The sequence below is a fragment of the Edwardsiella anguillarum ET080813 genome, from assembly GCF_000264765.2.
Taxonomy (GTDB): domain Bacteria; phylum Pseudomonadota; class Gammaproteobacteria; order Enterobacterales; family Enterobacteriaceae; genus Edwardsiella; species Edwardsiella anguillarum.
In genome coordinates, this window is sequence record NZ_CP006664.1 from 171927 (window position 1) to 229597 (window position 57671).

At 57.9% G+C, this 57671-nt stretch carries 51 protein-coding genes and 3 pseudogenes (1 of these 54 only partly in view); 26 read left to right on the forward strand and 28 right to left on the reverse strand.

Annotated features, from left to right (window positions below; translation table 11 throughout):
• The 4 genes and pseudogenes from lolA to lrp form a co-directional block, all read right to left on the reverse strand.
• Nucleotides 1-603, reverse strand: partial view of an outer membrane lipoprotein periplasmic chaperone LolA gene (gene lolA / locus ETEE_RS00825; RefSeq protein ID WP_034162483.1) — the 5' portion only. The gene continues 12 nt to the left of window position 1, outside the view; only the first 603 of its 615 coding nucleotides appear in the window; the start codon lies at nt 601-603; its stop codon lies off the left edge, out of view.
• A gap of 138 nt (nt 604-741) precedes the next feature.
• A pseudogene (locus tag ETEE_RS22400) lies at nt 742-3042 on the reverse strand (DNA translocase FtsK); the annotation flags it as partial.
• 1062 nt (nt 3043-4104) lie between these two features.
• Nucleotides 4105-4602, reverse strand: a pseudogene (locus ETEE_RS22405) (DNA translocase FtsK 4TM domain-containing protein); the annotation flags it as partial.
• 216 nt (nt 4603-4818) lie between these two features.
• Entirely contained in the window at nt 4819-5313 is a 495-nt protein-coding gene (gene lrp / locus ETEE_RS00835) for a leucine-responsive transcriptional regulator Lrp (RefSeq protein WP_008812989.1), read from the reverse strand.
• A 664-nt stretch (nt 5314-5977) separates the two neighbouring features.
• Here lrp and trxB point away from each other — a divergent pair.
• The 5 genes from trxB (at nt 5978) to infA (ending at nt 11847) form a co-directional block, all read left to right on the forward strand.
• A complete protein-coding gene (gene trxB / locus ETEE_RS00840; RefSeq protein ID WP_034162485.1) occupies nt 5978-6949 on the forward strand; it encodes a thioredoxin-disulfide reductase in 972 nt (323 codons plus the stop codon).
• Nucleotides 6950-7174: 225 nt separating this feature from the next.
• A complete protein-coding gene (gene cydD / locus ETEE_RS00845) occupies nt 7175-8956 on the forward strand; it encodes a heme ABC transporter permease/ATP-binding protein CydD (RefSeq protein ID WP_034162486.1) in 1782 nt (593 codons plus the stop codon).
• Between the two features lie 2 nt (nt 8957-8958).
• Entirely contained in the window at nt 8959-10686 is a 1728-nt protein-coding gene (gene cydC, locus ETEE_RS00850) for a heme ABC transporter ATP-binding protein/permease CydC (RefSeq protein WP_034162487.1), read from the forward strand.
• A gap of 24 nt (nt 10687-10710) precedes the next feature.
• The gene (gene aat, locus ETEE_RS00855; protein WP_034162488.1) at nt 10711-11454 is read left to right on the forward strand and encodes a leucyl/phenylalanyl-tRNA--protein transferase; all 744 of its coding nucleotides are present in this window, start codon (nt 10711-10713) and stop codon (nt 11452-11454) included.
• 174 nt (nt 11455-11628) lie between these two features.
• Nucleotides 11629-11847, forward strand: a complete 219-nt coding sequence (infA, locus tag ETEE_RS00860) for a translation initiation factor IF-1 (protein ID WP_002211347.1) — start codon at nt 11629-11631, stop codon at nt 11845-11847.
• A gap of 149 nt (nt 11848-11996) precedes the next feature.
• On the opposite strand, the gene clpA is transcribed toward infA, so the two are convergent.
• Both clpA and clpS read right to left on the reverse strand, forming a co-directional pair.
• Nucleotides 11997-14291 (reverse strand): ATP-dependent Clp protease ATP-binding subunit ClpA, encoded by a 2295-nt coding sequence (clpA, locus tag ETEE_RS00865; RefSeq protein WP_034162489.1) that lies wholly within the window; start codon nt 14289-14291, stop codon nt 11997-11999.
• A 24-nt stretch (nt 14292-14315) separates the two neighbouring features.
• A complete protein-coding gene (gene clpS / locus ETEE_RS00870) occupies nt 14316-14636 on the reverse strand; it encodes an ATP-dependent Clp protease adapter ClpS (protein WP_034162490.1) in 321 nt (106 codons plus the stop codon).
• A 445-nt stretch (nt 14637-15081) separates the two neighbouring features.
• Here clpS and cspD point away from each other — a divergent pair, with 445 nt between their 5' ends.
• Nucleotides 15082-15303 (forward strand): cold shock domain-containing protein CspD, encoded by a 222-nt coding sequence (gene cspD / locus ETEE_RS00875; RefSeq protein WP_034162491.1) that lies wholly within the window; start codon nt 15082-15084, stop codon nt 15301-15303.
• Between the two features lie 173 nt (nt 15304-15476).
• A complete protein-coding gene (locus tag ETEE_RS00880) occupies nt 15477-16433 on the forward strand; it encodes a VirK/YbjX family protein (RefSeq protein WP_034162492.1) in 957 nt (318 codons plus the stop codon).
• 15 nt (nt 16434-16448) lie between these two features.
• Here the strand turns inward: ETEE_RS00880 and ETEE_RS00885 are convergent, their stop codons facing one another.
• Together ETEE_RS00885 and ETEE_RS00890 are read right to left on the reverse strand one after the other, a co-directional pair.
• On the reverse strand, nt 16449-17108 hold the full coding sequence (locus tag ETEE_RS00885) for a prepilin peptidase (protein WP_034162493.1): 660 nt from the start codon (nt 17106-17108) through the stop codon (nt 16449-16451).
• 19 nt (nt 17109-17127) lie between these two features.
• Entirely contained in the window at nt 17128-18798 is a 1671-nt protein-coding gene (locus tag ETEE_RS00890) for an ATP-dependent endonuclease (protein ID WP_034162494.1), read from the reverse strand.
• A 222-nt stretch (nt 18799-19020) separates the two neighbouring features.
• On the opposite strand from ETEE_RS00890, the gene ETEE_RS00895 reads away from it, so the two are divergent.
• The 3 genes from ETEE_RS00895 to hcr all read left to right on the forward strand — a co-directional run bounded on the left by ETEE_RS00895 (nt 19021) and on the right by hcr (nt 22874).
• On the forward strand, nt 19021-19920 hold the full coding sequence (locus tag ETEE_RS00895) for a LysO family transporter (RefSeq protein ID WP_034162495.1): 900 nt from the start codon (nt 19021-19023) through the stop codon (nt 19918-19920).
• 228 nt (nt 19921-20148) lie between these two features.
• Entirely contained in the window at nt 20149-21804 is a 1656-nt protein-coding gene (gene hcp / locus ETEE_RS00900; protein ID WP_034162496.1) for a hydroxylamine reductase, read from the forward strand.
• Nucleotides 21805-21872: 68 nt separating this feature from the next.
• Nucleotides 21873-22874, forward strand: coding sequence for an NADH oxidoreductase (hcr, locus tag ETEE_RS00905; RefSeq protein WP_034162497.1), 1002 nt, complete (start codon nt 21873-21875; stop codon nt 22872-22874).
• A gap of 478 nt (nt 22875-23352) precedes the next feature.
• Here the strand turns inward: hcr and ETEE_RS21745 are convergent, their stop codons facing one another.
• From ETEE_RS21745 to ETEE_RS22165, 3 genes are all read right to left on the reverse strand, one after another.
• Entirely contained in the window at nt 23353-23532 is a 180-nt protein-coding gene (locus ETEE_RS21745) for a hypothetical protein (RefSeq protein ID WP_225865089.1), read from the reverse strand.
• 4 nt (nt 23533-23536) lie between these two features.
• Nucleotides 23537-23881: an alpha/beta hydrolase gene (locus ETEE_RS21750; protein WP_245145268.1), complete on the reverse strand. Its 345-nt coding sequence runs from the start codon at nt 23879-23881 to the stop codon at nt 23537-23539.
• A gap of 202 nt (nt 23882-24083) precedes the next feature.
• Nucleotides 24084-24212: a hypothetical protein gene (locus tag ETEE_RS22165; RefSeq protein WP_255640293.1), complete on the reverse strand. Its 129-nt coding sequence runs from the start codon at nt 24210-24212 to the stop codon at nt 24084-24086.
• Between the two features lie 813 nt (nt 24213-25025).
• Here ETEE_RS22165 and ltaE point away from each other — a divergent pair.
• The 3 genes from ltaE to ETEE_RS00925 all read left to right on the forward strand — a co-directional run bounded on the left by ltaE (nt 25026) and on the right by ETEE_RS00925 (nt 28835).
• On the forward strand, nt 25026-26078 hold the full coding sequence (gene ltaE / locus ETEE_RS00915; RefSeq protein WP_034162498.1) for a low-specificity L-threonine aldolase: 1053 nt from the start codon (nt 25026-25028) through the stop codon (nt 26076-26078).
• Nucleotides 26079-26101: 23 nt separating this feature from the next.
• On the forward strand, nt 26102-27592 hold the full coding sequence (locus ETEE_RS00920) for a DUF2867 domain-containing protein (protein ID WP_034162499.1): 1491 nt from the start codon (nt 26102-26104) through the stop codon (nt 27590-27592).
• Between the two features lie 232 nt (nt 27593-27824).
• Nucleotides 27825-28835: an NAD-dependent epimerase/dehydratase family protein gene (locus ETEE_RS00925; protein WP_034162500.1), complete on the forward strand. Its 1011-nt coding sequence runs from the start codon at nt 27825-27827 to the stop codon at nt 28833-28835.
• 5 nt (nt 28836-28840) lie between these two features.
• On the opposite strand, the gene ETEE_RS00930 is transcribed toward ETEE_RS00925, so the two are convergent.
• Together ETEE_RS00930 and ETEE_RS00935 are read right to left on the reverse strand one after the other, a co-directional pair.
• A complete protein-coding gene (locus ETEE_RS00930; protein ID WP_034162501.1) occupies nt 28841-29674 on the reverse strand; it encodes an N-acetylmuramoyl-L-alanine amidase in 834 nt (277 codons plus the stop codon).
• An 83-nt stretch (nt 29675-29757) separates the two neighbouring features.
• Nucleotides 29758-30381: a LuxR C-terminal-related transcriptional regulator gene (locus tag ETEE_RS00935; protein WP_034162502.1), complete on the reverse strand. Its 624-nt coding sequence runs from the start codon at nt 30379-30381 to the stop codon at nt 29758-29760.
• Nucleotides 30382-30960: 579 nt separating this feature from the next.
• Here ETEE_RS00935 and ETEE_RS00940 point away from each other — a divergent pair.
• The 10 genes from ETEE_RS00940 (at nt 30961) to ETEE_RS00985 (ending at nt 40473) form a co-directional block, all read left to right on the forward strand.
• Complete coding sequence (locus ETEE_RS00940; protein WP_034162503.1) at nt 30961-31482, forward strand: fimbrial protein; 522 nt, start codon at nt 30961-30963, stop codon at nt 31480-31482.
• A gap of 49 nt (nt 31483-31531) precedes the next feature.
• Nucleotides 31532-32224 carry a fimbrial biogenesis chaperone gene (locus ETEE_RS00945; protein WP_034162504.1) on the forward strand — a complete coding sequence of 231 codons (693 nt, stop codon included), beginning with the start codon at nt 31532-31534 and terminating at the stop codon, nt 32222-32224.
• Between the two features lie 20 nt (nt 32225-32244).
• Complete coding sequence (locus ETEE_RS00950; RefSeq protein ID WP_034162505.1) at nt 32245-34698, forward strand: fimbrial biogenesis outer membrane usher protein; 2454 nt, start codon at nt 32245-32247, stop codon at nt 34696-34698.
• An 18-nt stretch (nt 34699-34716) separates the two neighbouring features.
• Nucleotides 34717-35760, forward strand: a complete 1044-nt coding sequence (locus tag ETEE_RS00955) for a fimbrial protein (protein WP_034162506.1) — start codon at nt 34717-34719, stop codon at nt 35758-35760.
• 200 nt (nt 35761-35960) lie between these two features.
• A complete protein-coding gene (gene artP / locus ETEE_RS00960) occupies nt 35961-36689 on the forward strand; it encodes an arginine ABC transporter ATP-binding protein ArtP (protein ID WP_095666571.1) in 729 nt (242 codons plus the stop codon).
• A 38-nt stretch (nt 36690-36727) separates the two neighbouring features.
• The gene (gene artJ / locus ETEE_RS00965; RefSeq protein ID WP_034162508.1) at nt 36728-37459 is read left to right on the forward strand and encodes an arginine ABC transporter substrate-binding protein; all 732 of its coding nucleotides are present in this window, start codon (nt 36728-36730) and stop codon (nt 37457-37459) included.
• 93 nt (nt 37460-37552) lie between these two features.
• Nucleotides 37553-38269: an arginine ABC transporter permease ArtQ gene (gene artQ, locus ETEE_RS00970; protein ID WP_034162509.1), complete on the forward strand. Its 717-nt coding sequence runs from the start codon at nt 37553-37555 to the stop codon at nt 38267-38269.
• A complete protein-coding gene (gene artM / locus ETEE_RS00975) occupies nt 38269-38937 on the forward strand; it encodes an arginine ABC transporter permease ArtM (protein WP_012849063.1) in 669 nt (222 codons plus the stop codon). The genes artQ and artM overlap by 1 nt, the downstream gene beginning before the upstream one ends.
• Nucleotides 38938-39171: 234 nt before the next feature.
• Nucleotides 39172-39906: an arginine ABC transporter substrate-binding protein gene (locus ETEE_RS00980; RefSeq protein ID WP_034162510.1), complete on the forward strand. Its 735-nt coding sequence runs from the start codon at nt 39172-39174 to the stop codon at nt 39904-39906.
• Nucleotides 39907-39984: 78 nt separating this feature from the next.
• Nucleotides 39985-40473, forward strand: coding sequence for a methylated-DNA--[protein]-cysteine S-methyltransferase (locus ETEE_RS00985; protein WP_034162511.1), 489 nt, complete (start codon nt 39985-39987; stop codon nt 40471-40473).
• Nucleotides 40474-40498: 25 nt separating this feature from the next.
• Here the strand turns inward: ETEE_RS00985 and rlmC are convergent, their stop codons facing one another.
• The 3 genes from rlmC to ETEE_RS01000 all read right to left on the reverse strand — a co-directional run bounded on the left by rlmC (nt 40499) and on the right by ETEE_RS01000 (nt 42770).
• Nucleotides 40499-41632 carry a 23S rRNA (uracil(747)-C(5))-methyltransferase RlmC gene (gene rlmC, locus ETEE_RS00990; protein ID WP_034162512.1) on the reverse strand — a complete coding sequence of 378 codons (1134 nt, stop codon included), beginning with the start codon at nt 41630-41632 and terminating at the stop codon, nt 40499-40501.
• Nucleotides 41633-41685: 53 nt separating this feature from the next.
• Nucleotides 41686-42165, reverse strand: coding sequence for a YbjO family protein (locus ETEE_RS00995; protein ID WP_034162711.1), 480 nt, complete (start codon nt 42163-42165; stop codon nt 41686-41688).
• Between the two features lie 110 nt (nt 42166-42275).
• Nucleotides 42276-42770: a type III secretion system chaperone family protein gene (locus ETEE_RS01000; protein WP_034162513.1), complete on the reverse strand. Its 495-nt coding sequence runs from the start codon at nt 42768-42770 to the stop codon at nt 42276-42278.
• A 158-nt stretch (nt 42771-42928) separates the two neighbouring features.
• Between ETEE_RS01000 and ETEE_RS01005 the strand changes: the two genes are divergently transcribed.
• Nucleotides 42929-43123, forward strand: a complete 195-nt coding sequence (locus ETEE_RS01005) for a DUF4250 domain-containing protein (protein ID WP_034162514.1) — start codon at nt 42929-42931, stop codon at nt 43121-43123.
• Nucleotides 43124-43140: 17 nt separating this feature from the next.
• Here the strand turns inward: ETEE_RS01005 and nfsA are convergent.
• Nucleotides 43141-43861, reverse strand: a pseudogene (gene nfsA, locus ETEE_RS01010) (oxygen-insensitive NADPH nitroreductase).
• Between the two features lie 284 nt (nt 43862-44145).
• On the opposite strand from nfsA, the gene ETEE_RS01015 reads away from it, so the two are divergent.
• Nucleotides 44146-44418, forward strand: coding sequence for a GrxA family glutaredoxin (locus ETEE_RS01015; RefSeq protein WP_012849071.1), 273 nt, complete (start codon nt 44146-44148; stop codon nt 44416-44418).
• Nucleotides 44419-44508: 90 nt separating this feature from the next.
• Here the strand turns inward: ETEE_RS01015 and ybjM are convergent, their stop codons facing one another.
• Complete coding sequence (gene ybjM, locus ETEE_RS01020) at nt 44509-44886, reverse strand: inner membrane protein YbjM (RefSeq protein WP_034162515.1); 378 nt, start codon at nt 44884-44886, stop codon at nt 44509-44511.
• Nucleotides 44887-45190: 304 nt separating this feature from the next.
• On the opposite strand from ybjM, the gene ETEE_RS01025 reads away from it, so the two are divergent.
• Nucleotides 45191-46879, forward strand: a complete 1689-nt coding sequence (locus ETEE_RS01025; RefSeq protein ID WP_015461847.1) for an aspartate:alanine antiporter — start codon at nt 45191-45193, stop codon at nt 46877-46879.
• Nucleotides 46880-47879: 1000 nt separating this feature from the next.
• Here ETEE_RS01025 and ETEE_RS21120 read toward each other — a convergent pair.
• The 10 genes from ETEE_RS21120 to ETEE_RS01045 all read right to left on the reverse strand — a co-directional run bounded on the left by ETEE_RS21120 (nt 47880) and on the right by ETEE_RS01045 (nt 57669).
• Nucleotides 47880-48452 carry a hypothetical protein gene (locus ETEE_RS21120; protein ID WP_144242786.1) on the reverse strand — a complete coding sequence of 191 codons (573 nt, stop codon included), beginning with the start codon at nt 48450-48452 and terminating at the stop codon, nt 47880-47882.
• Between the two features lie 450 nt (nt 48453-48902).
• Complete coding sequence (locus ETEE_RS19605) at nt 48903-49205, reverse strand: PapB/FocB family fimbrial expression transcriptional regulator (RefSeq protein ID WP_012849077.1); 303 nt, start codon at nt 49203-49205, stop codon at nt 48903-48905.
• 30 nt (nt 49206-49235) lie between these two features.
• Nucleotides 49236-49796, reverse strand: coding sequence for a fimbrial protein (locus ETEE_RS19610; protein WP_071818555.1), 561 nt, complete (start codon nt 49794-49796; stop codon nt 49236-49238).
• Between the two features lie 66 nt (nt 49797-49862).
• Entirely contained in the window at nt 49863-51146 is a 1284-nt protein-coding gene (locus tag ETEE_RS01030; RefSeq protein WP_225865091.1) for an FKBP-type peptidyl-prolyl cis-trans isomerase N-terminal domain-containing protein, read from the reverse strand.
• A gap of 100 nt (nt 51147-51246) precedes the next feature.
• Entirely contained in the window at nt 51247-52254 is a 1008-nt protein-coding gene (locus ETEE_RS21125) for a hypothetical protein (protein WP_144242787.1), read from the reverse strand.
• A 111-nt stretch (nt 52255-52365) separates the two neighbouring features.
• Nucleotides 52366-52935, reverse strand: coding sequence for a fimbrial protein (locus ETEE_RS01035; RefSeq protein ID WP_071881940.1), 570 nt, complete (start codon nt 52933-52935; stop codon nt 52366-52368).
• Nucleotides 52936-52948: 13 nt separating this feature from the next.
• Nucleotides 52949-53554: a pilus-assembly fibrillin subunit gene (locus ETEE_RS19615; protein ID WP_071818526.1), complete on the reverse strand. Its 606-nt coding sequence runs from the start codon at nt 53552-53554 to the stop codon at nt 52949-52951.
• A gap of 30 nt (nt 53555-53584) precedes the next feature.
• On the reverse strand, nt 53585-54316 hold the full coding sequence (locus ETEE_RS19620) for a fimbrial biogenesis chaperone (protein WP_071881865.1): 732 nt from the start codon (nt 54314-54316) through the stop codon (nt 53585-53587).
• Between the two features lie 105 nt (nt 54317-54421).
• Complete coding sequence (locus ETEE_RS01040) at nt 54422-56971, reverse strand: fimbria/pilus outer membrane usher protein (RefSeq protein ID WP_370634699.1); 2550 nt, start codon at nt 56969-56971, stop codon at nt 54422-54424.
• Nucleotides 56972-57081: 110 nt separating this feature from the next.
• Nucleotides 57082-57669, reverse strand: a complete 588-nt coding sequence (locus ETEE_RS01045) for a fimbrial protein (RefSeq protein ID WP_034162714.1) — start codon at nt 57667-57669, stop codon at nt 57082-57084.
• Nucleotides 57670-57671 lie beyond the last annotated feature (2 nt).

Sequence of the window (57671 nt, forward strand, 5' to 3'; positions counted from 1 at the left end):
CTGATCGTCCAGCGTCACACCCGCCGGCGGCGTAAAGCGGAACTTGGCCGCATCCACCGCGCCATTCTGCTGACGCTTCAGCGTGTAGACGCTGCGCTGACCGTCCTGCTCGACGGCGCTAAAGCCGTTGATCGTGCCGTCAGGCATCACGCTGATGGTGAACTTCTTCAGGTTATTCTTGGCGCTCTTCGGCACCAGATCGAAGGTATTCCCCTGCTGGGTCACGTTATACTGCGCCCAGTCGCTGGCGTCGTTGCGGGTGATCAGCATAAACGGCGTATTGCCGGTGGCGCGGTTAAGCCAGGTGGCGGTCACCTGCTCGACGAAGGGGTTATAAAACCACAGGGTCTTGCCATCGGACACCAGCACGCTCTCATCCGGCGAAATCATATGCCAGTTAAACAGATTGGGGCGTTTTACCCACAGCTCCCCCTCGCCCTGCTGCACAGGCGTGCCGTCCGCCGCGCTGACCGCCTGGGTAAAGCTGGCGTGGAAACTGTTTACCTTGTTCAAACGGCCCTGCAGATCGCTGCTCGGCGACGCCAGAACGGAGGCCGACATCATGCCGCTGACGACGCAGCACGCAACTAACAGCTTTTTCATCGGTATGATTACCTTAAGCAAGAATAAATTGGGCCTGACCGCCGCGATGCCGCGATCAGGTGTCACAATACCCGTTGATTATACGCCAGGCCGAGGGGCGCCACGCGAGAAAAACGTCGCGCTGCGCCGCACCGCCCGTCAGTCATAGTCGCCGGACGGCGGCGCCAACACCTCACGGTTACCGTTGTGCCCCTGCGGGCTGACGATCCCCTGCGCCTCCATCTGCTCCACGATGCGCGCCGCCCGGTTATAGCCGATACGGAACTGCCGCTGCACCCCGGAAATCGACGCCCGACGCTTGTCGATCACGAACGCGACGGCCTGATCGAACAGCGGATCCAGCTCATCGTCGCTGTCCAGCCCCCCGCCGCCACCTTCGCTGTCATCGCAGGCGGTAATGCTGTCAATATACTGTGGACGCCCGCGCGCCTTCCAGTCCTGCACCACCGCGTGAACCTCTTCGTCGCGTACAAAGGCGCCGTGCACGCGCACCGGCGTCGAGGTATTGGGCGGAATATACAGCATGTCGCCCATTCCCAGCAGGGATTCGGCGCCGGCCTGATCCAGGATAGTGCGCGAGTCGATCTTGCTGGAGACGGTAAAGGCGATACGGGTCGGAATGTTGGCCTTGATCAAGCCCGTGATCACGTCGACCGACGGACGCTGGGTCGCCAGCACCAGGTGAATCCCCGCCGCACGCGCCTTCTGCGCCAGGCGGGCGATCAGCTCTTCGACCTTCTTGCCCACCGCCATCATCAGGTCGGCGAACTCGTCCACCATCACCACGATATAGGGCAGCTTTTCCAGCGCCGGCGGCAGCGCATCCATACTGTCACCCGGCCGCCACAGCGGATCGGGGATCGGACGGCCCATCGCCTCGGCCTGGCGCACCTTATCGTTATACCCGGCCAGGTTGCGAACCCCGAGCGCGGACATCAGGCGGTAGCGGCGCTCCATCTCCCCGACGCACCAGCGCAGCGCGTTGGCCGCGTCCTTCATATCCGTGACCACCTCGGTCAGCAGGTGCGGAATGCCTTCGTAGACCGACAGCTCCAGCATCTTCGGGTCGATCATGATAAAGCGCACTTCGTCCGGCGTAGATTTGAACAGCATGCTCAGGATCATCGCGTTCACTCCCACCGACTTACCGGAGCCGGTGGTACCGGCCACCAGCAGGTGAGGCATACGGGCCAGATCGGCGATCACCGGCTGGCCGGCGATATCCTTGCCCAGCACCACCGTCAGCGGCGAGGGACTCTCACGGAACTGCGGGCAGTCGAGCACCTCGCGCAGGTAGACGGTCTGGCGATGCTTGTTGGGCAACTCCAGTCCCACGTAGGGTTTGCCCGGGATAACCTCCACCACGCGAACCGCCACGGCCGACAGGGAGCGCGCCAGATCGCGCGACAGATTGGAGATACGCGCCGCTTTGACTCCCGGCGCCAGATCCAGCTCGAAGCGGGTGATCACCGGCCCCGGCGAAATGCCGACCACCGCGGCCTTTACCCGATAGTCCGCCAGGCGGGCCTCCACCAGCTGCCCCTGCTGCTCCAGGGCAAACATATCGACCGGCTCGGCGTTAGCCGGCGGCGACGTCAGCAGATCCAGGGTCGGCAGCGGCGTCGTCGGTTTATGCATCGGCCGCTCGTCGCGCACCAGGAAGGGGTGAACCAGCCCGGACACCGACGCCTGCGTCTGCGTAGCGGGAGGCTGCGGGGACGCAGCAGCGGACGGCGCGATCTCCGGCGGCGGCGTAAACAGCGGCTCCTGCGGACCGTCGTCCGCGGCGCTAAAATCGGCAAAGTCGAAGGCGGGCGCCGGCTGTTCGGCCTGCGCCAGCGCCTCGCGGGCGGAGAACGACATCAGCCCACCCTGCGGCGGCTCGGAGGCCGTTCGGGCCGCCGGGATCTCCGGCGCTGCCGTCGGGCCACGATGCGGGCTCGGATCGGCATCGCCATAGCGCTGCTGCTGCGCGGCCAGAAACTCGCGCTGCAGGCGGCTCTGCTCCAGCGCACGCTCATCGTCATCTTCGTGCAGGTAATCCTCACCATAGCGGGCCCGCGGCTGGCTGACAAAGGCCTCGTGCAGCGCGGCCTGCTCCCGCAGCGCCGCATGCTCGGCCTCCTCCTCTGCCGCCGCGGCGACCGGATGATCCTGCGGCTCGGAGTAGGCGGAGAACGACGGCAACGCTGCCGCGTCAGGCGCAGCTGACGCCACGCCGCCGGTCCCGGCGGCCAGCGCCGAGGCCTGGGCAAAGATGGACTGACCGGCCGCGGCGCTGCTCTCCTGCCCCAGCGGCGTCACCTGCAGCGGCGGCGTCTGCGCAAGCTCCGCCTGCGCCTCTTGCGCGCGGCGCTCCTGGGCCTCACGACGGGCGCGATCCTCCGCCATCCGCTGTGACGGCAGCTTGATCCCCAGCGACGCCAGCTCGCGGCGGGTCGGAATACGCACCGGATTCGGGCGCGGCAGCTCAGGACCAATGCCCTGTTTCACCTGGACTCCGCCGTCCAGCGCACCGATGGCCGGGGTAAAGGCCGCCGCAGCCAGGGTGGCCGACGCATCGTGACGGCTGGCGGCGCCAAACACCGGCAGATCCGGCGATAGCCCCGGGTTGAGGTAGGGGAGATCGGCGGTGCCGTGCGCGGCGTTCGCCTCATCATCGTCCGGCGTAGACCATTGACCGAGCGGCGGCTCGGCGTCACGCGAGGAGTGGAGACGCCCGGACGCGGCCGGAGACGGCGTATGGGGACGATCCTCCGGCAGGGTAAACGAGTACATCGGGACGACCGGCTCACTGCTTTCCGGCTCGGTGGCGCTGAAGGTGAACGGCGTCGCATCGGTGCCCGACGACGCCGGGACAGAGCCGACTGCCGGCGATGCGACGGGTAACCGCGGAGCATCGGGCGCGGATTGCGTCGTCACCGCGGCCGCGGCGTGCGGAGCGATGTCGTCATGTAACGGCGCGGTAAACTGCAGGTCGCTCGGCGCATTCGGCGCGGCCGGCGACGCGGTAAACTGCAGGTCGCCCGGCGCATTCGGCGCGACCGGCGACGCGGTAAACTGCATATCGCTCGGCGCATTCGGCGCGGCCGGCGACGCGGCGATACCCGGGGCGCTGAGCACCGCAGCGGCAGCGGTGACCGTCGTCGGGGCCGTGGCCGTGGCCGTGGCCGTGGCCGTGGCCGTATCAGGATCATCCTGCGCCTGCGGCGGCGCATCATCCACCTGCGCCAGCGGACGCAGGCCCTTCATTTCCGGTGCCGCGTCGGGCGCGGATGCGTCATCTGACGCCCGCAGGCCGGACAGCAGCGGATCGTCCGCCTCCTCGGCCAGCAGCGGATCGGCGACGCGGTACGCATCCTCCACCGCCGTATCGGCGGCGGCGGCACGGCGCTCATCCGCGTCGTATGCCTCGTCGTCATCGTCGTCCGCCCGCGCATCGCGGCGCGAACGGTTGCTCATCAGGGTCAGACCGCCGAGCAGCAGCGCACCGAGCTTCTCCGCGATGGTCAGCCATGACCAGCCGGTGAACAGCGACAGACCCACGGCCCAGGCCCCCAGCATCGCCAGGGTCGCCCCAATGCTGCCCAGCAGCGGCAGCGCCACGCTGCTTATCAGGCTGCCGATCACGCCGCCGGAGGCGAAGTAGTACAGGTCATCGACGTTCAGCGCCGCCAGACCACAGGAGGCGATCACCAGCGCCAGCATGCCGATCAGGCGCAGGGCGATGGCAAAGTAGTCCACGTGGTCGCTGTCGTCACGCTTACGATAGGCGGCCCAGCATAGGATCACCATGATCGGAGGGATGGCATAGGCCAGTACGCCAAAGACGAAGAACAGCGTATCGGCCATCCAGGCGCCGGCACCGCCGCCGATATTGTGGATCGGCTCATGCCAGGCGGTCTGTGACCAGCTGGGATCGGAGGGATCGAACGTCATCAGCGATGCCATCATATACACGGCAAACAGCGCCACCAAAATCAGCAGCACCTCATACACTCGCCGTCCGCCGCTTACGTGCTTCAGGGTAACTTCTTTTTCTTCTGTATATTCCTGGCTCAAGAAAGGCTCTCCAGGGTCCTGTTTTCTGCCATTGCGTGCAGCCTATGCTGCATGCCCGCCATAAGAACAGCGCCGAGGCGTCGCCCGGCGCTGAAACTGTATACATACACAGGAGTGTACCCAAATTATTGCGGCTTTGCACCTGTCCGCGCGTCAGCGCGTCTTGATCACCAGGCGGTTGCTCTGCTTCACCTCTTCCATCACCACATAGGTGCGGGTGTCGTTCACGCCCGGCAGACGCAGCAGGGTCTCCCCCAGCAGCTTACGGTAGGCGGACATGTCCGGTACGCGGGTCTTCAACAGATAGTCGAAGTCACCGGAAACCAGGTGACACTCCTGGATCTCCTCCAGCTTCTGCACCGCGGTGTTGAACTGTTCAAACACATCCGGCGCCCCGCGGTTCAGCGTGATCTCGACGAACACCAGCAGGGATGCATCCAGATAGTGCGGATTCAGCAACGCGGTATAGCCCTGAATAAAGCCCTGCCGCTCCAGTCGGCGCACGCGCTCCAGGCACGGCGTCGGCGACAGCCCCACGCGCTTGGAAAGCTCGACGTTGGAGATACGGCCATCTTTCTGCAACTCATTCAGGATATTACGGTCAATACGATCCAGATCCTTACCAGGGCGTTTCTTATTGTCTGCCATCTTGTTATCTCTCTTATATTCTTCCCTGTTGCCATCCCTGCGACAAGGTCACATTGCCAAGGAATAGTCCCAAAAGAAGACGTTGTGCCTGCCCGTCAACTGGCAATTTCCATTGCCATCTCCTGCGACCGCCGGATGGGACCGGGGTGCCTATTTTCTGCCGGGGCTCTCCCCCGTTTTACGTATCTGCTCGCGCGCCGCCGCCGCAGCGATGAGCGCAGAACGACCGTCCGTGCGGCCCCGACCAGCATGCCACTCACGCACCGGGTCGCATTTTCATCAGATAAGAGCAAACCCGCCAATCCCGGCAAGGTTTCCCCTCCTCTCCTCCATGTTTTCGCAAATGAACAGCCGATTGTCAAAGCAAAAGAAATAAAACTAGAAGAACCTGCCAAATGATACCTTAAGGCAACGTTTCCCTAGGTCAAAAGCACCACCGTATCCCGGCGCATTTCGCTATTTTTCCGCGCCACCCACCGCCATGACCTAGTGATAATGACTGGATATTGTCGCATTATCAGCGCATCTTACTAAGATTGACTAACCTTATTGATAGTCATTACCTATTGCACAGATTGATAACATCTTCGCTGCACGCTTTTTTTACACCGCAAGTTTTTTTAAAATCGAGTCCAAGACGTACCACATTGGAAAAGAGGATTTCATGAGCTCCGTAAAACATTGCAAGCTTCTCATTCTGGGCTCAGGCCCGGCGGGATACACCGCGGCCGTCTATGCGGCACGTGCCAACCTCAACCCGGTGCTGATCACCGGCATGGAAAAAGGCGGTCAGCTCACCACCACCAGCGAGTTGGAAAACTGGCCGGGCGATCCGGAAGGCCTGACCGGTCCCCTGCTGATGGAGCGTATGAATCAGCATGCGGCCAAATTCAATACCGAGATCATCCTTGACCATATCCAGCGCGTGGATCTCAGCCAGCGTCCGTTTCGCCTATTTGGCGACAGCCAGGAGTACAGCTGCGACGCGCTGATCGTCGCCACCGGCGCCTCTGCCCGCTACCTGGGTCTGCCGTCGGAAGAGGCCTTTAAAGGCCGCGGCGTCTCCGCCTGCGCCACCTGCGATGGCTTTTTCTACCGCCAGCAGGAGATTGCCGTGGTCGGCGGCGGCAATACCGCCGTAGAAGAGGCGCTGTATCTGGCCAACATCGCCGCTAAGGTGCATCTGATCCATCGCCGCGACAGTTTCCGCGCCGAGAAGATCCTTATCGACCGCCTGATGGACAAGGTGCGCAGCGGCAATATCGTCCTGCACACCAACCGTACTCTGGACGAGGTGCTCGGCGATGATATGGGCGTTAATGCCCTGCGCCTGAAAGATACCCAGAACGGAGCCTGCGAAGAGCTGGCCGTCAGCGGCCTGTTTGTCGCGATCGGCCACAGCCCAAACACCGCCATCTTCGATGGCCAGCTGGCGCTGAGCAACGGCTACATTCAGGTACAGTCCGGTCTGAACGGCAACGCGACCCAGACCAGCGTCCCGGGCGTATTCGCCGCCGGCGACGTCATGGACCATATCTATCGTCAGGCGATCACCTCTGCCGGCACCGGCTGCATGGCGGCGCTGGACGCCGAGCGCTATCTCGATAGCCTGGCCGATGCCGCGCGCCACGCCTAATCCTTACCTATCGGGGCCGCCGCCGGCGGCCCGCATTTTACGCACGCTTCTCCTTTGGCAGCAGAATTTACGGCAGCTTGGTTTCAACTCCTTGAGTGGCGTTGTAATATCGGGTGCGACGTCGGCCCGTGATGAGTAGTCCGACGCTACCGTTCAGCCTGCCGTACGCCTGTGCTCCGGGCCTGATCTCTACTTCACCTGCATCAGACTAGACACCATCGCTTAATGAATAAACAACGACAACGCGAACTCACGCAGTGGCTGAAACAGTGCAGTCGCCCGGCCCAGCGCTGGCTCCGGCTCTCCATGCTGCTCGGCCTGCTCTCAGGGCTTCTGATCATCGCCCAATCCTGGCTACTGGCAACCCTGCTGCAGCGGCTGATCATTGACCATACGCCGCGCGGCGACCTCGTGCAGGACTTCGCTTTGCTGATCGCCGCCATCGCGCTGCGCGCGCTGCTAGGCTGGCTGCGCGAGCGCGTCGGCTTCCGCTGCGGGCAGGTGGTTCGCCGCGAGATCCGCGCGCTGGTGCTCAACCACCTGACGCAACTGGGCCCAGCCTGGATCCAGGGACAGCCCGCCGGCCACTGGGCGACCCTGATCCTGGAACAGATCGAAGAGATGCAGGATTTCTATGCCCGCTATCTGCCGCAGATGGCGCTGGCCGTCACGATCCCGCTGCTGATCCTCGCCGCCGTCTTCCCCATCAACTGGGCCGCCGGGCTGATCCTGTTCGCCACCGCGCCGCTGATCCCGCTGTTCATGGCGCTGGTCGGGATGGGCGCCGCCGATGCCAACCGACGCAACTTTCTGGCGCTGAGCCGCCTGAGCGCCAACTTTCTGGATCGTCTACGCGGCATGGAGACCCTGCGCCTGTTTCACCGCGCCCGCGCCGAGACCCAGCATATCGCCCAGGCCTCCGAAGATTTTCGCAAACGCACCATGGAGGTGCTGCGCCTGGCCTTTCTCTCCTCTGCGGTGCTGGAATTCTTTGCATCCGTCTCCATCGCCGTGGTGGCGGTCTACTTCGGTTTCTCCTACCTCGGTGAGCTGAACTTTGGCCACTACGACCGCGGCGTAACCCTGTTCGCCGGCTTTCTTGTATTGATCCTGGCGCCGGAGTTCTTCCAGCCCCTGCGCGATCTGGGGGCGTTTTATCACGCCAAAGCGCAGGCCATCGGCGCCGCCGAGGCGCTGGTAAGCTTCCTCGACGCCGACGATCAGGTGCAGCGCACGACGGCAGCGGACGGCGAAGCGACGACGGTCAGCGACCGTCCCTTGACGCTGGAGGCGCACAACCTGGAAATCCTCTCGCCGCAGGGAAAAGTCCTGGCCGGCCCCCTTAACTTTCGTATCAGCGCCGGTGAACGCATCGCGCTGGTCGGCTATAGCGGCGCGGGCAAAAGCTCGCTGATCAACCTGCTGCTCGGCTTTCTGCCCTACCGCGGTGAGCTGCTGATCGATGGACAGCCGCTGAGCGACCTGCCGCTCGCCAGCTGGCGCCGCCAGCTGGCCTGGGTTGGCCAGAACCCGACGCTGCCGCTGCCGACGCTGCGGGCTAATATCCTGCTGGGCGCCCCTCAGGCCGACGATGAGCAGCTGCAAAACGCCGTCGAGCGGGCCTACGTTGACGAGTTTCTTCCCCTGCTGCCGCAGGGGCTAGACACCCCGATCGGCGAGGATGCCGCCCGCCTCTCCGTCGGCCAGGCCCAGCGCGTTGCCGTCGCCCGGGCGCTGATCCGTCCCTGCCGGCTGCTGCTGCTGGATGAGCCGACCGCCAGCCTGGACGCCAATAGCGAGCGCCTGGTGATGCGCGCGCTGCAGGCCGCCGCCCGCCACCAGACCACCCTGATGGTGACCCATCAGCTTGATGAGCTGGCGCAGTTTGATCGCATCTGGGTTATGGAGCAGGGGCAGCTGGTGCAGCAGGGCGACTTCAACGCGCTCTCCCAGCAGCGCGGCAGCCCGTTTGCCACCCTTCTCGCCACCCGCCATCAGGAGATTTAACCATGCGCGTCCTGCTGCCGTTTTTGGCCCTGTATCGCCGCCACTGGATCCGCATGTCCCTGGGCATGCTGCTGGCCATCGTCACCCTGCTGGCCAGCATCGGCCTGTTGACCCTGTCAGGCTGGTTTCTCTCCGCCTCGGCGCTGGCCGGGCTCGCCGGTCTGATCACCTTTAACTACATGCTGCCTGCCGCCGGCGTCCGCGGCGCCGCCATCATCCGTACCGCCGGCCGCTACGCCGAACGGCTGGTCAGCCACGACGCCACGTTCCGGGTGCTCTCCCATCTTCGGGTGTTTACCTTCAGCCGCCTGATACCGTTGTCGCCCGGCGGCCTGGCCCGCTTCCGCCAGGCCGAACTGCTCAACCGCCTGGTGGCCGACGTCGATACGCTGGATCACCTCTATCTGCGAGTGATCTCGCCGCTGCTCAGCGCGGTGGTGATCATCGCGGTCGTGGTTTGCGGCCTCGGCTGGCTGGATCTCCGGCTGGCGCTGACTCTAGGGGGGATCATGCTGGCGCTGCTGCTGGGGCTACCGACGCTGTTTTACCTGGCAGGGAAACCGGTCGGCGCCACGCTGACCGCCCTGCGCGCAGACTACCGCACCCAGCTGGTCGGCTGGATCCGCGCCAACGCCGAGCTGGCGGTATACGGCGCCCTGGAGACCTTTCGCCAGCGCCTGGATCACAAAGAGCGGCAGTGGCAGCGTCAGCAGCAGCGCCAGGCGGCGCTCGGCGCGCTGTCGCAGGGGATCATGATCCTGGCCTCCGGCCTGACCTTTACTCTGATCCTGTGGCTGGCGGCGGCCGGCATCGCCGGCGATCCGCGTCCGGGCGCGCTGATCGCCCTGTTCGTGTTTGCCGCGCTAGCCGCCTTTGAGGCGCTGGCACCGGTCGCCGGCGCCTTCCAGCATCTGGGGCAGGTGATCGCCTCCGCCGAGCGGGTCGGGCAGTTGATCGACCAAACGCCGCAGGTGCGCTTTCCCGAGTCGGGTAAGACGCTGGACGACGAGGCTCCCCTCGCCCTGACGCTGGACGACCTTCACTTTACCTACCCGGGACAGGCGCGCTCGGTGCTCAACGGCGTCACTCTGGCGCTGCGCGCCGGGGAGCACGTCGCGCTGCTGGGACGCACCGGCTGCGGTAAGTCCACCCTGCTGCAGCTGCTGACCCGCGCCTGGGACTGCGACAGCGGCGAGATCCACTTCAACGGCCAGCCGCTTAAGGCGCTGGATGAGGGGGCCCTGCGCAGCGCCTGCGCCGTCGTCAGCCAGCGGGTTCACATTTTCAGCGCCACGCTGCGCGATAACCTGCTGCTCGCCGATCCGCAGGCCAGCGACGCACAACTGTGCGACGCGCTGCGGGCGGTCGGTCTGGACACCCTGCTGGCGGATCGCGCGCTGGACGCCTGGCTGGGCGACGGCGGTCGGCCGCTCTCCGGCGGCGAGCAGCGACGCCTGGGCATCGCTCGTGCGCTGCTGCACCGCGCGCCGCTGCTGCTGCTGGATGAACCCACCGAAGGGCTGGATGCGGAAACCGAGCGCCAGATTCTAGCGCTGCTGCGTCAGCACTGCTGTCAAAAGACCCTGGTGCTGATCACCCACCGTCTGCAGGGGCTGGCACAGATGGATCGCATCTGTGTCATGGATGATGGACGGATCGTCGAGCAGGGGCGCCATGAGCAGCTGCTGCAGGCCCACGGGCGCTACTATCAACTATGTCAGCGCCTTTAACGTCACCGCGCGAGGAAACGGGATATGCGCATCATGCAACTGGACAGACACTCGCTGGGATTCCCCTCGCCGGAACAGGCGCTGCACGAACCCAACGGACTGCTGGCCATCGGCGGCGATCTGCAGCCGGCACGCCTGCTACAGGCCTACCGGCGCGGTATTTTTCCCTGGTTCTCTCCGGGAGAGCTGATCCTGTGGTGGTCGCCGGACCCCCGGGCGGTGCTGACGCCGCAGGCGCTGCACGTCAGCCACAGCCTGCGCAAGGCGCTGCGCCGAACCACTCTACGGATCACCCTAAACCAGGACTTCGCCGCGGTGATCGCCGGGTGCGCGGAGCAGCGCGCCGAGGGCACCTGGATCGGGCCCTCGATACAGCAGGCCTACTGCCAGCTGCACCAACTGGGCTACGCCCATTCGGTGGAGGTTTGGCAAGAGGAAAGCCTGGTGGGCGGGCTGTACGGCGTCGCCCAGGGCAGTCTGTTCTGTGGAGAGTCGATGTTCAGCCGGGTTAGCAATGCCTCTAAAATGGCGCTGTGGAGCTTCTGTAGCCACTTTCAGCGCATGGGCGGTCAACTCATCGACTGCCAGGTGCTCAACGCCCACACCGCGTCGCTGGGCGCCCACGATATTCCGCGCCGCCGCTATCTGCAGCATCTGCTCGACTGCCGCGCCCAGACGCTCGACCCCCGCTGTTGGCAGCCGCAGCGCCTCGCTCTACCCCTTCCGGCGGCGGCGGCAAAAACGGAGAATAGCGTCTGCGGGGGCTAAATGGGGCAGTGTCCCCCACCGCGCGCCGCGTCAAGCGGCGGCTCAGCGCCGTCATCGGCTGACGCCAAACCCCGTGTGGGGCACTGCAGAAAGATAACTTACCTTTACATAACCGAGGTTTTTCGGCATTATCTTGCCGGTTAAAAACTGTGGTATTCATACCTAGAGGATTCGATGGCCAAAGAAGACAATATTGAAATGCAGGGTACCGTTCTGGATACGTTGCCCAACACGATGTTCCGCGTAGAACTGGAAAACGGACACGTCGTTACCGCTCACATCTCCGGTAAAATGCGTAAAAACTACATCCGCATCCTGACGGGCGACAAAGTCACTGTAGAGCTGACCCCGTACGACCTGAGCAAAGGCCGCATTGTCTTCCGTAGCCGCTGATAGGCTTCCCTCCCGCGCCGCAGGCAGCGTCAGGCCCGGTAGTGCGATCGATACCGACAGCGGCAAGACGGGTAATTCTGCCGGTTCATTTTCCCGGCGGTAAAAAAAGAGCGCCTTACGGCGCTCTTTCTTTGTCTGTCTCCTCGACCTCAGTGCATCGCATCCTCGGCCTTGCGCTGCTGCGCGCTACGAAAACGATAGCTGAGGCTCGCGTTGCCCTCGGCCACGTCAACGCTGACCGAGCCTCCGCTGACCAGCTCACCGAACAGCAGCTCATTGGCCAACGGCTTTTTCAGGTTATCCTGGATCACCCTCGCCATCGGCCTGGCCCCCATCGCACGATCGTAGCCGCGCTCCGCCAGCCAGTTACGCGCGGCGTCGCTGACCTCCAGCGAGACGCCCTTACCATCCAGCTGCGCCTGCAGTTCGACGATAAACTTATCGACCACCTGATGGATGATCTCCGTCGACAGATGGTTAAACCAGATGATGTTATCCAGCCGGTTGCGGAACTCCGGCGTAAAGATCCGCCGGATCTCCTCCATCGCGTCGCTGCTGTTGTCCTGCAGGTTAAAGCCGATGGACTTACGCTGCGTCTCCTGTACCCCGGCGTTGGTGGTCATCACCAGGATCACGTTGCGAAAATCGGCCTTACGCCCATTATTATCGGTCAGGGTGCCGTTATCCATCACCTGCAGCAGCAGGTTGAACACGTCCGGGTGCGCCTTCTCGATCTCATCGAGCAGCAGCACCGCGTGAGGGCTCTTGATCACCGCGTCCGTCAGCAGTCCGCCCTGATCAAAGCCGACGTACCCCGGCGGGGCGCCGATCAGGCGGCTCACCGTGTGCCGCTCCATATACTCGGACATATCAAAGCGCAGCAGCGGAATATCCAGCGCCCGAGCCAGCTGTACCGTTACTTCGGTCTTGCCGACGCCGGTCGGCCCGGCGAACAGGAACGATCCCACCGGACGGTGATCCTGATTCAGCCCCGCACGGCTCATCTTAATGGCCTCGGTGAGCGCGCTGATGGCCTTATCCTGACCGAACACCAGCATCCGCAACCGATCGCCCAGGCTCTTCAGTACGTCGCGGTCGCTGGCGGAGACGGTTTTCTCCGGAATACGCGCGATACGGGCCACCACCGCCTCGATATCCGCCACATTGATGGTCTTCTTACGCCGGCTCGCCGGCATCAGACGGCTGCGGGCACCGGCCTCGTCGATCACATCGATGGCCTTATCCGGCAGATGGCGATCGTTGATGTACTTCACCGACAGATCGACCGCCGCGCGCAGGGCCTTGGCGGTGTAGCGCACATCGTGGTGCGCCTCATACTTCGCCTTCAGCCCGTTGAGGATCTGCACCGTATCGTCGGCGCTCGGTTCGTTGATGTCGATCTTCTGGAACCGGCGCGCCAGGGCGCGATCCTTTTCAAAGATGTTGCTGAACTCCTGATAGGTGGTCGAGCCGATCACCCGGATGCGCCCCCCTGACAGCAGCGGCTTGATCAGGTTGGCGGCATCCACCTGACCGCCGGATGCCGCCCCGGCGCCGATGATGGTGTGGATCTCATCGATAAACAGGATGCTGTCGCTGTCCTGCTCCAGCTGCTTCAGCAGCGCCTTAAAGCGCTTCTCAAAGTCGCCGCGGTACTTGGTCCCCGCCAGCAGAGAACCGATGTCCAGCGAATAGAGGGTGCAGTTAGCCATCACCTCCGGCACCTCGCCCTGCACGATGCGCCAGGCCAGCCCCTCCGCAATGGCGGTTTTCCCCACCCCGGACTCCCCCACCAGCAGCGGGTTGTTCTTGCGCCGGCGGCACAGCACCTGTATGGCGCGCTCCAGCTCACGCTCGCGGCCGATCAGCGGATCGATGCCGCCGACCCGCGCCAGCTGGTTCAGGTTGGTGGTGAAATTCTCCATCCGCTCTTCGCCGCCGGGCGCCGCCGCGGCGTCATCCCCGCCGGGCGCATCGTTCGACCCGCCGCCCGCCGCCGGACCGGACTCGTTCTTATGAGTGCCGTGAGAGATAAAATTGACGATGTCCAGACGGCTCACGTCATGCTTGCGCAGCAGATAGGCCGCCTGGGACTCCTGCTCGCTGAAGATGGCCACCAGCACATTGGCACCGCTGACCTCGCTGCGCCCGGAGGACTGCACGTGAAACACCGCCCGCTGCAGCACCCGCTGAAAACTCAGGGTCGGCTGAGTATCACGTTCGCTATCCCCCTGGGGAAGCAGCGGCGTGGTCTGCTCTATAAAGGTCTCCAGCTCCTGGCGCAGGGCCGCCAGATCCACCGCACAGGCCTCCAGCGCCTCCCGCGCCGCGGGGTTAGTCAACAGCGCCAGCAGCAGGTGCTCGACGGTCATAAACTCGTGTCGATGCTCGCGCGCCCTGGCGAACGCCATGTTGAGACTGAGTTCCAGTTCTTGGTTGAGCATGGGCACCTCCCTTCAGTTACCCGATCAGGCTTTTTCCAGCGTGCACAGCAGCGGATGTTCATTGTCGCGCGCGTAGCGGTTGATCAATGCCACCTTGGTCTCCGCAACCTCTGCCGTGAACACGCCGCACACCGCCTTGCCTTTATAATGCACAGTCAGCATCAGCTGCGTTGCACGTTCAATATCATAGGCGAAGAACTTCTGCAGCACCTCGATGACAAACTCCATCGGCGTATAGTCATCGTTATTCAGTATGACACTATACAGTGACGGCGGCTGCACCGCCCTGCGAGTCCGATCCTCTGCCAGCGGCTCAAGATTCAGCCAATCGTTCAAGTTCGCCATTTCAATCTGTTACCTGTTCTCTTCTCCCGGCGGGGCCGGTCGATCATCTATCACTGAGCCATATCATAACTACCATCAAGATTACCAGCCAACCCTGCATTTCCGCCCGTCGATCGGACAAAAAAAGCGCACTGCCGCACAATTGCGTTAACTGCCTCAAACTTTGGTAAAAAGTTAGGGGGCTAAAAATAACCAGCCCTTGACGGCAACGGAGGCATCAATAGAGTGTAGACAAGCGGGGAATCGGTGGTAATTTGACCAGGCCGTCCCGCCCGGTGGTATGCCTGCAGCGCGAGGCTACCGCTGCCCGTAGGGTGCATTCCTAAGCCGTGGTGCAGCGATGTCCGCCACGGCTTAGGAACCTATCCTGAATCAGTCTTATCTCATTAACCGTGATCGCCGGCCTTCCGCCGCGATCTGCCACCGTAACGAGGGATGTATAAGCATGGAGACGGGTACCGTAAAGTGGTTTAATAACGCCAAAGGCTTTGGCTTTATCTGTCCGGCCAGCGGCGGCGACGATATATTCGCCCATTACACCGCCATTCAGATGGAGGGATATCGCACGCTGAAGGCGGGTCAACAGGTTCAGTTTGACCTTCATATCGGCCCCAAGGGTAATCACGCCAACACCATAATCCCCATTCTCAGCGAGCCGGCGTCCTAAGCGGCCTCACCGGCCGGATCCCCCGGCCGGTCTCTTCGGTCCGTCCCGCTCCACGTCAACCTCCCCTCAACCATCCGCCGATTCCATACACAATGAGGTAGCATATTGTGCTGCTGTTTAGGCAGCCTCCCGGAAAATTCTGTCATCGTTAACCCGCAATGACAGGTGGCACCATGTCGTCAATCGAAATCGGCCACGCCCGGCCCGTCTCACGCCCCGCTTTACCGCTGTTTACCAGCCTGGCGACGGGTCGTTATCGGCCGACCCGTCTCTGGAATAAGGCCGCGTTTCGCGCCAAATTTGCCCTGCGCGCGCTGCTGGCGCCCGGCGATACCTACCGTCTGCTGCAGATGCTGGCCGGACTGCCGCAGCGCGATGCCATTCTGCGCTGTCAGCCTCGCCTGCCGTGCCGCCTGCACCATCCCTACCTGAGCGTGCGCCTCTCCCGTCCGCAGATCATTGAAGCGCTGACGGATCACTATCGCCTGCTGAACCAGCTGCTGCCGATCTCCCGCTACCCGGCGCTGTACGCTGGGCAGGCGCTAACCCTGGCGACCCTCTGCGGGAAAAACGACCAGACATACTCTCTGCGACTGACCATGCTGGAGAAGCTGAGTAAAGAGGGGGATCTGTCTATCGCGCTATGCGACCAGCAGAATATACTACTAGCTGTGTGTACGTTTAGTTTTATCGACTACCATGGTGCGCGGACCCTCTTCATCGGCGGGCTGCAGGGGTCGTCGCCATCGCTGCCGCACAGCCATACCCAGACGGCCACCAAAGCCTGCCACGGTCTGTTTCCCAAACGCCTGCTGGCCGACGCCCTGTGCGAACTGGCGCGCATTGGCCGCTGCACGCAGATCCTGGCCGTCGGCAACGGCAGCCATATCTACAGCCACTGGCGCTACCGCCGCAAAAAACAGGCGCAGATGCTGGCCGACTATGACGGTTTCTGGCTTTCGTTGAACGGCGCGCCCACCGACGACGGCCACTTCCGCCTGCCCCAGCCCCCTCAGCGCAAACCGCTGGAAAGTATTCCGAGCAAAAAGCGCGCCGAGTATCGGCGCCGCTATCAGCTGCTAGATGAGATGCAGCAGGCGGTATGCGCCAGCCTTGGCGCGACGGCCTAGCGTCGCCCCGCCGCGCTAGAGGCCGGCCAGACCCGGCAGCACCTGCCACAGTCCAGCCACCAGCAGCGCGGGCCCAAACGGCGCCGGCGCCGCCAGACTCTCCCCCCGCCAGCGGCGCCGCAGGACAATGCCGACGAGCGTCAGCAGGGAGGCCAGCAGCAGCAACGCAGGCAGATCGGGCCAGCCGCACCAGGCGCCGAGCGCGGCCAGTAGTTTAACATCCCCGCCGCCGAGCCCCTGCACCCCGCGCCAGCGCCAGAATCCCCAGGCGATCAGCCACAGCGCCAGATATCCTGCCACGGCGCCGAACACCGCCTGCGGCAGATACGCCGGCTGAGACAGCGCGTTCCATATCAGCCCCAGCCACAGCAGCGGCTGAGTCAGCGCGTCGGGCAGCAGCAGGCTGGCCCGGTCGATCAACGCCAGGGCGAGACTCAGCGTACAGAAGCCCATCCCGCAGAGCCAGGCGACGCCGGGCGGCAGGCGCCAGGCCAGCGACAGCGCGATCGCCGCCAGCGCGGCGCTCAGCGCCGCTCGGCAGGGAAACGGAGAGAAATGACGATCGTGCCAGAGCTGCGGGAAACAGAGCGGACGCATGACCCGTAGCATCGCGCGCTGCAGAGGGGTGCCGAGCGCCAGGCCGCACAAGGCGGCCAGCGTCAGCCACAGATCCATGTCCACCGCCCGGCGGACGCTAGTCGGCCTTGCCGCGCGCCAGCCACAGCACCCGCGAAAACATATTCTTTAGCAGGAGTGGCACCTGACTCACGCCGACCTCCTCCGCCCGCGCCGCAACTATGATCGCCAGATCGGGCTTGGAGGCGCGGTGGATAGCCTTGGTGATCACCTTACGCGCCGACATCGGCGCCGACGCCGGGATCCCGGCCACGTGGTGATACACATCAGCAAAGCCCTCATGGTACATAAAGTGCTCCATATCCGGCGCCGGCAGCACCGTTAGGCGATCGCGCTCGCTCTCCTGCATCCCCTCCAGCAGCCCACGCACCGTCGCGGCATATTTACGCCCGGCCTCATCGCCATCGACCAGGACATGCCAGGCGATCCCCATTCGGCGGGCGAACTTAATCAGCGGGCGCAGGCCGCACTGGGCAAACTCGATCACCTTGATGCCTTCGGTATCGAAGTGGTAACCGCACTGACGCGCCAGCTCGCTCAGCAGCCACACCTCCGTCTCCCCCTCGACCAGCAGCCAACAGCGGGCGAACAACGACGAGGCGCGGTTAAAGCGAATGTGAAAGGCGATGCGCCGGCTGTCCTCCGGCGTCATACCGCGAGGTCCGATACGGTACGCCGCCACCCGCCCCGACTGGCGGACTAGGCGGCACACCCGTTCTACCGGCATCAGCGCCAGCAGATCGCCGGAGTTGGTGGTCGTCACCTTTTGCAGCGGCAGCTGGTTTAACAGCCCCCAGGCGACCGACAGCATGATCGGATGCAGACGGGTCTCCGGATCTTCAATCACCAGCAGCGGACGCGCGTGGCGATCGAGGATCACCGCCCCCTTGGCCTGCAGCAGCGTTGAAAACAGCCCCAGCAGGATCAGGCGCATATTGCGGCTGCCCGAGGCGGCGATCATCTGATTGATGTTTTCCAGCGAACGCCATGCCTGGCGACCGTGAATAATCTCATTGCGGTGGCGGCGCCGGGCGCCGACCGCCGTCTCGTCACCGTTAGTGGCAAAGTAGTGCTCCAGCAGCTGCTGCATGGCGCTCAAGCCGGCGCGCAGCTCGCCGTTACTCAGCTTCTGCGGGTTACACACCAGCTCACGGGTGAGCTCATCCAGCTGCTGCGCCACCTGTGCCTGATCGGGCAGATGACGGGCGGCCAGCACGCTGGGGTGCAGACGGCGAATAAAGCGGGCATCCCGCAGACGCAGCACCGGGTGCAGACGGATCAGCTCGCGCGCCAGCAGATCGACGTGGTGCAGGGCCAGCGCCTCCCCCTGTTCATTGAGAAAAGAGCGCCAGGTGCAGACCGTATCGTCGTCGCTCAGCTCGCCCTCCTGGCGAAAATAGATGCGCTGCAGGCGATCGTCGCTCTCCTGCCACAGGGGCGACAGCCGGTGATAGCGGCGGGCCCGGGCGTGGCCCCGCTCGGTTTCGCAAAAGGTAAACACAATCTGCAGGTGGTGCTCTCTGGCCGTTTCATCGCCGGGGGGAAAGTAGAAATCATGAGGCTCAAAGCGGTACAGCTCGCGCTCCGGCGACAGGCACAGGGTCAAGGCGTCCAGCAGGCTCGACTTACCCCAGGCGTTTTCACCGATCAAAACGGTATTGTCATCCAGCGACAGCGAGATGCGATTGATCCCGCGAAATCCTACGACCTCAATGCGTTCCAGGTACATGCCATCCCTCTCTCGTCGCCTCACTGCTATGAGGATGCGGGCAAAGCCTTATCGGGTCAAGGAATGCCCCCGCCGCGCTCGCCATTTTGTGCTGCTTTTCTAAAAAGCCAGGGGCAAAAAGAGGCAAAGATCCCTTTTTGTCCCTCCTGCGGACGCTGTGCCTTTACTCAAATCCCCCTTTTGAGTACGGTATTAGCTTTAAATTTAACACGTTAGGCTCTTATGTACTCTGGACTCTTGATCATTCTGGTGCCACTCCTGCTTGGCTACCTGCTGCACCTGCGTCATAAGACGCTGATCCGTTTAATTAACCGTATGCTGAGCTGGATGGTATACGTCATCCTGTTTTTTATGGGGATCAGCCTGGCGTTTCTCGATAATCTTGGCGCGAACCTGTGGCTGATCGGCAAATACGCCACGGTCTTTTTCGTGCTGATTATCGCGGCCAACCTGCTGGCGCTATGGCTGTTGGAAAAGCGCGCCCCCTGGCACGTCACCCACCGCCAGGAGGCGCTGCCATCGCGCCTCCATATGGCGCTGGAGTCCCTGAAGCTGTGCGGCGTCGTGGTGGGCGGCTTCCTGCTGGGCCTCACCCAATGGCCGTGGCTGAGCCACGCCACCCACGCCAGCGAATACGCCTTGATCCTGCTGCTGTTTCTGGTCGGCCTTCAGCTGCGCAACAGCGGAATGTCGCCGGCGCAGATCCTGCTGAATCGCCGCGGCATGATGATAGGCTGCGTCGTCTGCGTCAGCGCCCTGGTCGGGGGCGCCCTGGCCGCCTGGCTACTGGGCCTGCCCCTGAAGACCGGCCTGGCTATCGCCTCGGCCTATGGCTGGTACTCCCTATCCGGCATCATGCTGACCGAGGCCTTTGGCCCGGTGATCGGCAGCACCGCCTTCTTTAATGATCTGGCCCGCGAGCTGTTCGCCATCATGATGATCCCGACGCTGATCCAGCGCCACCGCAGCAGCGCGCTGGGACTGTGCGGCGCAACCTCCATGGACTTTACCCTGCCGGTACTGCAGCGCAGCGGCGGCATTGAGCTGGTGCCGGCGGCGATCGTACACGGCTTCCTGCTCAGCCTGCTGGCGCCGGTGCTGATGGCCCTGTTCTCCTCCTAACCCCCCGCCGGGCGGCGCTCCCGTGCCGCCCTTCGCCCTTCGCCCTTCGCCCTTCGCCCTTCGCCCTTCGCCCTTCGCCCAGAGATTAAAGAATAAATCCCATTCGCAACAAAAATTGCGTTATATCAAACAAAGTAAAAGTTGTATTAGAAATTCCTTTTTTGAACGCGATACCGGGCTTACTCTTCAAACAAGCATAATAAATACAACTTTAAAAGAGGGTTTTCCATGTACTGCGTTCAATGCGAGCAAACCATCCGTACCCCGGCCGGCAATGGCTGTTCCTACGCTCAGGGGATGTGCGGCAAGAGTGCCGAAACCTCCGACCTGCAAGACCTGCTGGTCGCCGCACTGCAAAGCCTCTCCGCCTGGGCGCTGCTGGCCCGCGAGCTGGATATCCGCGATCGCACCATCGACAGCTTTGCGCCGCGCGCCTTCTTCGCCACCCTGACCAACGTCAACTTCGACTCTGCGCGCATCATCGGCTACGCCCGCGAGGCGCTGGCGATGCGCGACAGCCTGCGCGCCGCCTGCCTGGCCAAGGCGCCGGGCACGCAGTGCGACCATCCACTGGCCGAGCTAAGCCTGCAGGGAGAGGATGTGGAGACCCTGCGCCGTCAGGCGGCAGAGTTCGCTCTGGACAGCGATCGGGCCGAGATCGGCGACGATATCCACGGCCTGCGCATGCTCAACCTGTACGGCCTGAAAGGCGCAGCGGCCTATATGGAGCATGCCCATGTGCTGGGCCAGCATAGCGAGGCGATCTACGCCCAGTATCACCACTATATGGCCTGGCTCGGCACTCAGCCGCGCGATATGGATACCCTGCTGGACAATGCCATGGGCATCGGCAAGATGAACTTCGCCATCATGGCGCAGCTGGATAAGGGGGAGACCGAGGCCTACGGCGATCCCACCCCGACCTCCGTCAACGTGCGGCCGGTCGCCGGCAAATGTATCCTGATCTCCGGTCACGATCTGAAGGATCTACAGATGCTGCTGGAGCAGACCGATGGCCTCGGCATCAACATCTACACCCACGGTGAGATGCTGCCGGCCCACGGCTATCCCGAGCTGCGTAAATACCGCCACCTGGTCGGCAACTACGGCAGCGGCTGGCAGAATCAGCAGCAGGAGTTTGCCCGTTTCCCCGGCCCGATCCTGATGACCTCCAACTGCATCATCGATCCCAACGTCGGCAACTACAGCGATCGCATCTGGACCCGCAGCATCGTCGGCTGGCCGGGCGTACGCCATCTGGAAGGCGATGATTTCAGTCAGGTGATCGCCCAGGCGCAGGTCTGCGATGGCTTCCCCTACAGCGAGATCGAACACCTGATCACCGTCGGCTTTGGTCGCGCCACCCTGCTCAACGCGGCGGACAGCGTGATCGACCTGGTCGCCCAGAAGAAGCTACGCCACGTATTCCTGCTCGGCGGCTGCGACGGCAGCCGCGATGAGCGCAGCTACTACACCGACTTTGCCCGCGCCATCCCACAGGATTGCCTGATCATGACCCTGGCCTGCGGTAAGTACCGTTTTAACAAGCTGGACTTCGGCACGCTGGAGGGGCTGCCGCGCCTGCTGGACGTCGGCCAGTGCAACGACGCCTACGGCGCCATCATGCTGGCGGTCAATCTGGCAGAGAAGCTCGGCTGCGGCGTCAACGATCTGCCGCTCAGTCTGATCCTCTCCTGGTTTGAGCAGAAGGCCATCGTCATCCTGTTGACCCTGCTGGCGCTGGGCGTCAAAAACATCTACACCGGGCCGACCGCGCCGGGCTTCCTGACGGATAATCTTCTGGCGATCCTCAACCAGCGCTTCGGCATGCGCGCCATCAGCACGGTCGACGCCGATCTGAACGGTATACTCGGCCACGCCTAACCCGGCAACCTTAAGCGCCCCACGCCGCCTGGCGCGGGGCGAAATCCTGACTGCGAGACGCCATCACCATGACCATGCCAACCCCCCTTTGCCCCCACCGGATGCAGGTCCACTCCCTGCGCCAGGAAACCCCCGATGTCTGGACGCTAAACCTGATCTGTCCCGACTTTTATCCCTACCGTCCCGGTCAGTATGCGCTGGTCAGCATCGACGGCAGCGAAGAGACTCTGCGTGCCTACACGCTCTCCTCGACCCCAGGACTCAGCCCCTTTATTACCCTGACGGTACGCCGCCTGGACAACGGCGTCGGCTCCGGCTGGCTGACCCGCCAAGTCCACCCGGGCCACGAACTGTGGCTTTCACCGGCGCAGGGCAGCTTCACCTGTCCGCAGGCGGACGCCACCCGCTATCTGATGCTGGCGGCCGGCTGCGGCGTCACCCCGATCATCGCTATGACCCGCTGGCTGCTGGCGCATAGCCCGAGTACGGATGTCGCGGTGATCTACGCGGTTCGCACGCCGCGCGACCTGATCTTCGCCGACGAATGGCGCCAGCTGGCCGAAGCCCACCCGCAGCTGCAGCTGATCCTGCTGGCCGAAGCGGAGGCAACGGGCGCGATCCTGCCGGGACGCCTCAGCCGCGAGCTGCTACAGAGCCGAATCCGCGCCCTGGCGGAGCGTACGGTGATGATCTGCGGCCCGGCGCCCTATATGCGCCAAGCGCAGACCCTGGTGAGCGAGTTAGGCGTCCCGGCGCAGCAGATCCACCTGGAGCGCTTCCAGCCGGAGACGGCGAGCGCGCCGGTCGGCGGCACGCTGCGCATCCTCTCCAGCTCACAGCCCGGCGACTACCGCGCCGCCGTCGGCAGCACGCTGCTCAGCGCGATGGAGCAAAACCGGCTGCCGGTACAGGCCGCCTGCCGCGCCGGCGTCTGCGGCTGCTGTAAAACCCGTATCCTACACGGTGACTATCAGGTCAGCAGCACCATGACCCTCACCCCGCAGGAGATAGCCCAGGGCTATGTGCTGGCCTGCAGCTGTCAGCTCAACGGGGATGTCGAGCTGGCCTGACCGGGCGCACTCAGGCCAGCGTGCATGCCATGGCGCGGGAGATGCCATCGATCCGTAAGGGGCCCCCCGCGCCACCCTCCCCCCGCGTCTGTGCCGGAGTCCGCTTATGCAGATGTATAATCTTGCCTGTCTCTCACACATAAAATAACTGTCACTGCGCCAGTTGCTCAAATGAAAAAAACAGCAAAATTTAAACAGTGAAAATGCAAACACCCGCAATCATCAAAATAGCTCAGCAAAAATCCTATAAGGATCGCCGGTGTATGAAATGGGAAACGTTGAGAGGGAGCAATGATTGGCTGATGGATCAGACACCCACCATCCAGGGGAAGTTTCGGTTAATTATCACTACCGACTAGCCACAGATATTCGAATAATACCTTCTGTTATCGTTTTATCAGAAATGATAGAGATTCACGCAGCATTACTTCTGGAAAGCAACCTCCAGATAATGCAACCACTATATATTCAGGGTAAATTAATTTGATGTTGCGTCAATCATCGCCATGACTTGTTTAAACATCTCACTCCCTGGATTAGCCAGAGCGTTGACTAAGGTAAAGTGGTTACTCTCACGATCATCTAATAATGTTACATTCAGACCATTTTCACGACAAGCCTCATAATAAGCTCTGATCTGGTGTTTAAACCCTAACATTTATTTACCACCGGCACTGATAAAAATTTTTGCGCAGAGGTTTTCTTAGGCAAAGAAAAATAGGGCTGACACTTTTTGCTTGCTCAAGTGATAAATGCAGCAACTCATTGCTAAATATATCGCACAGCAGGCGAAAGTCATAGATACCGCTCATCGCCAGCACGCCTTTTATCGCATCCTCCGGAAGCCGATAACGATTATGCCAGCCTTCAGAAACCAGTGAGCTGCACAGATGGGCACCAGCCGAACTGCCGATGATAAAAATACGTGCAGGATCAATACCAAATGGTTCGCCATGAAAATATAGCCAAGCGACCGCGCTACGCACCTCATGTACAATTTCTGCCACGGTTGCCACAGGCGCCAGGGTATACGGCCACACCATGACGGGTGAACGAGGCAGCCATCGAACAGGCATCCTCTTTACGTTGTGAACACCAGTATCCACCATAAATAAAAATCACTAAGGGTGCAGCTTGAACGCTTTCCGGAAATAAATCAATCCGCTCAGCAGCAGCCATGCCGTAGCGTAGATCGTAAATACCCGGCGTTTATAACTTGGCCTGCTTGGCAAGTTCGGCATACTCCACCATATAGGCATCAAAATCTTCTACTGAAGCGCGTGCGTTATATTGGATTACCCGTTCCTTAATATTTTCAAAGTTTAGGTCAATGTTCATATGTTCATCTCCATTTATTGAATTTTATCATTAAATTCACAAATGAGAATTTTTATTATTTACGTACAGTAAATTTCATATAGTACCCCCTACCATATAAATGTATCAAAGACTAATTTAATGAATACATGCTACGCCTGAACATTTATTGATGAGAGAGGCTTGGCATTATTTCATTTATCACAACTGTTCCTGATTTATATTAAAGTCATTCCCACAAAAGGAAAATTTTTGCTTATTTGTGCTTATTTCCTTGGCGCCAATATTGGAAAATATTTTTACATCCTCGATCGTCCGTAATGGGTGCGACCTGCCTTCTACGCAGTAAATTCAATGAGATATAATGTAACAGAATTTCCGTATTCGATTGATTTAATGAGATGATTCCCCCCATCCCCATTCTGCAGAGGTATGCTCAAAGAGCACCCCACGTGACAGAGAGCATCCTGCAAAATGTTACGCGATGGGTATCGCTCCCAGCAAACACGCTCTCCGTGTTCATGGTCAAGCTAAATCCGGCCGTCACTGTTACGTAAACATTTTTCGCGCGCCTGTTTGACAGGATATCCGGCGGCTAGCGTGGTGATAGAAACATCTGCTGGTGCTCATTTTATACCCAGCCTATCGACAACCGGAGAAGGCGGCGCGCCGAGCCCCCGGCAAAGTGAGCGCCCATGGGATATTTCTGCCCAACTACCGTGAATACGCGCGCACAATCGATCGCGTCGTCCCTTTGCTTTTTCTTTGGCAGCCCAACGGCGGCGTGGTACAACTGGGGCTTTCCCATGGATGTAGCCGACCAAGGAGTGCCCCATGTTAGATCTGCGCAGCGATACCGTTACCCGCCCGAGCGAGGCCATGCGTCTGGCCATGTCACGCGCCGAGGTCGGCGATGATGTCTATGGCGACGATCCCAGCGTCAACCGACTGGAGCAGGAGGCCGCCGAGCTGAGCGGCAAGCCGGCGGCGCTGTTTCTCCCCAGCGGAACCCAGGCCAACCTGGTGGCACTGCTGAGCCACTGCCAGCGCGGCGAGGAGTATATCGTCGGCCAAAAGGCGCATAACTACCTGTATGAGGCCGGCGGTGCGGCGGTGCTCGGCAGTATTCAGCCCCAGCCCATCGACGCCCTGCCCGACGGCACCCTGCCGCTGGAGCGGGTTGCCGACGTGATCAAGCCCGACGACATTCACTTTGCTCGCAGCCGCCTGCTCAGCCTGGAGAACACCCATAACGGCAAGGTGCTGCCGCTCGACTATCTGGCGCAGGCCTGGGCGTTTAGCCGCGAAAAGGGGCTGAGCCTGCATATCGACGGCGCCCGTATCATGAACGCCGCGGTGGCCCTTGAGGTGCCGCTGACGACCCTGACCCAATACTGCGATACCCTCACCCTCTGCCTCTCCAAGGGGCTGGGGGCGCCGGTCGGCTCGCTGCTGTGCGCCGACGCCGACTTTATTCAGCGCGCGCGCCGCTGGCGTAAAATGACCGGTGGCGCCATGCGTCAGGCCGGTATTCTGGCCGAGGCGGGGCGTTATGCCCTGCGTCATAACGTCGAGCGTCTGCGCGACGATCACGCCAACGCCGCCTGGCTGGCCGACGCGCTCTCGTCCCTGGGACTCCGGGTGCTGGCGCCGGGTGCCCAGACAAATATGCTATTTTTACAGTTGGAGGCCGATGAGGCCGCCGCGCTGGGCCCCTGGATGCGCCAGCGCGGGATCCTGATCAGCGCGGGCGTCACCACGCGACTGGTGACCCACCTGGACGCCACCCGCGCCGACCTACAGCGGCTGGTCGAACTGTGGCAAACCTTCCGCCAGACATACCCTCCGGCGAACGGTGCGCCGCACGCCCACGCCACCTACGGCTAACCTCTCAGCGCGGAGATCTCACCATGGGCGGACAACGTATTCTGGTCTTGGGCGCCAGCGGCTATATCGGGCAGCATCTGATCCCACAGCTGTGCGCCCGTGGACACCGGGTACGCGCCGCCGCACGCCGCATTGGTTGGCTACAGGCGCGCGGTTGGCCCGGCGTCAGCTGTCAGTATGTCGATCTGTACCAGCCGCAGACGCTGCCGGCGGCGCTGGACGATATTGACGTGGTCTACTATCTGGTGCATGCCATGGGCGACGGTGACGACTTCGTCCGCGCCGAACTGCAGGCCGCGCAAAACGTTAGCCGGGCGCTGAGCGTTTCCCGGGTACGTCAGGTGATCTTTCTGGGCGCGCTGCAGCCGCGGGAGGCACAGCCCTCGTCGCGTCACCTTGCCGCCCGACGCGAAACCGGGGAGATTCTGCGCACCAGCGGCGTCCCCGTTACCGAGGTCCGCGCCGGGATCGTCATCGGCCCTGGTTCCGCGGCCTTCGAGGTGATGCGAGACATGGTCTATAACCTGGCCATTCTGACGCCGCCGCTCTGGGTGCGCTCCAAAAGTTCGCCCATCGCACTGGAGAATCTGCTGATCTATCTCAGCGCGCTGGCGGAGCTGCCGGACAGCGACGATCGGACGTTCGAGGTCGCCGGCCCCGAATACATCAGCTACCAGACCATGTTTGAACGCTTTATCCGCGTCAGCGGCAAGCGGCGCTGGATGATCCCCCTACCGATCCCGACCCGCCTGATCTCGGTCTACTTCCTGCACCTGATCACCTCGGTTCCTACCAGCACCGCCCGCGCGCTGATCGAAGGGCTGAAGCACGATCTGCCCGCCGACGATGCGGCCATCGCCCATCTGATCCCACAGACGCTGATCGGCTTTGATCACGCGCTGAGCGAGACCCTTGCCCGTGAACGCGAGGTGGTCGACTCCGCCGACTGGGGCTACGATCCGCAGGCCCGCGCCCGCTGGCGACCGGGCTACGGCTTCTACCCGAAGCAGGCGGGGTGCCAAATCGACACCTCCGCCTCGCGCCGCGCGCTATGGCAGGTCATACAGCAAATCGGCGGCGACAACGGCTACTTCTTTGCCAACCTGCTGTGGCAGATCCGCGCCCGCCTTGACGATCTCAGCGGTAACCGTGTCGTTTATGGCCGCCCGGCGCGCCAAACCTTGCAGATAGGCGATCTTATCGACGGTTGGAAGGTGATCACCCTCAAGGCGGAACATCAGCTGACCCTGCTGTTTGGGATGAAAGCGCCGGGGCTGGGGCGCCTTAGCTTTACCCTGGGCGAACACAACGGCCTACGTACGCTGGACGTGCGCGCCTGGTGGCATCCCGCCGGTTTTTCCGGCCTGCTGTATTGGTTTACCATGATGCCGGCTCACCTGTTTATCTTTCGCGGCATGGCACAGCGCATCGCCGAACTGGCCGAGGCCTGGGACGAGGCGCATCCCCCGCAGGTCGGGAGCTCATCCGACAAAGCGCCGTCCACGGTGCCCTAACCCCCTGCGCGCCGGGGGAAATCCGGCGGCGCCGGGCTGTTCACCGTAGGAGCAACCAGCGCCGATATTACAATTCTGCTAAGTAATCCGATTGCATGTCGCGCCGATTCACGGAAAAATGGCACCCTTATTGCGCAGCCGGAGCGATCGGCGCTCCCGCAGCAGTCAGATGGCCACGTACAACCGGCCGCAACGAACGGCCCGATGGATGGCCCACGGTGGATAGGCAAGTATGAAAGTTTTGGTGACCGGTGCAACCTGCGGTCTCGGGCGTAATGCCGTTGAATATTTACGTCAGCGGGGGATCAGCGTCCGCGCAGCGGGGGATAATCTGGCCATGGGGCAGGTGCTGCAAAAAATGGGGGCGGATTTTATCCACGCCGATCTGGGCAACCTGGTTTCAGCGCAGGCGAAAGCGATGCTGAACGACGTCGATACCCTGTGGCACTGCTCCGGATTCACCTCGCCATGGGGATCGCAAGCGCTGTTTGAAACCGCCAACGTACGGGCCACCCGCCGCCTGGGCGAATGGGCCGCCGCCTACGGCGTGGGTCAGTTTATCCATATCTCCTCCCCCGCCGTCTACTTTGACTATCGCCATCACCACGGCATTCAAGAAGAGTTTACGCCGACGCGCTACGCCAACTACTATGCACGCAGCAAGGCCGCGGGCGAAGAGGTGATCCGCACCCTGGCGCTGGCCAATCCGCAGACCCACTTTACCATTCTACGTCCGCAGGGGCTGTTTGGTCCCCACGATAAGGTGCTGCTGCCCCGCCTGATGGGCACGATGAAGAAGCATGGCTATCTACTGCTGCCGCACGGCGGATCCACCCTGCTGGATATGACCTATGAAGAGAACGCGGTGCACGCCATGTGGCTAGCCAGTCAGCGCCCTGACACCGCCTCGGGACGGGTATATAACATCACCAACCACCAGCCGCAGACGCTGCGCCTGATGCTGCAGCAGCTGATCGATGAGCTGGGGATCGCCTGCCGCCTGCGCACGATCCCCTATCCGCTGCTGGATATCATCGCCCGCGGTATGGAAAAGCTGAGTACGCGCAGCGCCAAAGAGCCGGCGCTGACCCACTACGGCGCGGCCAAGCTGAACTTTGATATGACGCTGGACACCGCCCGGGCACAGAGTGAGCTGGGCTATCAGCCTATCGTGACACTGGAAGACGGGATCGTGCGCACCGCCCGCTGGCTGCGCGACCATGGCCGCCTACAGCACCGCTGAGCACCTTAATCGGCGCCGCCGTACTGCGCGATCAGCGCATCGACGATAGCGCTGGTTTCGGCGTCCGGCTCTCCGCGGAAATCCGTCGGGCGGAAGTGCATCTGAAACGCCGCGATGACCCGCCGGGAGGCCGCGTCATTAATGCCGCTGGGCTCAATCTGATATCCCCACTGCGCCAGCCGCCGCTGTAGATAGGCGACGTCCGGCGGACGTTGCCGGTAGCGCTGCAGATAGGCCCTGACCCGCACCGCCTCCGGCCAGGCGCCGATCCCCTGCTGCGCCAGCATCTGCCAGGGAAACAGCGGACCGGGATCCACCTTGCGCTGCGGCGCAATATCCATATGCCCGACCACATTCTGCGGCGCGATGGCGTAGCGCCGGACAATATCCTGCGCCAGCGCGCGGACGGCGGTGATCTGCTGCGGAGTGAAGGGATACCAGACAATACCGTGCGGCGTACGCCGGTAGCCAGGGTTTTCAATTTCAATACCGATCGAGTTATCGTTGAGGTGGGTCTGGCCACGCCAGTAGCTGATCCCGGCATGCCAGGCGCTACGCGACTCGGGCACCAGCTGCCACACCACCGGCCGACCGTCCCGCTGCGGCGGCACGGCGGGGACCAGATAGTGTGCGCTGACCCGTTTCCCCGTCAGCACCCGCAGGGACGACGGAAAATCCTCCGCGGTATAGTGCAGCACCAGATAGCGAATCCGGGGCTCGGCGCGCAGCGCGCGCTGGCTATCATCCACCCAATAACCGCCGCGATCGCGCAGCGTAGGTGACTGCTGACAGCCGACCAGCAGTAACAGTGCCAATAGGGCGGACGTTTTTCCCCACATCGTTTCGCCTCTCCGCGTCATCTTCTCCAGCGCAGATATTACCCGCTGTGGTTGACGACGTCAGCTTCGCTGTCCATATTCCGCTATCCGCACAGGTGTGTATCGGCCCATTTCACCGCCTGAATCCGATTTTTCACCGCTATTTTCTTAAAAATATTATAGATATGCGTTCTGACCGTATTTTCGCTGATATACAAAATACGCGAGATATCCAGATTGCTTGCACCCTGCTGCATCGCCTTTAGCACCTCCAGCTCGCGCAGGGTCAGGCGCGGCGTGGGGGCCGTATCGCCCGACGGTTCCTCCTGCGCAGTCACCAGCAGGGCTCTCAGCCGGCGGATCAGCGTCTGCTGATGTGTCTTGGCCGGAAAGGCCGCGATGATACTCCCATGCTGATGCCACGCCAGCGCCTCATCATGGGTATTCACGTTGATCAAAATAATTCGCCGACCAACCCGCTGATTAAATATAGCCTCAAGCCAACACGCTCGCTGCGCCGGCTCAGCGTCAAGCAACATTGCATCAAATATAATCAAGGCACAGTCATCCAATAAATACTTTGAACTCTTGGGTGCATCAAGCAGATAAATTGGCACGCTAAGATAATTGTTAAGCACATCGACCAGAAGCATCGACTGTAGCGTGGGGTGGGTAATTAATGAGAGCCCGTTTTTTTCCTTAAATACGTCATGGCTTATCGCCATCATGAAATCCTCTTCATGGAAACGCAGACACTAATTTTTAACGATAAGGCTAAGCGCTGACTAATAACTAATTGAGATATCACCCACGATATAATCAAAAAAAAGTAATAAAAGATAGCCTGATGTCCACAAACTCTCCGTACAACCGGCATCAAACGCTGGCTATTACGGGTATTACAAGAGATGACCTATGTAGACCGCGACGATCGCCGCAGACGGAAAAAGCACGCGCCGGATAGATTGCCTAAGCATATTCGGTAATTATTCAGCTGTCAAAACATCCTATCCGAATGTTGGTGCAATAAAAGCCATTTCCTCCAATAGGCGACTAATCAGTGCATCGCTTATCATTTTTACTTTAAATTAGATAGCAAGGCCAGCAAATTAAAATACTATTTTTTACCGAGATAAATACGAACTTCGTATTAGTTACAAACCAAAGATCCCAGACAAAAATAAAGTGCCAGAAAAAAGCACCAGCCTGTCAATCGTGATTTTATTTTTTAAAGATGAGATTTTTCTGTTCTGTGATGCACTCCATCACGCAGCGGAATAATGCCCATCCTAAAACAAGGAGTTGTCATGAAGAGCGGTATTATTTTCATAGCGATGCTAAGCGGCCTTTTTATTTCATCTGCGGCACTCGCCGCCCCCGCCCCCGCGGGTCAGCTGCGGATTCAGGGCGAAATTGTGGGCGCCTCCTGCACGATTCAAAACTCAGATCAGCTGCTCCAGCTGCCGCTGGTCGGCGCCGATCAGTTTATTAACGTCAATCCGGGTGAAATTTATACCGGGGCCTCCGCGCAGGCCGATATTAATATCGTCTGCAGTGGCTATGAGGGAGAGACCCTGACGCTCAGCTTCGCCAACAGCAATATGAACGACAAAGGCGTGATCGCCCCGACTAGCGGTGCCGCCACCGGCGTCGGTTTTCAGCTGAAGGTCAAGGATAAGCTGATCAATAGCTATAACACCCAGCACACGCTAATCGGCACGGACGGCAACTATGTCCTGCCCATCACCGCCTACTACCACAAAATCGGCGACACCGTAAACAAAGGCGCGGTGAGCTCCGCCGTCACCTACACCGTTACCCACGATTAACTTAACCCGCGGGACTCCGCCGGGAGTCCCTGTTCCCTGTGGTGACCCCATGAAGAAAGCTCTGCTCGCCCTGCTGTGCGCCATAACCGCCTGGCCAGCCTGCGCCACCATCGTTATTTACGGCACCCGAATTATCTACCCAGCCCAGCGCCAGGAGATCACCGTTCAGCTGGCCAACCGCGGTGACAAGCCCTCCCTGATCCAGGCCTGGATCGATGAGGGGGATCCCAACGTCCCCCCTGAAGAGGTGAAGGCGCCCTTCCTGCTGACGCCGCCGATCGCCACCGTCACGGCCGGTAACGGCCAGCAGCTGCGGATTCGGGCTCTGCCTAACGCCCTGCCACAGGATCGGGAGTCGCTGTTTTACCTCAACGTGATCGACATTCCGCCGGATAACCCGGCGCGTAGCGGAAACCTGCTCAAACTGGCGATGCAAAACCGCATCAAGCTGTTTTACCGTCCCCAGGGGATCGCTGAGCTCGGCGAAAAAACCGTCGGCCAGCTCTCGGCCCGCCGCGATGAGCAGAGGGTAACGCTGAACAACCGCTCGCCTAACCACATCACGATTACCGCGCTCGGCGCCGGTGAACGAGAGCAGCTGCTGAAGGCAACCCTGATGCTGGCCCCCTTTTCCCAACGGCATATCGCCGTCGCCGGCCTGCCGGGCGGGGTCTCCACGCTGACCCTCTCCTATCTGAATGACTATGGCGTGAAACGTCAGCAGGCCATTCCCCTTAACTAATCGCAACGAGTGAGGCACGGATGCTCAGGTTAAACGCCATTACCCTCTCCCTGGCCCTACTGTTTCCCGCTGCCTGCGCCATGGCCAGCGCGACAAACACCTTCGATACCCACTTTCTTAAAGGCACGGCGAAAGACCGCCAGCTGAGCCAGATTACGCTGGATCCCCATGCGCCCTACCCCGGCGAATATCCGTTGGATATCATGGTCAACGGCGAATGGCGCGGCGTATATACATTGACCGTCAGCCAACGACCCGGCGACACCTGCCTGAGCGAGCCACAGCTGCGCGGGCTGGGCATTAAGCTCCCCGCGCCGCCGTGGGACACCCGCTGTATCCCGCTGCGCCAGGCGCTGCACGGCGGCAGCTACCGCTTTAACACCGGCCTGCTGCAGCTGCAGCTGACCGTTCCACAGGCCTTCGTGACCGACAGGGAAAAAGGCTATATCGCCCCGGAAAGCTGGGATCGCGGCATCAACGCCTTCTTCACCAGCTATAACGCCAGCTATTACTACAGCGATTACCGCGGCAGCGGCCACAGCAGCAATACCTATCTCAACCTTCACAGCGGGTTGAACCTGTTCGGTTGGCAGCTACGCGCCGCCACCAGCTATAATCAGCGCAATACCCAACGCGGCGACTGGAACAGCAACAGCGCCTATCTGCAGCGCAGCTTTGCCCCGATCAACGGAATGCTGCGCGTCGGCGATATGTACAGCGCCTCCGATCTGTTTACCGGCGTGCGCTTTCACGGCGTCCGTCTGTATAGCGATCTGCGCATGCTGCCCAGCGCCAAGCAGAACTTCACCCCGCTGGTGCGCGGCGTAGCCCAGAGCAACGCGCTGGTCACCGTCGAGCAAAACGATATCATCGTCTCTCGTAAAGAGGTGCCGGCGGGGCCGTTCTCTATCGAAGATCTGCAGCTGGTCGGCGGCGGCGGCGATCTCAACGTCAGCGTGCAGGAGGCAGACGGACGCATCACTCGCTTTATTGTTCCCTACTCCTCCCTGCCTAACATGCTGCAGCCGGGGGTTGGCAAGTACGATCTGGCGGTGGGGAAAACCTATCTCAATGACATCAACGATCAGCGCGGCTTCTTTCAGGGCAGCTACCAGCACGGTCTAAACAGCCTGCTGACGCTCTACGGCGGCGCCCAGGCCAGCCAGGACTACTATGCGCTGCTGCTGGGCAACGGTCTTAACACGGCCATCGGCGCCTTCTCGCTGGATATCACCCACTCCGCCAGCAGCCTGACGGATCGCGGCGAGCAGCGCGGACAAAGCTATCAGCTAGCCTACAACAAATACCTGGCCGCCACGGCGACCCAGTTTTCGCTGGCCGCCTACCGCTACTCGTCACGCCACTACCGCACCCTGAGCGATCATCTCTATCTGAACGACAACCGCGGTAGCCCGACCCGCGACTGGGACTATTACCACTACGATCCGGGCCGTAAGAATAACTATGCCATCAACCTGAGCCAGACGCTGCCGCAGGGCTGGGGCTCGGTGTTCCTCTCCGGCACCTGGCGCGACTACTGGGGCGGCGGCGCCCGTCGCCAGGATTACCAGATGAGCTACAGCAACAGCTGGCAGCAGCTCAGCTATACCCTGGCCGCCAGCCAGACCTACGATCAGGGACTGAACAGCGACCGCCGCGTCTATCTCTACTTCACCTTACCGCTGAGCTTTGGCGAGCCGCGGCGCACCCTGTATCTCTCGAACGCCACCACCGTCGATCGCGATGGCTACCACTCCAACAACGCCTCCCTGAGCGGTTACGCCGGCGAGTGGCAGCAGTTTAGCTACAGCGTTAGCCTCAATAACCAACGCCAGGATCGCCTCACCGCGCTGGGCACCAACCTCAGCTATCGGGCCCGCTCGGCGACCCTGAGCGCCAGCTACAGCCAGTCGCAGGATTACCGTCAGACCAGCGCCGGCATCAGCGGCGGCGTGGTGGCCTATCGCGGCGGCGTGCTGTTCAGCAACGCCCTGACGGACACCATGGCAATCGTCGATGCTCCGGGGCTGCGCGACGCCAGCGTCAACGGCTATGGCTACCACGCCACCAACGGCGCAGGCCAGGCGCTCTACGCCGCCCTGACCCCCTACCGCGAAAACAGCCTGCGTCTGACGCCGTCACCGCAGGACGATACGGTGGAGCTGAAGGGGAACATGCAGAAGCGAGTGCCCTATGAGGGGGCCGTCGTGCTGGCGCGCTTTGAGACCGACACGCGCCAACGCTTCTACTTTAAAGCGCGCCGCGCCGACGGTACGCCGCTCGGCTTCGGCTATCCAGTCAGCGGCCACGACGGTGAGACGGTGGGTCAGGTCGGTCAGGGCGGCATGATCTCCCTGCGCAGCGACACCCTGCCGGCACAGGTAACGGTGCCGCTGGATCCGCAGGCGAACACCCGCTGCACCATAACCCTCTCAGCCGCCACGCTGAGCAGTCAAACCCACCTGTGCCGCTGAGTCTGATGAGGTTGAATCATGAAATATTGCCGTTATTTTTTTACCGCGCTGCTGCTGCTCAGCGGCCCAGCGCTCTCCTGGTGCAAGCTGGAGAGCCCGGGTACAGAGAGCCAGCAGGGGCAGGTGCTGATGAGTAATCAGAATATGTTTCCCGGCGGGCAGCAGGTGGCGGTACCGCTGCCGCTGTTCAGCAAGCAAACCCTATGCTCCGCCTATGGCAGTGAGCAAAACGAGGTGCATCTCGGCACGCCCTACGAGCGGGGCGTCGTGATCAAGTTCTATGACAACGTCTTTATCGAGATCACCGTCCAGGCGCCGGCCCAGGCGACCATTAGACTACAGGAGGGGAGCTATACGGCGGCGCAGTTTCTCGATCAGCTCACCGTCACCGCCAGGCCGGTCGCCCCCACCCAGACCACGCGGCTCGCCCCAGAAGGGCAGTATCTGTTGGAGTCCGCGATGGTGATCAGCGCCAGCAACGGGTCATCCGGTTCTCTGGGGGAATTTATCCTGCGTCTCCTCAGGTTTCTCTTAACCGGGAAATGGCCCGCCTCGGAAAACGATCTGTACCTGGTGAATCTTAATTTGACGCTGGACTACCGCGCGACCACCTGCCAGTTTACCGACACCCTGCTCACGCTGCCGCCCGTCTCCATCAGCGACCTGACGCAGAGCGGCGCGATCGCCAGCCCGATCGCCGACCACACCCTGGTCGCCCAATGCGACCAGCTGAGCGGGGATGGCAGCGAGGCGCAGACTAACCGCACCCTGCGGGTGACCCTGAGCAGCGACGCGCTGCTGCCGGAGAATCCCCGCGTCGTGCTGCCGCACTCGGGGCCTGGCGGCGTCGGCTTTATTCTGTACGACGAGCAGCAGCGCCCCATCACACTGGGCGGCGCGGCGGCACAGCCCAGCGTCATCCGACTGATCCCCCGCGGGACAACGCTGCCCGATCGGGGATTCCGTATCCCTATCCACGCCGGTTACTACGTCCATGACCGCGGCCCGGTGCGGCCCGGGCAGTTAGAGGCCAACGTCACCATCAACATCGACTACGACTAAGCGACGGTCGGGCGGCCTCTGGCCGCCCGCGCCGCCTTAGCACACCCGTTTACCCTGTGCCAGCCGGCGTGCCATAACCCGATATCGTACTCTTTCTGAGCGGTCAGAGTGCATATTCTTAAATTTTAACCCACCAATATTGCATAGTTATTCTGATGAAGTTACTCTTTGCCTTATCAATGGCTATTCAGATTAAGCGCATGAGTATTCAAATCGACGGCATTAACTGCTACTACGGCGCACACCAGGCGCTGTTTGACATAACCCTGGCATGCCCGGCCGGCGAGACGCTGGTGCTGCTTGGGCCGAGCGGCGCGGGAAAGAGCTCCCTGCTGCGGGTGTTAAACCTGCTGGAGATGCCGCGCTCCGGCGCCCTGAGTATCGCTGGCCACCAGTTTGACTTTCGCCAGCCGCCGGGTGAGAAGGCTATCCGCGATCTGCGCCGCAACGTCGGCATGGTGTTTCAGCAGTACAACCTGTGGCCACACCTGACGGTGATGCAAAATCTGATCGAGGCGCCCTGCCGGGTGCTGGGACTGTCGAAAGCGGCGGCGCTGGCGCGGGCCGAAAAGCTACTGCAGCGCCTGCGCCTGAGCGAATTCGTGGCGCGCTACCCGCTGCACCTCTCCGGCGGTCAGCAGCAGCGCGTCGCCATTGCCCGCGCGCTGATGATGGAGCCGCAGGTGCTGCTGTTCGACGAACCGACCGCCGCCCTCGACCCAGAGATCACCGCCCAGATCGTCAGCATCATCCATGAGCTGTCGGAGACCGGGATCACCCAGGTGATCGTCACCCACGAAGTGGAGGTCGCGCGCAAAACCGCCAGCCGCGTCGTGTATATGGAGCAGGGTCGCATTATTGAACAGGGCGATGCCAGCCACTTTAGTGATCCGCAGACCAGTGAGTTTGCCGGATATCTGTCCCATTAACGGCCCGCGAGGCCAAGCGTAATCCGTTGGAGTCTGCGATGAAAAAAATCATAATTGCTGCGATGTTAGCCGGTATCAGCGTCTCTGCCACGGCGGCGCAAACCATCCGTTTTGCCGCCGAAGCCTCGTATCCGCCGTTCGAATTTATGGATGCGCAGAATAAAATGCAGGGCTTTGACGTCGATCTGGCCAACGCCATCTGTCAGCAGATGAAGGCCACCTGTACCTTCAGCAACCAGTCCTTCGACAGCCTGATCCCCAGCCTGAAGTTCAAGCGCGTCGATGCGGTGATCTCCGGGATGGACATCACGCCGGAGCGGCAGAAGCAGGTCGACTTCTCCCAGCCCTACTATGACAACTCCGCGCTGTTCATCGCCGAAAAAGGCAAGGTGGACAACGTGGCCGCGCTGAAGGGCAAGCGGGTCGGGATCCAGAACGGCACCACCCATCAAAAATACCTGATGGATAAACACCCCGAGCTGACGCCGGTGCCCTATGACAGCTACCAGAACGCCATCCTCGACCTGAAGAATGGCCGGATCGATGCAGTGTTCGGCGATACGGCGGTGGTCAATGAGTGGATGAAGCAAAACCCCAATCTGGCGCCGGTCGGTACGAAGGTCACCGATGCAGACTATTTCGGTACCGGGCTAGGGATCGCCGTGCGCAAGGGCAACGCCCCGCTGCTAGAACAGTTCAACGCGGCGCTGAACCAGCTCAAACAGGATGGCCAATATCAGGCTATCTATGACAAGTGGTTTCAGAAGTAACCACCGAAAACGCCAGTAGTGCCTATCTCCGTAGGCGTTATGGTTAGGATCAGCCAGGCGGCGCAAGCCGCCTGATGGGATAGGCATCAGGCCATGATTGAATTGACCCCCTTATTACATGCCGCCGGCATCACTGTCGGTCTGGCCCTCTGCTCCCTGCTGCTCGGCCTGGTGCTCGCCATGCTGTTCGCCGTCTGGGAGTCTGTCCGCTGCCGTCCGCTGGCGCTGCTGGGCACCGCCTGGGTTACCCTGCTGCGCGGACTGCCGGAGATCCTGGTGGTGCTGTTTATCTACTTCGGCTCGTCCCAGATGCTGCTGTGGCTCTCCGACGGCATCGCTCTGAACCTGGGCTTTACCACGCTGCGGCTGCAGCTGAATATCGAGAACTTCGAAGTCAGCCCGTTCCTGTGCGGCGTGCTGGCGCTGGCGCTGCTCTACGCCGCCTATGGCTCTCAGACCCTGCGCGGCGCGCTGAAGGCCGTACCGCAGGGACAGCGCGAGGCTGGAATGGCGCTGGGGCTGAGTAAAACTCATATTTTCTTCCGCCTGGTGATGCCGCAGATGTGGCGCCACGCCCTGCCGGGGCTGGGTAACCAGTGGCTGGTGCTGCTCAAGGATACCGCGCTGGTTTCGCTGATCAGCGTCAACGATCTGATGCTGCAGACCAAGAGCATCGCCACCCGAACCCAGGAGCCCTTCACCTGGTACTGCATCGCGGCGGCGATCTATCTGGTGATCACCCTGTTCAGCCAATACATTCTCAAGCGTATTGAGCTGCGTACTACCCGCTTTGAACGGAGTGCCGCATGATGTTGAGCTATATTCCGGATCTGCTGCAGGGGCTACATACCAGCCTGTCACTCACCGTGGTCTCCCTGCTGGTCGCCCTGGCGCTGGCGCTGTGCTTTACCGTGATCCTGACCCTGCGGCCGCTGATCCTGACGCCGCTGGTACAGGGTTACATCACCCTGTTTACCGGTACGCCGCTGCTGGTCCAGATCTTCCTGATCTACTACGGCCCCGGGCAGTTTGCCTGGATCCGCGACACGCCCTGGCTGTGGAGCGCCCTATCGCAGCCCTGGCTGTGCGCCATGCTGGCGCTAGCGCTCAACAGCGCCGCCTACAGCACCCAGCTGTTTTACGGCGCGATGCGCGCCATTCCCAACGGCCAGTGGCAATCCTGCGCGGCGCTGGGCATGTCCAAGGCCCAAACCCTGCGGATTCTGCTGCCCTACGCCTTTAAGCGCGCGCTCTCCTCTTACTCCAACGAGGTGGTGCTGATCTTTAAGAGCACGTCGCTGGCCTACACCATCACGCTGATGGAGGTGATGGGCTATGCCCAGCAGCTGTATGGCCGCACCTACGACGTGATGGTCTTCGGCGCCGCCGGCCTGGTCTACCTGTGCGTCAACGGTCTATTGACGCTGATGATGCGCATGATTGAGCGCCGAGCGCTGGCGTTTGAGCAGCGCAGTTAAACGACTCAACACTTTGAAAGGTCGGTTATTACCGGCCTTTTTTTACGCCTGATAAGAAACATGGAAAAAATATATTTATCCATATCTATTGCATAATAATTCACTAAATGGCACATTCAACTCCAGCCCCTCGCCTGCGCCGCCGCGCCGATCGTTCCCGGCACGCGTCCCAGGCAGAGAGGGATCGACAGACGCCCTCTCCCCATCGGGATTAGCCTTGTACAGGAGTTAAGCATGAAGAAGTTACTGGCCTGCGCCATCGTTGTCGCCTGCAGTTTCAGCGCCCAGGCGGCAGAGAATATCCGCTTCGCCTCATCGGCCACCTACCCGCCGTTCGAATCTCTGGATGCCAGCAACAACATCGTCGGCTTCGACATCGATCTGGCCAAGGCGCTGTGCCAGGAGATGAAGGCGAACTGTACCTTTAACAACCAGGCGTTTGACAGCCTGATCACGGCGCTGAAGTTCAAGCGCTACGACGCCGTGATCTCCGGCATGGACATCACCCCGGAGCGGCAGAAGCAGGTGGCGTTCACCCAGCCTTACTACGCCAACTCGGCGATCATCATCGCGCAGAAAGGCAAATATCACTCGATAGCCGATATGAAGGGGCTGCGGGTCGGCATGGAGAACGGGACGACCCACCAAAAGTACCTGCAGGATAAACATCCGGAGATCAAGCCGGTGGCCTATGACAGCTACCAGAATGCGATTCTGGATCTGAAAAACGGGCGCATTGATGGCGTCTTCGGCGATACCGCGGTGGTCAATGAGTGGCTGAAAAACAATCCGCAGCTGGCGGCGGTCGGCGAGCATGTCACCGATCCGCAATACTTTGGCATCGGGCTGGGCATCGCGGTGCGCCCGGACAACCAGGCGCTGCTAGATCAGCTGAATCAGGCGCTGGCCGCCATCAAGGCGAACGGCACCTATCAGAAGATCAGCGACAAGTGGTTCCCTGCGTCCTGAACGCATCCGATTGGCGCTCCGGGCACGATTTGTTAGCATGTTGCCTCCGCCCGTCGGCGCCACGCTTCAGGATATGCTATGGACTATGACCACTATGATTCCCCCCTCGGCCCACTGCTGATGGCCGCTGATGGCGGCGGCCTGAGCCAGCTATGGCTGCCCAATGAGGTGATCGCGCGGGTGATCCCCGCCGACTGGCACCGATGCGGCACACATCCCCTGCTGCGGCGCACCCGCGCCCTGCTCGATGCCTACTTCGCCAAAGAGCATCCCTGCTGGCAGGATCTGCCGCTGACGCCGCAGGGCTCCGCCTTTCAGCGACGGGTATGGCAGCAGCTGAGTGAGGTTCCCTATGGCCAGTGCAGCCATTATGGCGAACTCGCCCGGCGGCTGGACAATCCGCGCGCCGTGCGGGCAGTCGGCGGTGCCGTCGGGCGCAACCCGATCGCCATTCTGATCCCCTGTCACCGCATTCTTGGCAAAGGTGGCAACCTGACCGGCTACAGCGGCGGACTGGCCATCAAACGGGCCCTGCTGGAGCTGGAGGGGATCCCCTACCGCCCCTGACGTCCATCGCCGCAGGTGCGGCGGTCTATGCGGATACGCGCACCAGCAGCGTAAGGACCTCATAGTGCGCGGTATGGGGAAACATATCGAACAGACGGACCTTGTCGATCCGGTAGTCGGCCAGACGCTCAATATCCTGCACCATGCTCTGGGCATTGCAGCTGGAGTACAGAATATAGGGCGGCGCCATGCGGTTCAGATAGTCGCACAGCGCCGCACCGATGCCGCGCCGCGGCGGGTTCACCAGCACCAGCTGCGGCACCGCGCTGCGCGCGTCGGCAAAGGCGCTGGAGTCCAGGGCGGCGAAGCTGACCTGCGTGAGCCCCAGCTGGGCCGCGGAACGGCGGGCGCAGGCGATGGCCTCGGCGCTGATCTCAATGCCGGTCAGCGTCATCTCCGGAGTCGCACAGTGCAGGCCAAACCCCCCGACGCCGCAAAACAGATCCCACATCTCCGTAACTCCCAGCGCCTGAACCCAGTCGCGCGCCTGCGCGTACAGCGCCTGAGCCACCGAGGGGTTGGTCTGAAAGAAGCTCTGCGGACGGATATAGAGCGGCACGCCGTTAAAAGACTCGCTCAGCGCCTGCTGCGACGTCAGAAAAATCTCCCGCTCGCCCTCCAGAATGGCCATGTGCACCGGCTGGATATTGACGCTGATCACCGCCAGCTGCGGCAGCTGCGCCTGTAGCCACGGCAGCGCCTGACGCAGCTGCGCCAGCTTGGCCTCCGAACGCAGCACAAAGCGCAGCATCATCTCGCCGCTGAGGCGGCTTTCGGTAAGCAGCAGGTACTTAAGCTCCCCGCGCCGACGCGCTACGCTGTAGGGAGTCAGGCCGGCGCGGGGAATAAAGGCCTTCAGCGCGGCGAAGACGGCGGAAAAGCTGTCCGGATACAGCGGACAATCGCACAGATCCACCCCGCTGCCATCGCGCTGCAGCATACCCAACAGAGGGCGCTCGACGCTGCCGCTGACCACCATTTTCGCCTTGTTGCGCATCGCCTGCTCGGCGCTGGGCTGGGCGGGCAGCCACTGCGCAACGGGATGCCCGCTCAGCAGCGCGGCCAGGTGTCGCTGTTTATCCTCCAGCTGACGGGAATAGGGAATGGAGAGCCACTGGCAGGAATGACAGCGGTCCGCCTGATACTGGGCACAGTGCATCGCAACTCACTTGATGGAAATGAAAATGGAAACGGTCGGGGCGGAGGATTGTATCACAGCCGCCGCCGGAAGTAGCGACGGCTGGCAAGGGGGATAAACAGCAGCGCCAGGATCAACAGATCGGGCAGCTTCTGCCCCAGTAGCGCGCGCACGATTTGGCCGCTGTCATCGCCGTCCACGCTGAAGAGTTCGGGGTGAAAGCCGCCGAGGGAGGAGCACAGCATATAACCGGTCACCAGCAGCTGGCAGCCGAGGTAGATCCCACGACCACGGGCGCTGCCGCGCATTACCGCCGCGCCGCAGCCCAGCTCGATCAGCCACAGCCCCAGACCGGCCAGCAGCAGCGCACCGCTCTCCCAGCTCTGCCAGGCGCCGCCGACAAAATCGGCGAGCCCCGCGCCCCCCAGCGTCACCAGCAGCAGCACGGCACCCGCCAGGCGAATGCCGATAATCGCCATTCCGGCGACCAGGACCGGTACCGGTGCAAAACCTCTTCCATCGCTGCGTGGCAGCGCCTGAACCCTCTGCAGCATATCATCCAACCCTGAGAAATACCGGGCTTTCTACTATAGGGATTCCGCACGGATGACACAAGTCAACCATGCAGATTCGGACGCGATGTCAATATGTTAGGCAATGAAGCTCAGTGGATAACCGGCCCGCTGACGCCGCTCTCGGCGCTAAACTCACCCTCGCCCTCTTCGCCTTCTCCCAGGAACAGCATACCGTTGGCCCGCGCCTCCATCATCACCATCGAGATCTGCTCTTCGCCCTGCTGCATAAAGGCGGCAAACTGCTCTTGGGATACGCCGACGCTGACATTCAGCGACATACAGGCAATAAACTTGGGTAAGTTGTCATCCTGGATATCGACAAAGGCCTTGACGCCCAGCGTACTGGCATTAATCTGGCTAAGATCGCCAACCAGCGCGATCAGCGCCGTAGGACGCGCCTCCGCCAGCGCGGTGAACAGGATGGTGTTATCGATCAGGTCGACCTTTGCGTCGAATACCCCGTCAAAATTCTGCATGTGCGGTAAATGCAGCGCCTGGCAGGAGTCACACTCAAAGAACGTGATGCCCAGTTGATCCAGCCAGTGCCGCAGCACATCCAGATCGGGGACGATTAGTGGATCCATAGCGCTCTACCTTACAAAGATAAATCAGGTAATAATAAACAGTCAGAAAGGGGGCATAGCTTACGGAACTTTATTCACTTTAGCCATGCCCAGGGGCAATAAATTGCCCCGAGGTCGCGGTAAAAAGCCCCCGGCCGGCCAACCATCAGGAGACTGCCATGCCGCTATCCCACTACGCCACGATGGAACCACTGATGCTGCTGAGCATCATTAATATGAAGCTGCGCGACGAGTGCGACTCGCTGCAGGCGCTGTGCGCCCGCTATGCGATCCCCCAGCCCCAGCTGGAGTCACGCCTGGCCGCCGTCGGCTTCCGCTACTACCGCGACAGCAACCAGTTCAGCGCCCGCTGAGCGTCGCGCTCCGGTGCTCAGTGGGTGATCCACCCCTGACGCTGCAGGTAGGCCAGCATAAAGGGACGCCGCTCCTTCTCCAGAGTACGGCTCATCTGCTCGCTCCAGCTCTCCTGGCGGGCGTTATCGCTACGCGTTGCATAATAGGCGGCGACGTGAGCGTCGTATTGCGCCAGCGCGGCGCGATCCAGCGGCTGGTAGCCATTCTCATGCACCAGAATGCTCAGCGGCAGGCGCGGCTTTTGCTGCGGATGCTGCGCCGGATGTCCCAAACACAGCCCCACCAGCGGCAGGACGTGCTGCGGACAGCCCAGCAGCGTCGTCACCTGCTCAATATTGTTGCGTATTCCGCCAATAAATACCCCCCCCAGCCCCAGCGACTCGGCGGCCGTCAGCGCATTTTGCGCCATCAGCGCCGTGTCGACGCAGCCCAGCAGCAGCTGTTCAGCCGACCCCAGCTCCGCCTGCGGAAAGATCTGATGGTGACGCTGAAAGTCTGCGCAGAACACCCAGAACTCGGCGGCGTCCAGCACATACTGCTGGCCGCCGGCCAACTCGACCAGCTGTTCACGTAGCGCGCGCGGTGATGCGGATAATCGACGTACACTGCAGAAAGCTGGACGACGACGTGGCCCGTGCCGCCTCCAGAATAGACACTCGCTGCGCTTCTCCGATCGCCTCGGCGCTAAACTGGCGGATAGAACGGTGATCGCGCAGCAGATCGATGGTCGACATCATAACGAAACAGTGCTCCCCGGTAAGTTGCTTGAAACGGAAGGCCGCGCCGATGGCTGACGCGGCGGCGTAACGGGATCAGTCTACCCCTTTCCGCCCACCGGCGGAGACACCGCGTGCGCAGCCATCGGCCAAACCTTGTCATTGAATAGATGAAATTTATCAAAGTAACAGGCAAATCCTACTTCTTTTTGCCGACGCTAACAGGCATAGTAATCCCAATTCCGAGTGCCCACCGAACCCGGTCTGGATTCGCAGGCGCCTCTATCCCTTTAAGGAGTCCTACCATGTTTGCTGTAATCTTTGGGCGTCCGGGCTGCCCCTACTGTGTCCGTGCAAAAGAGTTGGCTGAAAAACTGGCCGCCGAGCGCGACGACTTCACCTTCCGCTACGTCGACATCCATGCAGAAGGCATCAGTAAAGACGATCTCTCCAAGACCGTAGGCAAACCGGTAGAAACCGTTCCGCAGGTGTTCATCGATCAGCAGCATATCGGCGGCTGTACCGATTTTGAGGCCTATGCCAAAGCGCATCTGGGGCTGTTTGATAAGGCCGAATAACGCGCCTGCACAGCAAAAAACCCGCCGCGGCGGGTTTTTTATTTTGCTGCGATGCTATCGCCTAGAGCGGTAGGGATTAATCGGTCTAGGCTATCTCACCGCCCGCTGACCGCACAGCGTTGCGGCGAACCAATACAGCAGAGCGCCAAACACGCACCAGAACACCATGCTGGCAGTGTAGGGCAGCAGTTGCAGCGGCGTTTCATCATCGGCCAGCCACAGCATATGCAGCAGTTGGCAAAACGTCGCTGACGCCAGCGCGCCGCAAAAGACCGTCAGCACCCGCTGACGGCGCGCCAGCGGACACAGGATAAACCCCGGCAGCATATACAGCAGCAGCCCCGGACGTACGCCCGGCGGCTCGGCGATACCGCCGTTGGCCTGGGTATAGCTGTGCGACAGCAAAAACAGTGCCGTCACCATCAAAAAACAAAGTATCAGGGTAAACCAACGCCGTCCGTTCGCCATGTTCTCCCTCCCTATAGCGAAACGCTGAATCTGCTCCCCCCGAGACAGGCGCGCCTTATTCGGCGAGCCCGACGGCGGTGAACAAAGCACTCCCCGGCGCAGAAAAACAACGAACCATCAATTGAGAACGGCTTTTTACTGGCTGTCAGCCTGTCAACCGTCTAAAATGGGCGGTCATACCCCGCGGGTATCCACCATTCACCAACGCAGCATCTTGGGTGAATTCTCTTATATTCTATGGTTGAATTTAGCTCTAATAGTCAATCATATCAAGAACCTGATAGTTAACGATAAGTTATTCTACATGAATATTGATGTCGCTAGTTTGTTAACAGGCAATTATATCCTGCTGCTGTTCGTGGTACTGGCGCTGGGGCTTTGCCTCGGTAAGTTGCGCCTTGGCTCCATTCAACTGGGGAACTCCATCGGCGTGCTGGTGGTTTCCCTGCTGCTCGGACAACAGCACTTTTCAATGAACACCGATGCCCTCAACCTGGGGTTCATGCTGTTTATTTTCTGCGTCGGCGTCGAGGCCGGCCCCAACTTTTTCTCCATTTTCTTTCGCGACGGTAAAAACTATCTGATGCTGGCGCTGGTGATGGTTGCCAGCGCCCTGTGCATCGCGCTGGGGCTGGGTAAGCTGTTCCGTTGGGATATCGGCCTGACCGCTGGCATGCTGGCCGGCTCAATGACCTCAACCCCGGTGCTGGTCGGCGCCGGCGATACCCTACGCCAGACCATGGCCGATAATCCCCAGCTGGGGCAGCTGCAGGATCACCTCAGCCTAGGGTACGCCCTGACCTATCTGGTCGGCTTAGTCAGCCTGATCTTTGGCGCCCGCTATCTGCCCAAGCTGCAGCACCAGGATCTGCCGACCTCCGCCCAGCAGATCGCCCGCGAGCGGGGGCTGGATAACGACACGCAGCGCAAAGTCTTTCTGCCGGTGATCCGCGCCTATCGCGTCGGTCCCGAGCTGGTCGCCTGGGCCGACGGTAAAAACCTGCGCGAGCTGGGCATATACAGCCAGACCGGCTGCTATATAGAACGGATCCGCCGCAACGGCATTCTGGCGACGCCGGACGGCGACGCCGTGCTGCAGGTCGGCGATGAGATAGCCCTGGTCGGCTACCCGGACGCTCACGCCCGTCTCGACCCCAGCTTCCGCAACGGCAAAGAGGTCTTCGACCGCGATCTGCTGGACATGCGCATCGTCACCGAAGAGATCGTCGTCAAAAACAGCAACGCCGTCGGCAAACGCCTGAGCCAGATTAAGCTGACCGACCACGGCTGCTTCTTAAACCGGGTGATCCGCAGCCAGATAGAAATGCCGATCGACGATAACATCGTGCTGAATAAAGGCGATGTGCTGCAGGTCAGCGGCGATGCCCGTCGCGTCAAGAGCGTGGCCGATCGCATCGGGTTTATCTCTATTCACAGCCAGGTCACCGACCTGCTAGCGTTCTGCGCCTTCTTTATCATCGGCCTGATGATCGGCCTGATCACCTTTCAGTTTACCGGCTTCTCCTTTGGCATCGGCAACGCCGCCGGCCTGCTGTTTGCCGGCATCATGCTGGGCTTCCTGCGCGCCAACCACCCCACCTTTGGCTATATTCCCCAGGGGGCGCTCAATATGGTCAAAGAGTTTGGCCTGATGGTGTTTATGGCCGGGGTCGGCCTAAGCGCCGGTGCCGGTATGCGCCACGGGCTGGGTGAAGTCGGTGGGCAAATGCTGATAGCCGGGCTGATCGTCAGCCTGGTGCCGGTGGTGATCTGCTTCCTCTTCGGCGCCTTTGTGCTGAGGATGAACCGCGCGCTGCTGTTCGGCGCTATCATGGGGGCCCGTACCTGCGCCCCCGCCATGGACATCATCAACGATGCCTCGCGCAGCAACATTCCGGCCCTGGGCTACGCGGGGACCTACGCCATCGCCAACGTACTGTTGACGCTGGCCGGTACCCTTATCGTCATCGTCTGGCCCGGCGTGGTCGGCTAACCCCGGCGCCTCGACGTAAAAAAAAACGCATGACTTTTTTTACCGACGGCTGAACTTTCCTCGCCGCCGTCAGTCTGAATTAGTGCCACTGCTTTTCTTTGACGTCCCCATATTGAGGAGCCCGATAATCCCGCCGCTTAGGTTCAAGGTTATCGGGTTTTTTATTGCCTGTAGAAAAATCACTTTATAATCAAGTTGTTATACAAGCAGCGTGTACGATGTGGCGATAAAGTGGCGATAAAGTGGCGATAAAGTGGCGATAAAGTGGCGACAGCAGCGTACCAGATGGCATCGCATACCATTAACCGCAGCGATACGGACAACTCGCCTCCGGCAGATTCGTTATCGTTGATGATTATCTATAATTACTATCATTTGTAACTCATTAAGAAATATTATCTATATCTATCCTCTGAGTAACCAAACAGAACCGCCTGTGCCTTAGGCATACATCTCTCCGCGCTAAAAACGCCATTCGATAAAAATGTCATTCAATTATCTTTCAATAAGATCAATTCGGGCGAACTGACCATCACCCTAATAAGGACAATAAGGAAGCGCGTCCCGAACCACCAGGATGAGTAAACGACAGAGCGACGGCGTTACCGAGCCGTAGCATTGTCCCTGGGGGAGGGGTATTGACGCAGTATGAAAAAGGAGCGGCCGCCGATCAATCGACGAAAGACGGGCAATCCAAGCACCGGCCACACGGCCACTGCCCGCGCTCACATCAGGCTAAAACCAAACCAACTCGGGAGCGTTTAGATATATTCAGCGCATACGTATTTCACCATGCGCCGAGATTTTATGCTCAGATACGATTAGCAAGCCGTAGCGCCCAGCTATAGGCTAGCCGAATAAATAAAACAGAGCTAAAACAGGCGGTAGCAGGAAAAGCTCACGCTGACAAATATCATAGGGAAAATCAATCATAACATGCACCACACGCGACTGAGGAATTACACTGATTTAAAAAACGAAAACCTATAGATGAAAACTGTCACGGAATCATCGTAACCCCTGAGGTAAACACGCGAAAATGATGCAAATGATTAAACCCCAAGGACTTTACCATCATTAATCTGCGCCCGTAGAATGACTTTAGCTTCATTCCCAAACGCTTTGAGCGATAGCGTGCGTTATAGCTACACATTAACTCTTTAATTTGATTTTTATTCTCCTGACATTTTATGTCATCTCGCTGAATTTGATGAAGTGATGCTCTACGCACAATAAATTCAATTTCTGAGGTTATCACTATCTTAATCAAATGAATAGGGAGAGCACCGCATACAGAAAAAATACGCCTATCCAAAACAATAGATTGCGATGGGATGCTTTGAGGATGGAGCACGATAATATGACAACCATAGCGTCGCAGTAAAGCATCAATGACACCTAACTGGCTTGCCCAGCCTAACGTCGGCATCGTGCTGAGACAGAAAATCAAAACATCATCTGCATTAATATTACAACCATCATGATAATAATCAACAGAAAACTGACACCCATCTAATAGATATTTTACTGACTCAACTTCTATCCAACTACAGCCATCAATAAATACCTTCACGGAAAACCTCTTGAAAATAAAAGTCCATCCATGGAAATATATGGAGATTATCTTTAATGCTTTTGCTAAAAATTTGGAAACACCAGAAGATACATCAGCAAGCTACCTATCGGCTTTACATCGATATAATTCCTATGCTGTATGTTATGTCCGATGATTTATATCAGAACAAATCCCGTAATATACTGGAGCATTTTTCATCAATAGTTCAAATCGCTGCTTTTTCTTCTTATACTAAGCCCAGTCAACAGACCTTAGCGCATCCAACGCGCTTAGATTGCGTACGATGACTTCATTCCATTATTATTTTCATTAATAGTATTCGGCTAAATTTATACAATCGCTAACTTTATCACTACTGATTCAGGTTTAATCAGCCTATTTGGGTACATACCGATAGAAAACAACATGCAGTGATCATACATAATATTGTTATTTTCTTCATAAAGACTATTTGTCATTTTTATTTTTCGCTAAGGAAAAATCATAGTATGGGCATAATTTCATCACTAGAACGCTGCAGTTATGTAACTGTTTTAGCTTTACAGAAAAATAGGAGAGGCTTACCGCATTAGTCTCACATAATGTTTTTCTTTTTTCACCACCAACCAAATATCTTTCCAATGCCATTATCACACGCTTGCTACGGATGCCACTTAATTCAACTAACATTTCAAAATGTTCGATGGGAACTTTTCCAGGATATAAAAACCGATCTATATGTTTTCTATCGGATAGACGATTCTCATTCATAAAGCATCTCTTCTAAATTAAGATAACTGGTTATAAGTAAATGATGCTCATCGTTGCAGTTGCACTAAACCGGGCTGCAACCAAATTCGTACCATTTGATTTATAGGGGACAGCAGTGAATGTAAACTGGCCACTCCCAGTGTTGATTCCTTGCAATCCATTAGTTATAGGAAAACCGTATTTCCCCTGCTCACCGGCACCTATTTTCAATGGAAAGCTACTATTTACTCCGTTTCCTTGATACAACGCAATGCCTAGCGATGCGGCGTTGGGCCCCGTCGTCTGTAATACGTTACCTCCTGTGCCAGGAAGTTGAGCTCCCATAACACTTATATATGGACGCCCTTGATAATATTCACAATTAACATTGACCGTTTTGCTCTTCGCATAATTAACCCCATCGATGTTGGGAAGTAAAACACTACCAAAATCAATATTTATTTGAGAGTTGTTATCGTTGATAACACATGGTGGTATATAAATCTCACCGCTAACCCGTATATTAATATCTAATGCATGCGCCGATGACACGAATAAAAGTGAGGAAAGCGCCATTCCTACAACCCTACGTTTAATAATAATTTTTTTCATCACGACCCTCACGATATAATATAACGCCATCTTTAAATATCAACACACAATTAAATATAAAATAGATTACTTTATATTTTCAACCCGCAAGGTATAAACCATCGTCGCGCCTGGTGGTACCTTTGGTGCATAACCATCATCGCCATAAGCCATTTCAGAGGGAACAACCAACGTCATCGAACTGTGATTTTTCATTAACCGTAGTGCCGATTGGAATAATCGCGGATACTCATCCAGAGGTTGAGATATAACGCTGCCTTTAGCATCCATATCCTCGATAACCGTACCATCGATTAACTTCTCAGTAACTACAAGGTCAACGACTGAATGCCCATCGCCAATAAGGTCTCCGTCGCCTGAATGATCTATTACATACCAAAATCCAGATTTATCCTTTTGGACACCTTTACGTTTCTCAAACGATGACAAATAATCGGCCCCGGCCTTTTTATTCACATTAATCATGGACAGCCGCATCTTATTTACATTCGATTCGATACTTGCCAAGCTGTCAGATAGCATCTTTTCGTTAATTTTAACCTGATGATTAAGAGCGTCACGCACACCTGCCAACAATATCCTATTATCAACGTTGATGCCGAGCATAGTTTGTGAGGTTTGGATATCTCGACCAATCATTACCCCACTGGCATAATTTTGCCGAACATCCTCTTTATCTAAAGATCCTACATTCAGCGTGGGCACATTTTTCATTTCATTCTCGATCAATGATAACGAGGCCTTTAATTCTCGATTATCACTCTCCACCTGCTTTATTATGCTGTTCTGACCACCTATTAACTCACCCTGTTTGATCCCCTCTGATTCAAATCGAGAAATAGCCTGTTGCAGTTTCACCAACTCTATTTTATCTAATGCGGATATATCAGCCAGAGTATTTAATTTCTGTTGAAAATCCTCAGACTGACTCTTTAACTGATTTTGTAAACTATCTAACTGAGTTTTTAATATGTTAGCGCTTTCTAATTTTTTCGATAACTCTAGCAACTGCTCTTGTTGTGTCTGTTTATCAAGCTGTAACTGCTTTAACTGCCTCTCTAGTATCAGTCGTTGTTGCCTTACTATATTTGCAGAAAGTAATCCAGAACTTCTACCGGATAACATCGATTGTTCTCCCTGTTTACCCGATCCATGGTCAACTTCATCACCTATTTTATCGTTTAATTTATCGATGAGAGAGCTACTTTGCTGTTCCAGATACTGTTGTGCATAACATAATACAGCAGAAGCACCATTATCACTTTCGGCGATACTCACTTGGGGGAACAATAATATTAAAACAACCCTTGTGATTATTTTTTGCATATCGCCAAAGAAAAAATCCATCATTTCCTCGCAGCTTTAAAATAAAACGCTGGTGAGTTTAACATTTTTAAAAAATGTGCATCAGCGTATAGTAAAATACGGCGCTCACAAGTTCATCCACTAGCTAATTTACAAGGATTGACAAGACAGCACTGCCGCTAAATGCTCCCTCTATCGGTGTCCCTTGATTAGGATGATACGTTGATGTAATGGCAAGATTGGTAGAGCCAGAAATCTGCATGGTTTCTCTATACCGCCCGCCGTTAAAAGTTATCTCACAGCTACCGCCATTACCACAACGAGTAAAGTTTTCAGTTCTCCCTGATACAGGATTCGCACCTACGATGGATACCGATACAGAGGTTCCGGATGAACAGCTTACATTCAAATTATATGGCCGAGTAATATTCCCTTCTGATGAAGCCGGCGTCATTTGACCATGATTCAGCTGAATATCAGAGGTTTGAAAATTACAGCGTGACACCACATCAATAATAACCGGAACAGAACCAATTCTTGTGTTGAAAATCCTATCCAAAAGATTGATCAAGTCGAACCCTTTAGGCGCTCCATCAGGATATCCTTTATTTTCCTCATAGGCATAACCAAATGGAAGAGAAACAACATAGCGCCCCGGAGTAGCGGTATTTCTATTAATAGTAAGGCCTATTTGTAACCTGACTGACGGAGGTACAAAGTTATATGTATCACCAGGCACATGACAACGACTAGCCTGAGACTGCCATACCGCAGGAACTGCGCCCATATCCCACCAGAATCCTCCCACTGCACCTGCTGAGTTTAAAATTCGAGTCGGTAAAAAAGACAATCCTTGCTGACTCGGTATATTACCTACGGCAAGATACCATTTTGTATAGCCATTTATAGTTTCTAATCCCCCGACGCCTGTACATCTCGACCAATCATATATCTGAACGTTATTGTTAACACGTATGTTTAAATCAGCAATAACAGAAGCAGTATCATCTATTGTATATGGCCCCAACTGATTAACATTCACGGGGACACTAGGTGAAAACACAACGGCCTCACGCAAAGCGGCATCAGAGACTTGAGTCGATAAACTATAGAGCATCAAAAAATGCAAAAAAAATATTTTTATTTTTTTCATAAGGCCCCCAACCAATTAAACACTTACACTCTAAAGCACAAAGTACAAAGTACAAAGTACATGCCAAATCATAAAATAATGTTATTGGCATGAGATAAAAACATAATGACGTTACTCATAAAAAAGTTCAAACCCTGCTACGGATGAGTAATCACCAGGAGAAACGTTTTTTTGCCTCACGGCGTCAGGCGTCGCCTGGACAAAAGCCTTAAAATTCAACAATATTGTATTTTCATCAATACGATTCCCTTGCTGGTGGTTATGCGCATCACCAAGCTTCAGTAGCATTTTCCCATCCGTATCTAATATGCCAATGGCGAGCCTACCCTGATTAACTCCATTAACTCTTAGGAAGTAATCTGCTTGACCCAGCATATTCGGTTCTCTCGTCCCGCTGAATTTTAGCTTTACCACACGCGCAATAGATGCCGTATTACAGTTAATCAATTTTATACTAAACCCGGTCGCCGGCCCATTTCCAGGAGAGACCCAAAAATCGCGCACTGGACGAGTTAAAAAACCCACCTCTTGAACCAAGCTTTCTTGACTAATTTCACACGGACGCTCCAGTAGCTCTCCGGAGAAGTTCATATCCACCGCATTGACAGGGGCGGTCCCAGCTAAGAGCAGTACAATGCTAATACTATAAAAAACGCCACGAACTCTCTTTATCTGCAGCATCGGTTGCGATAGCCTATTCATAATCTAATCTCAACTGTACTAACCTTGTCGGTGCGCGCGGACTGATAAAAGGCTGCGCAGGTTGACTACCCGTTTTAGATGTCAGCAATGCTTCTCTTGTATGGGTCAAAGCCTGTCGCTGTGTAATAGTCAAAAAATAGGTTAGCTGATTGGCACCACCGTGCATCCATATGCGCCCCTTTCCTATTGTCTGTAGCTCAGGGGACCATGCATTACCATCGTCTCCGCTCAACAGCGCACTGTGTAATACCAGCGTGGAGTTTACTCCTGCAACAGACCCTGCTGAGACAACGCCTCCACCCTCGCCGCATCCCAGCAAATTTAGCACTAGGGGATAACGCTCTGTTAGACCTTGCGCCACGCGGTTTAATGGCAGTATCACCTCATTCGTTGCCAGTACACAGGGCGAAGAGAGTAACGCACCATAGACGATCAATTCTCCCGTTCGCCCATTTTGCTCATTGATCCATTGATGACGTGACTCATCCGGTATAAAAAAATCATTATGCGTAACTACTTCATCTGCATGTAGTACCCGATTCATACTGAGCGTCAGTAGCATGGCAACGGCAGCTAAAGCTATTGTCACTTTTTTCATTGGCTACTCTCTCCATTACTACTGCTATGACTATTTCTTCAGCGCACTGCAGCGATCACCCGTACATACAAACTGCAAAACAGGACGACCACCATAATCATTGATATAACTCAAATAAGGAGTTGTATAGCTACCTGACTTTACCGTCCGTGATGATTTTGGTGCCAGCATTACCGCTTCAAAGTCGCCATCCTGCGCCTGTTTTGCATTAGCGCCAAGACCAATAACTGTCACATAATATGGCGATGGATTATCAATAAGGTAACCACCTGAAACCTTATTTAAGACCAGTTGATCCTGCCAGACTGCATTGGGCTGAGTAGCTATCGCCTTAGGCCGATAAAACAGTTTTATTTTAGTCTGTAAGGCTATCTGCAACACATTTGCCTTTTCACTTCTTGGTGGAATCTCGCGCAAGTTAAAGTAGAATAAAGACTCCCGATCCTGCGGTAAACTGCTAATTTCCGCTGTTGATGCTATTCGCACCATACTTTTAGCACCGGGTTCCAAACGCTGTACTGGCGGCGTAACAATAAGCGGTCCTGTCGTGATCTTCTCTTGTTTATCATTCTCCAACCAAGCTTGAGCCAAATATGGCAACTGTTTATTGTCATTAGCAATATTAAGCGTCATCGAGCGTTCACCGCCATTAAAAATGGCTCTGGTTCGATCTAGAGATATTGCAGCCTGTGACAACGGAGAAAAGCTAAGACACGCTATCACCATTACCGTTTTATTCATCGCGCGACTTAATTTAAACATATGTTAATTTGATTCCTATATTTATGGAAACTGGTATCTGCTCTTAAGAAAAATCGAATGCTGTGTGTTTTATTTAAAATGAGGCATGCAGTGAAAAACTGCCTCTTATTTTATTTCTCCCGGCACCCGACAAGGCAATAATAATTGTTGTTCAGACTTAATTTTCTCAGGTACCTGACTAACACAATGAACCTGTTCACCCCATCCAACATTAATTTTCTCTCCAGCGACAACGCCGCTTAGCCATGCCAAGCCGGCATCGCCAACCATGCCAAGTTCACGCCCTTGTGCATTAGTGACACTGGCACCAAAAGGCGGCACCGTATTATCAGCCAAACGCAATACAACAAATAAACGCGCACCTTTTAGCACTTCAAACTTACGATAACCAATTGCCCCCTCAGTCAATACCGACTCAACAACTGAGCGAGTTGCCTCCATATCCTCCGGCAATTTATTTAAGTCAACAGATGTCGTATTTCTGTAATAGCTATTCACATCCGTAACAACCCCAATCCCCCAGCGGTTGGTAAACACGCGTCCGCCGTCTATGGGCACCCCACCAATACCATCGGTATCGACTAATAGTCGGGTGCCACCATTCACGCCCCCGGCATGCAGCGCGATCCCTTTCGTCGTTAATGTCGCACCGCCTGAAGCATTTAACCCAAAGGAAGTATAACCACGCTGTAGCGTTGAGAAATTGGCAGATAAATTAGCCAACGGACTGCTGTGATTATAATAGCCACTGACCTGCCCCTGATTCCCCTGATTATCTCCAGTACTCAAACCGGCACTCACGTTGTAACTGTCCAGTCCCCCATTGAGGGAGTCACTATAACCTGCGGTCTGAGTATATCGGCCAGCACTCATGTTACCACTATAGCTGACAGTACCGTTATTCCATGGAATAGAAAGGCGCATAAAAATAGAATCATTATAAGCATCATTCGCCCCAGGAATATCACTGTTACGAGAGTATCTAGCGCGTGACGCAGAAATACCTGCAGATATATTTTTAATCCCGAAGACATCAAAGTAATTATTCAAAGATACTGAATAGTTATCTGACGAGCGTTGATCCCAATATGTTTGATAACTGTATTGCACCCCAATAGAGGTATTCCAATCATCAAAAGATTTATTCAAAGAAACGGTATACAGCTCCTTCTCTCGACCACGCAAGTTATTTCTATAGCGAGCATCGAGATATTGCTCCATCGTCATATAATTTCGCTCGGAGAATCGATAACCGGCGAAAGTGATATCTGCATTAGCTTCATCAAAGCGTTTAGAGTAACTCAGCCGCCAAGACTTCCCTTGCTTGGTACCAATCCCAGGCAGGTTGGCCACGGATTGAGTAACATCCACCGCGAGAGTACCCAGCTGGTATAAATCGCGACCAGCCCCCAGGGCCAAAGCATTATATTCCCCGGCAGCTACTGCCCCACCATAGAGTGACCAGGTATTATTGATCCCCCATGAAGCCTCTCCTGCCATAAACAGCGGGCCTTCCGTCGTATGATTACCATTGCGAGAACGACCTGAGAATAACTTGTAGCGAATTTGACCTGGACGCGTCAGATAAGGTACAGATGCCGTATCAACCTGAAACGTTTTCTTCTGGCCATTCTGCTCAATAATCTCTACATTTAAACGCCCACGTACAGAGCTGTCTAAGTCCTGGATAGTAAACGGACCCGCAGGAACCGTAGAGTCATATAAAATACGTCCTTGCTGGGATACAACTACCCGGGCATTGGTATCTGCGATGCCCGAGATCTGCGGCGCATATCCACGCAGTTTCGGCGGTAGCATGCGATCATCGCTTTCGAGGCTAGTACCAAGATAGCGCCAGGCGTTGAAGATATCTGAATTGGTATAATTCTCGCCCAATGTCAACTTAGCACGCCAGCGTGGAATCGCCCGATACATATAGAAGCGGTTCCAATCAAACTGGGTATCGCTGCCCTGGCCGCTGCCTGAAATATGATTCACTGCACCCTGATAGTCAGCGCGCATACGCCACGAGGCTAAGTTTGCCCCTATGGTACCGTTATAGTTGACTGACTGGGATTGTCTCCCCTGATGAGGATTATTGGCCGTAGCGCTAATATTGTAATCCAGCAATAAGCCAGGGATTCCGTTATCCCAACGCGATGGCGGCAGCCAGGAGGCATCCGAGTACTCCATCCAAGCCTGTGGCATATTAATCGCCAAAATACCATTGGATAAATCAGGGCGAAGCGTAACGCCTTTTAGCGCAGTTAAATCTGCACACTTTCCATCATCCCAGTAAGTCACTTTCTCCAGAGAAGACGCGGTCAACCCTATCAACGTCACCATCTGTGGTGTCAGGCAGGCCTGCGGTAAAGCTTGTTCGCCATTTCGCGGAGCCGGACCTGTTTGATCCAAAAAAGAGACTGGCAGTGATGAAGGACTAATCGCTTGTCCATTAACCATAACCTGCATCTGGTACTGCCCAGGCATGATGTATCCGGCTTGAGAAAATCTTGAAAAATCAATATTTTTCTTATCTGCTGCATCTAATACATCAGTATTAAAATCCACGGCGTAAGCGCTTCCTGCCCAAAGTGACAGCAAAACGGATACCGCAATTTTACTAATCGTGAACTGCTTATTATTTTTCATCATTCACTCATTACACTGATATTCGGCAGACAAATGGACTCGCTAAATTAAAGCGGATTATGATTTAAATTTAATTTACAAGATAAAATATAATTGTAAAAATCCCCTTATTTTTATTCGTAATCAACCTTAAACCTTAACACAGCATAATAGTCCCCAGCCTGCAATGGCTTTCCATTTCGAACCAGGCGCAATGTATAATCCAAGCTTTGCTCATTTCCATTTAATAACATAGGATGCATCACCTCACCAGATTTAGCCAGATATCCACTACTATCCGCTATCTGTAAATTAATACCCTGCGCCTGACCGATGACAGAAAACTTATCGCGACTCTCACCTTCCCGTCCGCTAAACGTTACCCGAATCCTACTACCGATAAATATGTTACTACCGCTGCCAGCTAGCTCACAGTTGCGTAAGCGCAAACGAAATTTTTTTTCTGGACCGCTAAACGTATCCTGTAGCTCTCGAACAGGCGTATCCCCCATATAGATAGCCTGATACGTATCCTCCATCGCCAGGCTACAGGCAGGAGCAATAACTTGACCCGAGAAGTGGGCTCGTCCATGCCACCATACATCGCGTTCTCCCCAATACTCTGGCAATGACATTCCTGGCGCCGGAAAGACAGCGGATGTACCGGCTTGAGCATTAATACAGCTCAGGATAAAACCTAAGAATACAATCGCTCTTTTCATAA

Excerpts from the sequence above, each read along its gene's own strand:
- lrp (WP_008812989.1), bottom strand. The coding sequence starts at position 5,313 with ATGGCAGACAATAAGAAACGCCCTGGTAAGGATCTGGATCGTATTGAC.
- trxB (WP_034162485.1), top strand. The coding sequence starts at position 5,978 with ATGAGCTCCGTAAAACATTGCAAGCTTCTCATTCTGGGCTCAGGCCCG.
- cydD (WP_034162486.1), top strand. The coding sequence starts at position 7,175 with ATGAATAAACAACGACAACGCGAACTCACGCAGTGGCTGAAACAGTGC.
- cydC (WP_034162487.1), top strand. The coding sequence starts at position 8,959 with ATGCGCGTCCTGCTGCCGTTTTTGGCCCTGTATCGCCGCCACTGGATC.
- aat (WP_034162488.1), top strand. The coding sequence starts at position 10,711 with ATGCGCATCATGCAACTGGACAGACACTCGCTGGGATTCCCCTCGCCG.
- infA (WP_002211347.1), top strand. The coding sequence starts at position 11,629 with ATGGCCAAAGAAGACAATATTGAAATGCAGGGTACCGTTCTGGATACG.
- clpA (WP_034162489.1), bottom strand. The coding sequence starts at position 14,291 with ATGCTCAACCAAGAACTGGAACTCAGTCTCAACATGGCGTTCGCCAGG.
- clpS (WP_034162490.1), bottom strand. The coding sequence starts at position 14,636 with ATGGCGAACTTGAACGATTGGCTGAATCTTGAGCCGCTGGCAGAGGAT.
- cspD (WP_034162491.1), top strand. The coding sequence starts at position 15,082 with ATGGAGACGGGTACCGTAAAGTGGTTTAATAACGCCAAAGGCTTTGGC.
- ETEE_RS00880 (WP_034162492.1), top strand. The coding sequence starts at position 15,477 with ATGTCGTCAATCGAAATCGGCCACGCCCGGCCCGTCTCACGCCCCGCT.
- ETEE_RS00885 (WP_034162493.1), bottom strand. The coding sequence starts at position 17,108 with ATGGATCTGTGGCTGACGCTGGCCGCCTTGTGCGGCCTGGCGCTCGGC.
- ETEE_RS00890 (WP_034162494.1), bottom strand. The coding sequence starts at position 18,798 with ATGTACCTGGAACGCATTGAGGTCGTAGGATTTCGCGGGATCAATCGC.
- ETEE_RS00895 (WP_034162495.1), top strand. The coding sequence starts at position 19,021 with ATGTACTCTGGACTCTTGATCATTCTGGTGCCACTCCTGCTTGGCTAC.
- hcp (WP_034162496.1), top strand. The coding sequence starts at position 20,149 with ATGTACTGCGTTCAATGCGAGCAAACCATCCGTACCCCGGCCGGCAAT.
- hcr (WP_034162497.1), top strand. The coding sequence starts at position 21,873 with ATGACCATGCCAACCCCCCTTTGCCCCCACCGGATGCAGGTCCACTCC.
- ETEE_RS21745 (WP_225865089.1), bottom strand. The coding sequence starts at position 23,532 with ATGTTAGGGTTTAAACACCAGATCAGAGCTTATTATGAGGCTTGTCGT.
- ETEE_RS22165 (WP_255640293.1), bottom strand. The coding sequence starts at position 24,212 with ATGAACATTGACCTAAACTTTGAAAATATTAAGGAACGGGTAATCCAA.
- ltaE (WP_034162498.1), top strand. The coding sequence starts at position 25,026 with ATGTTAGATCTGCGCAGCGATACCGTTACCCGCCCGAGCGAGGCCATG.
- ETEE_RS00920 (WP_034162499.1), top strand. The coding sequence starts at position 26,102 with ATGGGCGGACAACGTATTCTGGTCTTGGGCGCCAGCGGCTATATCGGG.
- ETEE_RS00925 (WP_034162500.1), top strand. The coding sequence starts at position 27,825 with ATGAAAGTTTTGGTGACCGGTGCAACCTGCGGTCTCGGGCGTAATGCC.
- ETEE_RS00930 (WP_034162501.1), bottom strand. The coding sequence starts at position 29,674 with ATGTGGGGAAAAACGTCCGCCCTATTGGCACTGTTACTGCTGGTCGGC.
- ETEE_RS00935 (WP_034162502.1), bottom strand. The coding sequence starts at position 30,381 with ATGATGGCGATAAGCCATGACGTATTTAAGGAAAAAAACGGGCTCTCA.
- ETEE_RS00940 (WP_034162503.1), top strand. The coding sequence starts at position 30,961 with ATGAAGAGCGGTATTATTTTCATAGCGATGCTAAGCGGCCTTTTTATT.
- ETEE_RS00945 (WP_034162504.1), top strand. The coding sequence starts at position 31,532 with ATGAAGAAAGCTCTGCTCGCCCTGCTGTGCGCCATAACCGCCTGGCCA.
- ETEE_RS00950 (WP_034162505.1), top strand. The coding sequence starts at position 32,245 with ATGCTCAGGTTAAACGCCATTACCCTCTCCCTGGCCCTACTGTTTCCC.
- ETEE_RS00955 (WP_034162506.1), top strand. The coding sequence starts at position 34,717 with ATGAAATATTGCCGTTATTTTTTTACCGCGCTGCTGCTGCTCAGCGGC.
- artP (WP_095666571.1), top strand. The coding sequence starts at position 35,961 with ATGAGTATTCAAATCGACGGCATTAACTGCTACTACGGCGCACACCAG.
- artJ (WP_034162508.1), top strand. The coding sequence starts at position 36,728 with ATGAAAAAAATCATAATTGCTGCGATGTTAGCCGGTATCAGCGTCTCT.
- artQ (WP_034162509.1), top strand. The coding sequence starts at position 37,553 with ATGATTGAATTGACCCCCTTATTACATGCCGCCGGCATCACTGTCGGT.
- artM (WP_012849063.1), top strand. The coding sequence starts at position 38,269 with ATGTTGAGCTATATTCCGGATCTGCTGCAGGGGCTACATACCAGCCTG.
- ETEE_RS00980 (WP_034162510.1), top strand. The coding sequence starts at position 39,172 with ATGAAGAAGTTACTGGCCTGCGCCATCGTTGTCGCCTGCAGTTTCAGC.
- ETEE_RS00985 (WP_034162511.1), top strand. The coding sequence starts at position 39,985 with ATGGACTATGACCACTATGATTCCCCCCTCGGCCCACTGCTGATGGCC.
- rlmC (WP_034162512.1), bottom strand. The coding sequence starts at position 41,632 with ATGCACTGTGCCCAGTATCAGGCGGACCGCTGTCATTCCTGCCAGTGG.
- ETEE_RS00995 (WP_034162711.1), bottom strand. The coding sequence starts at position 42,165 with ATGCTGCAGAGGGTTCAGGCGCTGCCACGCAGCGATGGAAGAGGTTTT.
- ETEE_RS01000 (WP_034162513.1), bottom strand. The coding sequence starts at position 42,770 with ATGGATCCACTAATCGTCCCCGATCTGGATGTGCTGCGGCACTGGCTG.
- ETEE_RS01005 (WP_034162514.1), top strand. The coding sequence starts at position 42,929 with ATGCCGCTATCCCACTACGCCACGATGGAACCACTGATGCTGCTGAGC.
- ETEE_RS01015 (WP_012849071.1), top strand. The coding sequence starts at position 44,146 with ATGTTTGCTGTAATCTTTGGGCGTCCGGGCTGCCCCTACTGTGTCCGT.
- ybjM (WP_034162515.1), bottom strand. The coding sequence starts at position 44,886 with ATGGCGAACGGACGGCGTTGGTTTACCCTGATACTTTGTTTTTTGATG.
- ETEE_RS01025 (WP_015461847.1), top strand. The coding sequence starts at position 45,191 with ATGAATATTGATGTCGCTAGTTTGTTAACAGGCAATTATATCCTGCTG.
- ETEE_RS19605 (WP_012849077.1), bottom strand. The coding sequence starts at position 49,205 with ATGAATGAGAATCGTCTATCCGATAGAAAACATATAGATCGGTTTTTA.
- ETEE_RS19610 (WP_071818555.1), bottom strand. The coding sequence starts at position 49,796 with ATGAAAAAAATTATTATTAAACGTAGGGTTGTAGGAATGGCGCTTTCC.
- ETEE_RS01030 (WP_225865091.1), bottom strand. The coding sequence starts at position 51,146 with ATGATGGATTTTTTCTTTGGCGATATGCAAAAAATAATCACAAGGGTT.
- ETEE_RS21125 (WP_144242787.1), bottom strand. The coding sequence starts at position 52,254 with ATGAAAAAAATAAAAATATTTTTTTTGCATTTTTTGATGCTCTATAGT.
- ETEE_RS01035 (WP_071881940.1), bottom strand. The coding sequence starts at position 52,935 with ATGCTGCAGATAAAGAGAGTTCGTGGCGTTTTTTATAGTATTAGCATT.
- ETEE_RS19615 (WP_071818526.1), bottom strand. The coding sequence starts at position 53,554 with ATGAAAAAAGTGACAATAGCTTTAGCTGCCGTTGCCATGCTACTGACG.
- ETEE_RS19620 (WP_071881865.1), bottom strand. The coding sequence starts at position 54,316 with ATGTTTAAATTAAGTCGCGCGATGAATAAAACGGTAATGGTGATAGCG.
- ETEE_RS01040 (WP_370634699.1), bottom strand. The coding sequence starts at position 56,971 with ATGATGAAAAATAATAAGCAGTTCACGATTAGTAAAATTGCGGTATCC.
- ETEE_RS01045 (WP_034162714.1), bottom strand. The coding sequence starts at position 57,669 with ATGAAAAGAGCGATTGTATTCTTAGGTTTTATCCTGAGCTGTATTAAT.